General features: G+C 59.9%; 38 protein-coding genes, 1 tRNA gene and 1 pseudogene. 17 read left to right on the top strand and 23 right to left on the bottom strand.

Annotated features, from left to right (window positions below; all coding sequences use genetic code 11):
- Positions 1-347 precede the first annotated feature (347 nt).
- The 12 genes from ACZM8Y_RS10505 to ACZM8Y_RS10450 form a co-directional block, all read right to left on the bottom strand.
- Positions 348-737, bottom strand: coding sequence for a hypothetical protein (locus tag ACZM8Y_RS10505; protein ID WP_279201925.1), 390 nt, complete (start codon positions 735-737; stop codon positions 348-350).
- A 581-nt stretch (positions 738-1,318) separates the two neighbouring features.
- Positions 1,319-1,756: a type II toxin-antitoxin system HicB family antitoxin gene (locus tag ACZM8Y_RS10500; protein ID WP_302552005.1), complete on the bottom strand. Its 438-nt coding sequence runs from the start codon at positions 1,754-1,756 to the stop codon at positions 1,319-1,321.
- Positions 1,757-1,807: 51 nt separating this feature from the next.
- Positions 1,808-2,002, bottom strand: a complete 195-nt coding sequence (locus ACZM8Y_RS10495; RefSeq protein WP_009367908.1) for a type II toxin-antitoxin system HicA family toxin — start codon at positions 2,000-2,002, stop codon at positions 1,808-1,810.
- An 83-nt stretch (positions 2,003-2,085) separates the two neighbouring features.
- Positions 2,086-2,322: a helix-turn-helix domain-containing protein gene (locus ACZM8Y_RS10490; protein ID WP_302552004.1), complete on the bottom strand. Its 237-nt coding sequence runs from the start codon at positions 2,320-2,322 to the stop codon at positions 2,086-2,088.
- Positions 2,323-2,325: 3 nt separating this feature from the next.
- Positions 2,326-4,377, bottom strand: coding sequence for a terminase gpA endonuclease subunit (locus tag ACZM8Y_RS10485; RefSeq protein WP_487479909.1), 2,052 nt, complete (start codon positions 4,375-4,377; stop codon positions 2,326-2,328).
- Positions 4,337-5,104: a hypothetical protein gene (locus ACZM8Y_RS10480; protein WP_302552002.1), complete on the bottom strand. Its 768-nt coding sequence runs from the start codon at positions 5,102-5,104 to the stop codon at positions 4,337-4,339. Before ACZM8Y_RS10480 ends, ACZM8Y_RS10485 begins: the two co-directional genes overlap by 41 nt.
- Positions 5,105-5,151: 47 nt before the next feature.
- Positions 5,152-5,328 (bottom strand): anaerobic ribonucleoside-triphosphate reductase, encoded by a 177-nt coding sequence (nrdD, locus tag ACZM8Y_RS10475; RefSeq protein ID WP_278657544.1) that lies wholly within the window; start codon positions 5,326-5,328, stop codon positions 5,152-5,154.
- Positions 5,318-5,785 (bottom strand): hypothetical protein, encoded by a 468-nt coding sequence (locus ACZM8Y_RS10470; RefSeq protein ID WP_482334273.1) that lies wholly within the window; start codon positions 5,783-5,785, stop codon positions 5,318-5,320. Before ACZM8Y_RS10470 ends, nrdD begins: the two co-directional genes overlap by 11 nt.
- On the bottom strand, positions 5,782-7,113 hold the full coding sequence (locus ACZM8Y_RS10465; protein ID WP_302979407.1) for a DNA modification methylase: 1,332 nt from the start codon (positions 7,111-7,113) through the stop codon (positions 5,782-5,784). Before ACZM8Y_RS10465 ends, ACZM8Y_RS10470 begins: the two co-directional genes overlap by 4 nt.
- Position 7,114: 1 nt before the next feature.
- A complete protein-coding gene (locus ACZM8Y_RS10460) occupies positions 7,115-8,644 on the bottom strand; it encodes a primase-helicase zinc-binding domain-containing protein (protein ID WP_482334275.1) in 1,530 nt (509 codons plus the stop codon).
- 268 nt (positions 8,645-8,912) lie between these two features.
- Complete coding sequence (locus ACZM8Y_RS10455; protein WP_482334278.1) at positions 8,913-10,520, bottom strand: DNA primase family protein; 1,608 nt, start codon at positions 10,518-10,520, stop codon at positions 8,913-8,915.
- 463 nt (positions 10,521-10,983) lie between these two features.
- Positions 10,984-11,060: transfer RNA gene (locus ACZM8Y_RS10450), tRNA-Arg, on the bottom strand.
- A 247-nt stretch (positions 11,061-11,307) separates the two neighbouring features.
- Here ACZM8Y_RS10450 and ACZM8Y_RS10445 point away from each other — a divergent pair.
- From ACZM8Y_RS10445 to ACZM8Y_RS10415, 7 genes are all read left to right on the top strand, one after another.
- On the top strand, positions 11,308-12,198 hold the full coding sequence (locus ACZM8Y_RS10445; protein WP_479858302.1) for a tRNA (adenine-N1)-methyltransferase: 891 nt from the start codon (positions 11,308-11,310) through the stop codon (positions 12,196-12,198).
- 15 nt (positions 12,199-12,213) lie between these two features.
- The gene (locus ACZM8Y_RS10440; RefSeq protein WP_479858303.1) at positions 12,214-14,229 is read left to right on the top strand and encodes an ABC-F family ATP-binding cassette domain-containing protein; all 2,016 of its coding nucleotides are present in this window, start codon (positions 12,214-12,216) and stop codon (positions 14,227-14,229) included.
- A 30-nt stretch (positions 14,230-14,259) separates the two neighbouring features.
- Positions 14,260-14,850: a TrmH family RNA methyltransferase gene (locus tag ACZM8Y_RS10435; RefSeq protein WP_005027481.1), complete on the top strand. Its 591-nt coding sequence runs from the start codon at positions 14,260-14,262 to the stop codon at positions 14,848-14,850.
- Between the two features lie 121 nt (positions 14,851-14,971).
- Positions 14,972-15,451, top strand: a complete 480-nt coding sequence (locus ACZM8Y_RS10430) for a hypothetical protein (RefSeq protein ID WP_302551994.1) — start codon at positions 14,972-14,974, stop codon at positions 15,449-15,451.
- Between the two features lie 432 nt (positions 15,452-15,883).
- Complete coding sequence (locus ACZM8Y_RS10425; RefSeq protein WP_302551993.1) at positions 15,884-17,971, top strand: sodium-translocating pyrophosphatase; 2,088 nt, start codon at positions 15,884-15,886, stop codon at positions 17,969-17,971.
- Between the two features lie 102 nt (positions 17,972-18,073).
- Entirely contained in the window at positions 18,074-18,910 is an 837-nt protein-coding gene (locus ACZM8Y_RS10420) for a deoxyribonuclease IV (protein ID WP_479858305.1), read from the top strand.
- Positions 18,911-19,091: 181 nt separating this feature from the next.
- Entirely contained in the window at positions 19,092-20,270 is a 1,179-nt protein-coding gene (locus ACZM8Y_RS10415) for an iron-containing alcohol dehydrogenase (RefSeq protein ID WP_479858306.1), read from the top strand.
- Positions 20,271-20,521: 251 nt separating this feature from the next.
- Here ACZM8Y_RS10415 and ACZM8Y_RS10410 read toward each other — a convergent pair whose 3' ends face one another.
- The 4 genes from ACZM8Y_RS10410 to ACZM8Y_RS10395 all read right to left on the bottom strand — a co-directional run bounded on the left by ACZM8Y_RS10410 (position 20,522) and on the right by ACZM8Y_RS10395 (position 23,228).
- A complete protein-coding gene (locus tag ACZM8Y_RS10410; RefSeq protein ID WP_479858307.1) occupies positions 20,522-20,815 on the bottom strand; it encodes a hypothetical protein in 294 nt (97 codons plus the stop codon).
- Between the two features lie 158 nt (positions 20,816-20,973).
- Positions 20,974-22,401, bottom strand: coding sequence for a sodium:solute symporter family protein (locus tag ACZM8Y_RS10405; protein WP_479858308.1), 1,428 nt, complete (start codon positions 22,399-22,401; stop codon positions 20,974-20,976).
- A complete protein-coding gene (locus tag ACZM8Y_RS10400) occupies positions 22,394-22,543 on the bottom strand; it encodes a hypothetical protein (RefSeq protein WP_302552007.1) in 150 nt (49 codons plus the stop codon). The genes ACZM8Y_RS10405 and ACZM8Y_RS10400 overlap by 8 nt, the downstream gene beginning before the upstream one ends.
- Before the next feature lie 256 nt (positions 22,544-22,799).
- Positions 22,800-23,228 (bottom strand): nucleotidyltransferase substrate binding protein, encoded by a 429-nt coding sequence (locus tag ACZM8Y_RS10395; protein ID WP_308771379.1) that lies wholly within the window; start codon positions 23,226-23,228, stop codon positions 22,800-22,802.
- Between the two features lie 167 nt (positions 23,229-23,395).
- Between ACZM8Y_RS10395 and ACZM8Y_RS10390 the strand changes: the two genes are divergently transcribed.
- From ACZM8Y_RS10390 to ACZM8Y_RS10350, 9 genes are all read left to right on the top strand, one after another.
- On the top strand, positions 23,396-24,793 hold the full coding sequence (locus ACZM8Y_RS10390) for a TolC family outer membrane protein (RefSeq protein ID WP_302551987.1): 1,398 nt from the start codon (positions 23,396-23,398) through the stop codon (positions 24,791-24,793).
- A 23-nt stretch (positions 24,794-24,816) separates the two neighbouring features.
- Positions 24,817-27,033: a type I secretion system permease/ATPase gene (locus tag ACZM8Y_RS10385; protein WP_302551986.1), complete on the top strand. Its 2,217-nt coding sequence runs from the start codon at positions 24,817-24,819 to the stop codon at positions 27,031-27,033.
- 10 nt (positions 27,034-27,043) lie between these two features.
- Positions 27,044-28,420 carry an HlyD family type I secretion periplasmic adaptor subunit gene (locus tag ACZM8Y_RS10380; protein WP_479858311.1) on the top strand — a complete coding sequence of 459 codons (1,377 nt, stop codon included), beginning with the start codon at positions 27,044-27,046 and terminating at the stop codon, positions 28,418-28,420.
- Positions 28,421-29,260 (top strand): transglutaminase-like cysteine peptidase, encoded by an 840-nt coding sequence (locus tag ACZM8Y_RS10375; RefSeq protein WP_482332967.1) that lies wholly within the window; start codon positions 28,421-28,423, stop codon positions 29,258-29,260. It abuts the gene before it with no gap.
- A 72-nt stretch (positions 29,261-29,332) separates the two neighbouring features.
- A complete protein-coding gene (locus tag ACZM8Y_RS10370; protein ID WP_482332969.1) occupies positions 29,333-31,417 on the top strand; it encodes an HD domain-containing phosphohydrolase in 2,085 nt (694 codons plus the stop codon).
- A gap of 28 nt (positions 31,418-31,445) precedes the next feature.
- On the top strand, positions 31,446-32,663 hold the full coding sequence (locus ACZM8Y_RS10365; RefSeq protein WP_337432101.1) for a glycosyltransferase: 1,218 nt from the start codon (positions 31,446-31,448) through the stop codon (positions 32,661-32,663).
- Between the two features lie 186 nt (positions 32,664-32,849).
- A complete protein-coding gene (gene nhaC, locus ACZM8Y_RS10360; RefSeq protein ID WP_308771101.1) occupies positions 32,850-34,262 on the top strand; it encodes a Na+/H+ antiporter NhaC in 1,413 nt (470 codons plus the stop codon).
- A 10-nt stretch (positions 34,263-34,272) separates the two neighbouring features.
- The gene (locus tag ACZM8Y_RS10355; protein WP_479858314.1) at positions 34,273-35,826 is read left to right on the top strand and encodes a sulfatase family protein; all 1,554 of its coding nucleotides are present in this window, start codon (positions 34,273-34,275) and stop codon (positions 35,824-35,826) included.
- A 48-nt stretch (positions 35,827-35,874) separates the two neighbouring features.
- Positions 35,875-36,402, top strand: a complete 528-nt coding sequence (locus ACZM8Y_RS10350; RefSeq protein WP_489501722.1) for a 3'-5' exonuclease — start codon at positions 35,875-35,877, stop codon at positions 36,400-36,402.
- 297 nt (positions 36,403-36,699) lie between these two features.
- Here ACZM8Y_RS10350 and hflX read toward each other — a convergent pair whose 3' ends face one another.
- The 6 genes from hflX to ACZM8Y_RS10320 all read right to left on the bottom strand — a co-directional run bounded on the left by hflX (position 36,700) and on the right by ACZM8Y_RS10320 (position 43,945).
- Positions 36,700-38,328: a GTPase HflX gene (hflX, locus tag ACZM8Y_RS10345; protein WP_479858316.1), complete on the bottom strand. Its 1,629-nt coding sequence runs from the start codon at positions 38,326-38,328 to the stop codon at positions 36,700-36,702.
- Between the two features lie 337 nt (positions 38,329-38,665).
- Positions 38,666-39,169, bottom strand: a complete 504-nt coding sequence (locus ACZM8Y_RS10340; RefSeq protein ID WP_479858317.1) for a single-stranded DNA-binding protein — start codon at positions 39,167-39,169, stop codon at positions 38,666-38,668.
- Between the two features lie 23 nt (positions 39,170-39,192).
- Complete coding sequence (locus tag ACZM8Y_RS10335) at positions 39,193-39,537, bottom strand: formin-like protein 18 (RefSeq protein ID WP_302551977.1); 345 nt, start codon at positions 39,535-39,537, stop codon at positions 39,193-39,195.
- Between the two features lies 1 nt (position 39,538).
- On the bottom strand, positions 39,539-40,189 hold the full coding sequence (locus ACZM8Y_RS10330; protein WP_302551976.1) for a biotin attachment protein: 651 nt from the start codon (positions 40,187-40,189) through the stop codon (positions 39,539-39,541).
- Positions 40,190-40,261: 72 nt separating this feature from the next.
- The gene (locus ACZM8Y_RS10325; protein ID WP_302551975.1) at positions 40,262-42,511 is read right to left on the bottom strand and encodes an acetyl-CoA carboxylase carboxyl transferase subunit alpha/beta; all 2,250 of its coding nucleotides are present in this window, start codon (positions 42,509-42,511) and stop codon (positions 40,262-40,264) included.
- Between the two features lie 18 nt (positions 42,512-42,529).
- A complete protein-coding gene (locus ACZM8Y_RS10320; RefSeq protein WP_302551974.1) occupies positions 42,530-43,945 on the bottom strand; it encodes a biotin carboxylase N-terminal domain-containing protein in 1,416 nt (471 codons plus the stop codon).
- A gap of 413 nt (positions 43,946-44,358) precedes the next feature.
- Between ACZM8Y_RS10320 and ACZM8Y_RS10315 the strand changes: the two genes are divergently transcribed.
- Positions 44,359-45,330 (top strand): hypothetical protein, encoded by a 972-nt coding sequence (locus ACZM8Y_RS10315; protein ID WP_337431696.1) that lies wholly within the window; start codon positions 44,359-44,361, stop codon positions 45,328-45,330.
- A gap of 70 nt (positions 45,331-45,400) precedes the next feature.
- Here ACZM8Y_RS10315 and ACZM8Y_RS10310 read toward each other — a convergent pair.
- Positions 45,401-45,666, bottom strand: a pseudogene (locus tag ACZM8Y_RS10310) (hypothetical protein); the annotation flags it as partial.

Below are 45,666 nucleotides of genomic sequence, written 5' to 3'. Positions count from 1 at the left end.
CAATATTACTTTTCTGGATATCACCCTGAGCTGGTTTTGTGGTATTAATTAATATAATTATTTATATTTATTTGTAATTTAAATGGCTGTGCGGGTACCAGCTGATTTTCACGAAACCATTTTTTGCTTGCTAGAAGAATAATTAGTCATGATATTTCAAATATAAACTGATCCTGGAGTCATTCAAGTTTCACGTAATTAGCTGGCTCGTAAATTTGAAAACTAAAAAAAGCGGCCCCGGCAGTACTAGGAACACTGCCGGGGCTGAATCTGGTTAAGGCCTAACCGGAAAGAAGGCTTCGGCAAACTCTCCGAGTCTGCCGGGGCGGTGAGTGTCTGCGGTGCCTCTATTTCGTTTTGCTAAGGAACCACGCGAGCCCCTCATGTTGCCCTTTCAACATGCCCATGCACAGCACTGCATAGGTCGAGGCGTTGTCTTTGCTGGATTTCATATCTTCCGTTGAGGTGGTAACGCACTGAGCTACCATTTTTGCGGCCATGTGCATGATTTCCGGGTCTTCGTCGAAAATGAGGTCGATGTACTTTCTGGATGTGGTCGCGTGTACCCAGTCGCCCGCAGTAGCGATGCGGTTGTGTTCGTCTGCCTGATGCCATTGCGCTACGCTGGCCTTGTGGAGCGTGCCCCCCTCGTACCACTCTTTAGCTTGAGCCGTTGACGCGAAAGCCATGATGGAACATGCGGCCAAGGCCAGCACGCCTTTGAGATATGCTTTCATTTTTCCCCCTCAATAATGTATTTTCCTATGGCAGTAACCTCTTTTTTATAGAATGGTCAATGTCATGGAAAACCCTTTGGAAAAGCAAAATAAAAAAACTCGAGGGAAGCCTACAGGCGAAAGCATTTGCTCACCGAGCATGTGCCGCCCTTTTTATCTCGGAGGGAGCGATGTCTGGTGCGACTTGCGACGCCTTGCCTTCGTTTCCCCTTTTTGCCACAACGGTTCTGTCCGTAAGGATAGCCTTCTTTCCGGCTCGATTCAGGCAGGCCCGGAAAAGGAGGTGTGCTCATGAGGAGACTCTGGCACGTGCTCGAAGCCGTTGCAATCTACGCCCTCAAGCGTCTGATTGATTGGTTCTTCACCACGAAGAACTGAAAAAGCGGCCCCGGCAGTGCTGGTACACTGCCGGGGCTGAATCTGGTTAAGACCTAACCGGAAAGAAGGCTTCGACAAACTTTCCGAGTCTGCCGGGGCGGTGAGTGTTGACGCACTTGCCGCCCTTCTTGTTTGCTAAGATAGCAAGCGTCTTGCCATATGGCAATATCTTCGTGCCATATGGCATTTTTGTTATCCTGACGTTAGGCGTTGGCCTGATTACGGATGTACGCCTTGGCTGCCGCCGCGAGGAACCCGGAGCGGGTCATTCCTTCTTCTTCCGCCGCCCTGTCGATGAGCCGGAGCACGCGGGGCGCGAAGGTCATATTCACGCGCACGGGTTTTTCCGGCTGGGGGTCAACGGGGACGAGCTGGTACAAGGTGCCTTCCGGGACGTCGATTTCAAGCTCGCGGCAGTGCGCTTCGGCCTTGGCCTTGGCCGCAGCTAGACCGGAAGGGACCGGAAGGGGCGTGCCGCGATCCGCCTCGACCTCGAGCCAGCCGGTGGCCGCGTCCTGTGCCGCTTCAAAGGCTTCCTGCAGCGTGTCGCCGAAGGTGTTGCAGCCTTCCAAATCCGGGAAGAATACGCAGAACGTGCCGTCTTCCTGCGGCAAAAACTGTGCGATGTAGTGGTGAGCCATACACACCTCGAATATATGGGGTTGGCGGGGGCCTTTGCCCCCAGCCGTGGATTAACGAAGTTTCAGGCCGCTTTGCTTTTCGATACTCTTGAGGGTGGGGAGCGGGATTTCCTTTTTCGGGTCGGGAACCGTCGTCTTTCCGGGCTTTGTGGGGTGCCGGAAGTGCCTGTGGCTTCCGGGCGTCCGGGGGATAACCTCAATCCAACCATCCTCTTTCAGCCGCTTGATGACCTCTTTGCTCGTCATCCGGTGCCTCCTTCGTTCCGATGTGTATGGAATACACATCTAGGCCGGATACGTCAAGGCTTTGATGTGTATTTTGTATACATTTAACTCTCGGGATGCTGCCCCGAAAGCGTATCGCCAAACCCTTCCGGCTCACGCCAGCCGGTCAGGTAGCGCAGGCAGTCCTCGCGCCGGACCCGGAAGCCTTTCCGTCTGCCGTTGCGCACGGCGGGGATGCCCCCGGCATTCACGAGGTTGTAGAAATGGGACTGGCTGCATCCGAGCAGGGCGCAGGCTTCGCGCCAGTCCAAAGTAAAGCCGTCTTCTTCGTGGTCTTCCATCGTTCACCTCCTCAATCTGGCCAGCCTGTCCGCGATGCTCCGGGGGACGGGGCGCTGCATGGGCATGGGGACGGCTGGGGCCGCCATCGGCGCGGGCTCCGTGTGCGCGGGTTCCGGCTCCGGGGTTTCCCAGTTGCGGATGCCGAGTTCCCACGCGCAGACGAGCGCCATCACTTCACAGTCCCAGAAATGGTTGGGGCGCTGGTGGGGGTTCTCCCAGATCAGCTTCTCGGGGTTGAACACCTCGGCGCACATTTCCTTGGCGTAGTCGGCGAGGATGCCCCCCATTTCGCCGATGCCCTGTTGAACTGTGTTCGCGTGCAGCCAGAAGGTGCCGGGGTCGCCGGGTGTGACGGAGAGCTTTTCCGCGAGGTCGCCCTTGAAGAACGTGGTGTCCACGCGCCGGAGCAGCACGCCGCCGGGGATTTTGATCTTGGAGCCCTTCGCGTCGGGGAAGAATTCGATGGGCGAGTAGCTTACTGGCGTGGCCATCTTCTGTTCGCCCTTGAACGGCATGGCCCGGCCTCCCTGCTGCGCGCACCACGCGTAGACCTGTTTTGTGCGTCCCGGCGCGCCCATCGCGTCGATGACGCAGGCGCTGACGCGGTATTCGTTGCCCTCGGCGTCACGGTAGACGTTGCGCCAGAGGGTCTGGGAGAGGGACTCGAATGTCGGCGCGGTGCCGCACTGGATGAGCCAGCTTTCCTCGGTGTCGCCGGGGGCGAAGGCCCGGATGACGTACCGGAAATACTTGGCCTGCGTGTCCACGCCCGCCACCAGCGCGGCCACGCGGGGCACGCCGTTGAGGGGGGCGGGCACGACACCGCGGGGGCGCATGTCGCACAGGGCGAGGAGGCCGTCTTCCTGCCGCTCGGCGCGGACTTCCTTCCACGGTTCGGCCTTGTACTGGTTCATGAAGTTCTTGAGGTCTTCGAGCCTGTTCGTCTTTTTCCACTTGAGGAAGGCGTGCGCCACTTCGGAGAGGGACACGAAATAGCTGTTCCACGCGGGCAGGTGGAAGCCGATCTTGACCGGCCTGTGCTGGTGCAGGTGGGCGAACAGCTCCAGCCCGGACGCTTTCTCCACCCAGAAGCCTTTGCGCACGGCCCGGTCGCGGTCGGCGTCCGACCACTGGCCGTCGCAGTGCTCGCACTGGTACACGGCCAGCCGCCCGGCGAGTACCTTCTCGGGGTCCCGTTCGCCTTCCGGCCAGCGGATCTGGTCGAACCTCATGAGCTGCGCGGCCCCGCAACAGGGGCAGATGACGTGGTACTCGAAGCGGGCGTGGGCTTCCTCGGTATAGGCCGTCCAGACGGGGCCGTCTTCCGTGGTCGGCGTCGAGAGCTTGAAGATGAACTTGCGCTCCTTCCAAGAGATGGTGCGCTTTTCGGCAAGGCTTTCCGACGTCGCCTCCTTGCGCGGGTTCTGGTACTTATCCAGCTCGTCCAGCACGAGGATGCGGATGGGCTTGTTGCCGAGCCGGGAGACGGAGCCGGACCAGCCCAGATAGATGGGCATGTGTTTCAAGTTGATGCGGATGCTTGAGGCGTCGTCGACGGCTCCGGAGAGATAGCCGCGGAGGTGCCGGGAGTCCTGCAGCATGGGCAGGATGCGGTCCTTGGCGTTTTCCTTGGCCGTGATTTCGTCCGGGAAGACGACCATAGCCGGGCCGGGCGAGAGGTCGATCATCTGGGCGAGCACGTTGAGCGCGGCCTCCGAGCCGCCCGTCTGCGGCGTCTTGCACAGGATGACCACCTCCACGCCCGGGAAGCGGGCCGCGTCCATGACGCCGACAAGGTAGGGGGTGAAGACGTTCTGCCAGAGGCCGGGCAGGGACGACATGCGCACCATGCGGTAGCGCTCCGCCCACTGGCTGGGCGGCAGCCATTTCTGGCGGCGCATGACTATCCGTTCGGCCTTGGAGAAGGCAAAGCGGTAAGGGGACCCGCCCGCAAGAGCGCGGGCGAGTCCTTTGGGAAGCCATGAAGGGGCCTCCGCCAGCCGGACGCTGACGTCAGCTTTCTTCCTGTTCGGGGTTGAGGGACGGATCGTCAAGGTTGACCTCTATCTCCATCGGCTGGGCGTATTTGTTGCTCAGGCCATCGATGACGGCCTCCATCTTGGCAAGGAAGCGGTGCGCCTGTTTGGGGTTGCCGTCCACCGTCTCGATGAGGTCCAGCGCCTGCGCTTCGACGGCGGACTTGAGCCCCGAGTTCAGCGTGACCGCCCGGGCGGCTAGTTCCTGCTCGACCATGTCCCGGGGGATGTACTTGCCCTCGGCGACGTCGGCGGCCAGTTCCTTGCGCCGGGCCTCGGCTTCCTTGATGCGGATGTCCGCGTTGTCCTTGCGGCGGACCCGTTCCTCGGCTTCCTGAGCCACCATTTCCGGCGTCTCGGCCATCGGCAGCGTGGTCCCGTACTTGTTGACGTTGCCCACGCTGAACGACAGGTCCGCGTTGCGCCGCAGAATACCCTTCCGTATATCTTGATACAGTTTGCTTTTTTTGATTTTCCTGCCGTTTTTGAGCAGGTGTTCGAGTACGTCCGTTGCCGTTTTCAGCGTTTCACGCTTTTCCGTCGCGCCCATTTGTGCGTCCTCCAGCATTCGGGTAGCACGCTGGAGCGCCGCGAGATTGGCATTGCTTGGGTCGTCTTTGACCGCTTTTTTGGCGGCCTCTTTCGCTTGCAGGAGGACGGGGATGTCCGTACCCCTGCTTTGATCCAGCAGGGATTCAATCAGCGCGGCGCGGTCACCAGCGGCTGTAGTTTGATTTTCGGACATTGCCTAGCTCCTTGGTGGATTGAAGGGTTTGGGCTTCGGAATGTTGCCTAGTTGTGCAGTTGCACGTGCTTCACGCGGTCCTTCACTTCGGCGCGCTTGGCGTCGTTGAAGCGGTCCACGGTGCCGACGAGATAACCCGTGATGCGCCGGATGCGCTCAAAACGGATGCCTTTTCCGGCGATGCCGTTTACAACGGGCAGGCCGTTCCACAATTCATTTTTCATTGTTGTTCCTCATAGTTACTGGTTCGACATCGTCACACTGTAAAAAGACGGGGCCTGAGCGGTAAGAATTTACAGCGATGTGCCAGCGCCCATCCGCGCCGAGGATCGGCGGCGTGAGCGTCCATGTCAGCTCGTATTTCCGAGTTCCGTCCTCGGCTATTCCAGAAAAGGCCCGCACACGTTGCCGTGCCGTCAGCTCCGGCCGCGGTGACGGCTCGGCAAAGGTGCCCATAGCGATTCTTGTGATGAGCGTTCCGAGGTCTTGCCGGTTGATGAACCACGGCGCGCCGTCGGCGGCATCGCACCAGCGCCGGTCGACGCGCATGCGGTACGTTCCGGTGGGGCCGCCGAATGGGGTGGCGTCGGCCAACTCGATGCGCGTTGTCGTCGTGTTGAAACGCACACGAATTTGGGCGGAAAATTTCCGTTTTTGTTCGTATGCCGTTTTGGATATCATGCCGCCCCCAGTGTTGCGCCGTCAGCTTCGCGCAGGGCTTGTCCGCCGGTGTAGTCCTGCCAGCGGCGGATGATAACTTCGGCGAAGCGCGGGTCCAGTTCCATCGTGCGGCAGCTGCGGCCCAACAGCTCACAGGCCATCAGCGTCGAGCCGGAGCCGCCGAACGGGTCCAGCACCAGCCCTTTGGCCGGAGACGAGTTGGCCACCATGCGCTCGATGAGCGCCACCGGCTTTGTCGTGGGGTGCAGATCGGACTTGGCGGGCTTGGGGACGGAGATGATTGAGCTGGCCAGTTCTTCGATGGATAAGGCTTCCCCACGCAGCCGGTAGAGCTTTCCGTCAATCATGAGCTGCCAGCTGCCGTCGGCCATCGGCGTCAGCGCGTCGAGGCAGGATTCGTAGATCGTCTTCTGCTTGCGGTTGCCGTACCAGCGATGCGCGGCCCCGGGACGCCAGCCGTAGAGGATCGGCTCATGCTGGAAATGGTAGTCGCCACGGCCCAGCACAGCGCTTTGCTTGCGCCAGATAAGGCAGGCGGCCAGCTTGAAGCCGGACTGGATGAACGCCCGGCGGAAGGCCATGCCGTCTCCGGCTTCGGAGTGCGCGACGTAAACCCCGCCGCCCGGGCGCACCGTTTCGAACATGACACGGTGAACGGCCAGCAGGAACTGGTCGAAGTCGACGGCGGACATCTTGTCGTTCTTGATTTTGCCAGCCTTGCCGCTGTAGTCGACGTTGTAGGGCGGGTCCGTCCAGATCATGTCGGCGAGCTCCTCTCCCATCAAGCGGCGCATGTCCGCACGGCTGGTCGAGTCGCCGCACATGAGCCGATGACGACCCAATAGCCACACTTCGCCGTCGCGTACCTGCGGTTCATCCGGAGGCTCGGGGATATCGTCAGGGTCTTTATCCGTGCCCCCGTCGAGTTGCATGAGCATTTCGTCCAGCTCGCGCTGGTCAAAGCCGGTCAGACTGAGATCGTATGAGGCGAGCTGCAGGGCTTGCAGTTCGCGCAAGAGTGCTTCGTTGTCCCAGTCAGCCCACGTTGCCGAGCGGTTGATCATGATGCGGAAGGCCCGCACCTGTTCCAGAGACATGTCGTCCACGGTGATGACCGGCACGGTGTCCAGCCCCAGAGCCATCGCCGCCTTGAGCCGGAGGTGCCCATCAACGAGGTCGCCGGTACTTTTGGCCAGCACGGGAACGCGGAAGCCGAATTCGCGGATAACGGTCACCATGCGCGGCACGGCGTCGTCGTTTTTCCGAGGGTTGTTTTCGTAGGGGATAAGCCGTCCGATTGGCCATTGTTCGATAGTGAGTGATGCCATATTAGCCCCAGATAGACAAAAAGTTCCGTGAAGTTATCTCATAATCCCTATGCCCTGACAGCCAATCCCATATAGCGGCGGACTCGCTTTGGAAGCTCATGAACGCCTGCATGTCATCCGGATGTGCCGCCGCCCACCTGTGGTCATAGCGCCATTCCCAGCCGCCGTTGCCGTCGCGGACGAACCGGATGGGCTTGCCGCGCCAGATCCGGGCGAGCGTGAGCACGTCAGCGGGGATGTCCCTTCTTTCAAGGTAGTCCGGAAGAATAAGACTATCCTCTCCCTCAGCGGCAACAGTTCCATCGGGCAAAGCTCCCATTGGCTCCGGTTCCGGCTGCGCTTGCGGTTGGGGCCCTGACTCTGGAGCCGTCAGCGGGCAGGATGCCGGACAGCCGCCGCGGAGCCATTCCCGGATGTCCACGCCCTTGGCAAAGGCTTCCCCCGGGTCCTTTCCGGCGGGGACGGGCCACAGCTTGGCTTGGGGGTAACGGTCGCGCCACCAGCGCCAGTTCGAGGCCGTAGGGATGTCGCCGTCGGGCTTTGCGTCCCAATCCATGACCATGAGGATTCTGGCCGCTGTGGAGAGGGTCGCGTGGGCCACGGCGTCGGGCTTGCCGGAGGCCGTGAGGATGGCGAGCGCGCCGATTTTTCCCCCGCAGGCGTGGTGGATGAGCATGGCGTCAAGCTCGGATTCGACCACGGCCCACGTCGCTAGCTCTGGAGCGACGCCGATGGGGGCGAGCCGTAGCGGGGCCGAGTAGGGCGGCGCGGGCTGGGCGATGAGGATGTACTTGTCTTCACCCTCGGCAAGGTCGGCATTGCGCTTGCGGATACGGACGCGCAGGGCTTGCGTGTGGCCGTCGTCGCCCCAGCAGGGGATGGTGATGCCACGGGGGATGCGCAGCGCCCGGACAGGCTTGCCGTCGCGTTCCTTGGGCGGCAGGCCGAACGCGGCGCGCTGGCGGTAGAGGTATTTCCCGGTGTTGTCCTCTCCCCCGATGTAGCCCAGCCCGTAGCGCTGGACGGCCTCGAACGGCAGGCCACGCTTGGCGAGATAGCTCAGGATGGATGGCGTCTCCAGAAGGCGGGCATGGGCCTCTGTGGCCAGCTTGGTGGCCTGTGTGAGCCATGCCTCCGGAGGCGGGGCGTAGGACGTCGGCGTCCACGTATCCGTGCCGTGGGCGGTCAGGGGGCGCAGGGGGCGGTATCTGCGGCGCTCTTCCTGCGTGCGTTCGGGGAGGTCAATCCGCAACTCCTCGCACGCCTCCCGAAATGTCAGCCCTCCAGCCCACGTCAGCAGATCGATGGCATCGCCGCCTTCTTGACAGTGCCGGGGGCAGGCCCATGTCCCGGTGATCCCGTGCTGCATGGCGAGCGCCCCGCCGGGCTGTTCGGGGAAGACGCAGAAGCGATCCGTTCCGCCGCACTTCGGGCAGGGGGAATGATACTCACCGCCGGAGCGTGCGCTGGCCTTCTTGATCTTGGTCCCGTCCACATAGCGGCGCAGGATATCGAGTATGATGTCGCTCATCGGTTCAACCCTCCCACGCTCCCATGAAACTCCCAACCAATGATTGCCTTCAATATCCTATCTTTCTTATCTTTCTTTCTCTTTATGGGAGTATGGGAGGATATACACACAGCACACAAATACGCACATGATCGCGCATGTGCGCACGGGGAGATTAAGGTGTGTATCCTCCCACGCTCCCATTTTGAAAAAAGAGTATTCCTTACCGCATGGTTACAAAATATGAACGCCGGAATTTCGTGGGAGGATGGGAGGATAGGCCGAGCAATCATGACTTCCTCCGGCTATTCTTCTCCTGCTCTTCCAGCAGATCGTCGTTGTACTCTTCCAGAATTTCAGGCTTGACCACGACACCCAAGTAGTACATGACACTGCTCTTTTTGGTGAATATCCCCTTCTTTTCCAAGGCTGGAGTGAACTTTTTGGGCGTGTACGGGTAGGAGTTGCCCAGAATTTTCTTGCACCACCAGTTGCAGGCCTTGAGCAGATCGGCAGCTGGGGTTCTGGTTTCGTAGTCGCGAGAGCCGGTCGGCGGTTCTTCGATGAGACAGCACTCCTTCAGGAATCGCCCGATGTCGTCCTGAGCCGCCATCTGGGCCTCCGTAAAGCGCAACACCTTCTCCGGGATGCGTAGTCCGTTGGCGAGCACGTCCATGCAGCCGCGCACCATGAGCGCAAGGATGCCAGAACGTTCGGCCTCCAGCTTTTTCCCCATATGACGGTCAATTTGCCGCTCCCATTCACGGGTCGGGTTGGGGACGAATTTGACCGGCCATTCGATGAACAGGGTACGGGCGTTGAAGCCGTCGTCATCCGTGTCCATTTTCGGCACATAGTTCGTGAGCAGGATCATCAGCGCCGACTGTTTCCACGAGGTCATGTACTTGTCGTTGATGCCGCGGGCCGTAATGAACCCGCCGCCGGTGAGGTCCTTGATCTTGGCTTGGTCAAGTGACTGGCGGGCATTTGCTTCCGAAGCGTAGGCGATTCGTGCTCCGCGCAGGGCCAGCAGCTCCGGCTCGGGGCGGCTGGGGTCTCGAGGAAACTTCTGTTCGATGAGAAGGGATACCCCCATACGGGCATGTATCTGATCGCCGAGGATGCCCTTGATGGTGTTCATCAACGTATCCTTGCCGTTTCGCGACAAAGGGCCGTACATGATGGCCCAGATGTTCAGGAACTTGTCGCCGAGCAGCCCGTAACCCAGCAGACGCACGATGAAGTCGGCCATCTCCTGATCATCATTCATGCACGAGAGCAGATAGTGTTGGAAATTGGGACAGGGCGTATCAAGGCCAGTCCACTCCGTCGGGATGGCGTTGAGCATGTACTGCTCGGGTTTTCCGGGACTGCATTCGCCGGTACGCAGGTCCACGACGCCGGAGGGAGTCGCCAGATGGTAGTGCTGCTGATCAAGATCGTTGGCCGCAACAACCGGCGGATTGTAGATGGACGTCGCGCACTCAAGCACCTCTTTTCGACCGGCAGCCGTGCGGAGCTTGTCGATCCGGGAGCGCATCGTTTTGGAGAGAGGCGACTTGTCGTCCTGCCCCGTTTCGACGATGGCGTTCTGATAGGCCGCGCACACCTGCTCGACGTCAGCCAAGGCCCGGCGGGAAAGGAGGTCAATGTCCCAGTGATGCCCAGACCAGTACAGCCACTTGTCCCATTCGGGGATATAGGCATACCGGCCCCGGAAAAGGGTCACGAAGAGATCGGCATCGCCGACACGGTTGCGCCGGAGCCGGTCAATCACGAACCACGGGTCGAGTTTTTCTTCGGCCTTCACGGCGGGCAATTCCGCAGCCTTGGCGATGGCTAGGGCGCGCTCCTCAACCAACAGTTGGATCTCTTTGGGGGACAGATCCTGCGTCATGCGATGGCTCCAATGGCAAGGTGTGCATTTTTCCATGAAAGAATTCCATAGATCGCGGCCAAACTCCGGGATGCACGCACCCTTGCGCCGGGCAAAAGCGGGGAAGGACCCAAAAGGCCGAGGGCCGCTTGGGAACTTTGGTCCGTTTTCGGGTGTATGGGGGAAAGGGGGAGCGTAGCGGAGACGGCTGCCGCGCAGCCTTCAGAAAAAGGAAGCGCCCGCAAGTTCCCTAGGCCGTGGGGCGTGGAGGCTGCATGAGCCTTGCCCTGAGCAAGGGAACGTGCGGGCGCACATTCGAGATGGCAAACCAGAATGACGGCAGGGTCATTCTGTGCCGAAGAAGGGCCTCGGGACGCCATCATATGGATAAGACTGGCCGCAAAACGGGCAACCAGTGGGCAACCAAGGCCGGAAACGACAAAGAGGATACATACACTATGGTATGTATCCTCTTGAAATCTATTGGTGCGCCAGGGAGGAATCGAACCCACGGCCCGCAGCTTAGAAGGCTGCTGCTCTATCCAACTGAGCTACTGGCGCAAACATGACAACGACAGTCTGTACAGCAAGGCTTCCCAGAGGTCAAGCCTGATCTTGCGCATTTTGCAAGGCTTGGGAAGGGCGGGCGGCATGAGCCGGAGCGGGCGGGGCATCCCGGCGAAGAATTCACAGGCGGAAAGGGGCGTCCGCCATTGCTTTCAGGTTGACTGTGGGCTATCCCCTCTGTACGCTTCGGCGCGTTTGGAGTATGGCCTTTACTTTTAGCGAATGAAACCAAGGAAAATTCATGCCCGCATACGGAGATCTCGTTATTATTGTTACCCCCAAGGGGAAGCGGAGCTTGCGCCGCGTTGATGAAAATCAGGACATGCACACGCAGGACGGCATCCTGCGCATGGCCGATGTGGTCGAAGCGCAGTTCGGTTCCGAAGTCTGTACGACGCTCGGTGTGCCGTACCGCATCCAGAAGCCCACGCTGAATGATATCGTCAAGGGCGTCAAACGCCAGACGCAGATCCTCTATCCCAAGGATATCGGGTATATCTGTATGCGTCTCGGCGTGGGCCCGAACCGCACGGTCATCGAAGCGGGCACCGGATCGGGCAGCCTGACCGTGGCCCTGTCGTGGTTCTCCGGCCCGACCGGAAAGGTGCATACGTTCGAGGCCAGGGAGGAATTCCACAAGCTCGCCCGGCGGAACCTGGAGTGGGCCGGTGTGGGGCAGAACGTGACCATGCACTGTCAGGACATCGCGGAAGGCTTCGGCGACGTGACCGGCGCGGACGCCCTGTTCCTTGATGTGCGGACTCCGTGGGACTACTTGAAGCACATCCCCGCCGCCGTGACGCCCGGCGCTGCGCTGGCGTTCCTCCTGCCCACCGTGGATCAGGTCGGCAAGCTCCTCCTTGGTCTGGAGCAGGGGCCCTTCGACGACGTCGAAGTCTGCGAAATCCTCGTGCGCCGCTGGAAGCCCATCGCGGATCGTCTGCGCCCCGAAGACCGCATGGTCGCCCATACCGGTTTTCTCATTTTCGCCCGCCATCAGGAACGCTCGGCGAAGTGGGACGAATGCCGCACCGCGTCGCTCGGCACCCGTGAACGCAAGCAGGAAGCCGCGCGCCGTGAGCGTCTGGGGCTGGACGACATGGAGACGGCCTCCGAACAGATTGATGAATAGCATTCCCATCGCATTATGAAAATAACAATCCAAAATCTTTCCAAGGCCTTCGGCGGTCGGGACATCTTCTCCGACTTCTCTCTGGACATCGACTCCGGTGTTCGCCTTTGCGTGTGCGGGCCCAACGGCTGCGGCAAGTCGACGCTTATCCGTATGCTGGCGGACGCCGATGCCCCGGATTCCGGGCGCATCATCATGCCGCGCGGCTGCCGGGTGGGGTACGTGCAGCAGGATCTGGACGAGGCCGTGCTGGACACGCCGCTGCTCGAATGGGTGGTGGACGTCCTGCCGGACTGGCATGACTTCTGGTCCGCATGGGAAGCGGCGGCGGCCTCCAAGGACGAGGCCGCGATCGCGCGCCTCGGTGCGCGGCAGGCCGAGCTTGAGGCCCTGTACGGCTACAATCCCGAGCACAAGGCGCAGGCCGTGCTGTCCGGTCTGGGATTCGACGAGAGCAAGTGGCACCTGCCGATCAAGCAGCTGTCCGGCGGCTGGCGCGAGCGTGCAAAGCTGGCCCGGGTGCTGGTCGCCGGGGCCGACGTCCTGCTGCTCGACGAACCGACCAACCACCTCGACATCGAGGCGGTGGAATGGCTGGAAGATTTTCTCATGGATTACAAGGGCGCGCTGGTCTTCGTGGCCCACGACCGCGTGTTCATGGACCGGATCGGGACGCACGTGCTGTACCTCGGCGGCTCGAAACCTGTTTTCCGCAAGGCGACGTTCAGCCAGTTCGTGGAATTGCAGGAAGAGCTTGAGGAGCAGAGGGAGCGCGAGGCCCAGCGCCTGAACGCCGAAATCGAGCGCAAGATGGATTTCGTGCGCCGTTTCGGAGCCAAGGCGACCAAGGCCCGCCAGGCCGGATCGCGCCAGAAGATGGCGAAGAAGCTTGAGAAGGAGCTGGAAGGCTTCCGCCCGGAAGCCAAGCGCAAGGAACTCAGCTTCAAGTGGCCCGAGTCGCCCAAGGCCGACAAGACCATCCTGTCCGTGGCCGATCTCGCGTTCGCCTTCCCGGACGGCGTGAGCCTCTGGCCTCCGCTGACGTTCACGATATACCGGGGCCAGCGCATCGCCCTCGTGGGGCACAACGGCTGCGGCAAGTCGACGCTGCTCAAAATCCTCGCGGGCCGTCTGGAGCGCAAGGGCGGGACGCAGGTCATGGGCTCGCTGGTCAAGATGGGCTACTACAGCCAGCACCAGACGGAGCTCCTGAACAGCTCGGGTACGGTGCTCGGCGAAATCCGGCGGCTTTCCGATCCCCGGATGACGGAAGAGGAGCTCATGAGCGTCCTCGGGCTGTTCCTGCTCGGGCAGAACTATTTCGACCGGCAGGTGAGCAGCCTGTCCGGCGGCGAGCGCAGCCGCCTCGTGCTGGCGTCGCTGTTCCTCGCGCGCGCCAACTTCCTTGTGCTCGACGAACCCACCAACCACCTGGATCTCGAAAGCCGCGAGGCGCTGGTCGAGGCGCTGAACGCCTTTGACGGGACACTGCTGATGGTGGCCCACGACCGGTATCTGCTTTCGGAAGTGGCTGACGAGGCGTGGTCGATGGCCGAGGACGGGATCACCGTCTATAAGGAAGGGTTCGCCGAATACGATGTTGCGCGGCGCGCGGCGCTGGCGGCGTCCAAGGCCGGGAAGGAAAGGGAGAGGGACGCCGGGCGGAAGGCCGAGGGCCCCGTCCCCGGCAAGGCGCTGGACCGGGAAGAGCTGAAGCGCCTCAAGCGCGAGCAGGCCGAGCAGCGCAATGCCCTCTATAAGAAGATGCGCCCCAAGCAGGAGGCGTATGCCAAGCTGGAAACGCAGCTTGAGGCGTTGCTGACCGAGCAGTCGGACGTCGAGGCCGCGCTGGCCGACCCCGAGGTATACGCCGACGGGAACAAGACGACGGAACTGCTGAAGAAGTTCAGCCAGTTGAAGGAATCAAGCGAACAGGCGCTGGAGAAGCTCGGCGAACTGGAAGCCGAGCTTGCGGAACTGGAAGCGCAGCGCGCCGCCTTGTCGATGAACGGCGGCGGGGATGAATTGTAGGCGTTCAGCCTGAAGAGTAAGGAGAATCTTGTGGCCAGAGAAATCACCGAGCGCCGCCGGGCCAAGCTGGAACGGGTACTGCGCTGGCGTCAGAAGGATCTGACGCTGGTGTTGGCGAATATTCACGATCCGCATAATGTTTCGGCCATCTACAGGAGCGCCGACGCGTTTGGGGTTGCGGCGCTGCACCTCTATTATACGGATACGGCGTTCCCGGAGCTCGGCAAGAAAAGTTCCGCGTCCGCCCGCAAGTGGGTGGAAAGCGTCCGGCACCGCAGCGCCGAGGAACTGTACGCGGCTCTCAAGGCGGGCGGGCATCAGATCCTCGCCACGAGCTGCACGCCGGAATCGAAGCCCCTCGGGGCCTACGACTTCACGAAGCCCACGGCGGTCATCATGGGCAACGAGCACAGCGGCGTTCCCGCCGAATTGAACTCGCTGGTGGACGGCGAGGTGTACATCCCGATGTACGGCATGATCCAGAGCTTCAACGTCTCCGTCGCCGCGGCCGTCATCCTGTCGGAAGCCTCGCGCCAGCGGGTGCAGGCGGGCATGTACGACCGCCCGAGCTACCCGCCGGACGAGCTCGCCGCCCGCCTTGAGGCATGGATAGAAAAATGAGCCGGGTCTGTCATTGACCTTTCTCCGTTCTATTGGGTAAAAGAGGTGGAAGGCTTGGGGAAAGCGGGTCCCCCTGCCCGATAGGAACGGTCGGAACATGTCCTGCAAGATGGGGAACTTCATGAATCTTCGCGTGTTCGCTTTGCTTGGCGTCCTGCTGCTTGCCGGGTGTTCGGGGCTGTCCGTGCGGCATCTCCCGAGCAATCCGTGGAAAAATGAGGCGTCCCAGAACATCCAGATGCGTTACCTTGCCTTCCAGTATCAGGTGATACCGGTGGGCAATGAGCTTGGGATCGTCGCCGAGGCCTATCCGGTCGTCGACAAGCTCCCTGATTGGGCTTCGTGGTACGGCGAGATTCTGTTGAGCGTCTACGTTTCGGACGAATACGGCAGGGTTCTGGCCTCGAAGGATACTGTGCTGGTTCCCCGACCGCTGAACCGTGAAGCCGGGCTTCCGCTTGAGGTCAGCCTCGATTTGGGGACGAACCGGCATCAGCCGCTTTCCATTTCCTTCGGGTACCGTCTGGTGCTGACGGACACGCAGCCCGACAGCGGGGCGGGGCGGCGGATTCTGGTATCGGAAAGGGCGCTTGAGAAATAGGTTTTTCACATCTGTATTGATGGAAAGGGGCGGGCCGGTGTTGACGGCCCGCCCCTTTTTATGCGAGGAGAGGCGGCTGTTTGTCCCGGCAAGAGGGAGATCATAATTGCCGGGAGCCGTTTTTTCTGGAAATGGCCGCATCGTTTCGGATGGGGAAGGGTGGCTTAAAGGGACATGCAAGGGGGAAGGCTGGAAAGCTCCGGCGGAAGGGGGTTCCCCGGTACCCGGCCTGATTTTTGCTTGCCAGTGCCTTTATTTTTGAGTAACATTTTCCGATTCCATTGATACGGTCAGTGTTTTTGAGATGCTGTACCTCGTACGGGCTTCCCGGTTCCGGTCGGGAGCTCGGTTGCGTGTTTTCCGGCATGTCGCGTCCGCCGGAAGGCGCGATGCGGAGGGGGAGCGTCCTTATGTTCACTTTTAAAAAGCGATATGCGGGGTTCTGAGATGTTCTCATTCATCGTGGTATTGGCTTGCGGGCTGTTCGCCCTCTACTATGCGTATGATACCTCCAAGCGCGTCTTCTCCGCCGGTACCGGCACGGAAGAAATGCAGAAGATTGCTGGCGCTATTCAGGAAGGCGCTCAGGCGTACCTGAACCGTCAGTACAAAACCATCGCCATCGTGGGCGTGATTGTGGCCGTGCTTCTGGCGTGGGCCCTGTCCGGCCTTGTGGCGCTGGGTTTCGTGCTTGGCGCGGTGCTGTCCGGCGCCGCTGGCTACATCGGCATGAATGTTTCCGTGCGTGCCAACATCCGTACCACTGAAGCCGCCCGTCAGGGTATGACCCCCGCCCTCAACGTGGCTTTTCAGGCCGGTGCTGTGACGGGCCTGCTGGTCGTGGGCCTTGGCCTGCTTGGTGTGGTTCTTTATTACGGCCTGTTGACCATGTTCGGCGTGGAACAGAAGACCATGCTTGAAGCCCTTGTGGCCCTCAGCTTCGGCGCTTCCTTGATCTCCATCTTCGCCCGTCTTGGCGGCGGCATCTTCACGAAGGGCGCTGACGTGGGCGCCGACCTCGTGGGCAAAGTCGAAGCCGGCATTCCCGAAGACGACCCGCGCAACCCCGCCGTTATCGCCGACAACGTGGGCGACAACGTGGGCGACTGCGCCGGTATGGCCGCCGACCTTTTTGAAACCTACGCCGTGACTGTGGTCGCTACCATGCTGCTTGCCGCCATCTACTTCACCGGCGAACTCCAGCACCTAATGATGATGTATCCCCTGCTCATCGGCGGTGTGTGCATCCTCGGCTCCGTGTTCGGCACCAAGTACGTCCGCCTCGGCTCTGACAACAACATCATGAAGGCCCTGTACCGTGGTCTGACCGTCGCCGCTCTGGCTTCCGCCGGTCTCATCATCGTTGTGACCTTCCTGCTGTTCTGGGGCGCTCCTGAAATGCAGATTCAGGGCAAGGTCTTCGGCGTGGGCAACCTGCTGATGTGCTCCCTGACCGGCCTCGTGATCACCGCCGCGCTGGTGTGGATCACCGAATACTACACCGCCACCTCGTTCCGTCCCGTCCGCAGCATCGCGCAGGCTTCCACCACCGGCCACGGCACCAACGTCATTCAGGGCCTCGCCGTGTCCATGGAATCCACCGCTCTGCCGGTCATCGTGATTTCCATCGGCATCCTGTTCTCCTACAGCAACGCCGGCCTGTTCGGTGTCGCCATCGCCGCGACCACCATGCTCGCCCTCGCTGGCATGATCGTCGCCCTTGACGCCTACGGCCCTGTGACTGACAACGCTGGCGGCATCGCTGAGATGTCCAACCTGCCCAGCGAAGTCCGTGAAGTCACCGACGCCCTCGACGCCGTGGGCAACACCACCAAGGCTGTGACCAAGGGCTATGCCATCGGTTCCGCCGCGCTCGCCGCTCTGGTGCTGTTCGCCTGCTACACCGAAGACCTCGGCCGTTTCTTCCCCAACCTGAACGTGGCCTTCTCCCTGCAGGATCCCTATGTCCTTGTCGGTTTGTTCCTTGGTGGCCTGTTGCCGTATCTGTTCGGCGCCATGGGCATGATGGCCGTGGGCCGCGCCGGTTCCGCCGTCGTGGTTGAAGTGCGTCGCCAGTTCCGCGAAATCCCCGGCATCATGGAAGGCACCGCGAAGCCGAACTATGGCGCCGCCGTGGATATGCTGACCAAGGCCGCCATCCGTGAAATGATCATGCCCTCCGTACTCCCGGTCTTCGCCCCGATCGTCGTGTACTTCATCATCGACGCCTTCGGTGGCCAGAGCGCCGCGTTTGCGACCCTCGGCGCCATGCTGATGGGCACCATTGTGACCGGCCTGTTCGTCGCCATCTCCATGACCTCCGGCGGCGGCGCGTGGGACAATGCCAAGAAGTTCATTGAAGACGGTCATCACGGCGGTAAGGGTTCCGACGCGCACAAGGCCGCCGTTACCGGCGACACCGTGGGCGACCCCTACAAGGACACCGCTGGCCCGGCTGTTAACCCGATGATCAAGATCATCAACATTGTTGCTCTGTTGCTGCTTCAGGCCCTTGCCTAAGCCTTAGAGACTCAGGGCCATTATCGCGAAGCGCCCCGGTGGGATTGACCGCCGGGGCGCTTTGTGTTTCTGATACGGGATAGCCATTCGGGAAGGTTCGCCATGCTGCATATCGGGTGTCACTTGTCCAGTTCCAAAGGGTATCGCCACATGGGGGAGGAAGCACTCTCCATCAAGGCGGATACGTTCCAGTTTTTTACGCGCAACCCAAGGGGGAGCAAGGCCAAGAAAGCGAACCCCAAGGACGCGGAGGCCCTGCGCGGCCTGATGGAGGGGCACGCATTCGCGCCTGTTCTGGGGCACGCGCCCTATACACTGAATGCATGTGCGCTTGATGAGGGGCTGCGGGCATTCGCGCGGGAGGCCATGCGTGAGGACGTGATGACGCTGGATACGTATCTGCCGAATATGCTGTATAATTTCCATCCCGGCAGCCATGTGGGGCAGGGGATCGAGGCGGGTATGGCGCTCATCGTCGAACTGCTGGATGCAATCCTGCGCCCGGAGCAGACTACCCGCGTCCTGTTGGAAACCATGTCCGGCAAGGGGACGGAGGTCGGGAGCCGTTTCGAGGAGCTGGGGCATATCCTCCGCTCGGTATCGCTGGACGGCAAGATGGGCGTGTGTCTCGACACCTGCCACGTGTATTCGGCGGGATATGACATTGTGAACGATCTTGATGGGGTGCTGGAGCAGTTTGATCGGCATGTCGGGCTGGACAAGCTGTACGCCATCCACCTGAACGACAGCCTGATGCCCTTCGCCAGCCGCAAGGATCGCCATGCCCGCATCGGCGAAGGAACCATCGGGCTGGAGGCGATTGTGCGGATCATCAACCATCCCGCCTTGAGGCATTTGCCATTTTATCTGGAAACGCCCAATGAGCTTCCCGGCTATGCATATGAAATCAGCATATTGCGGGAAGCATGGGTCGAATGACGGCGGGCGCGGCGGTATCCGGCCCTCCCAGGCATTGCCGGGAGGCCGATACGCCGCCTTGCCCCAACCGATTCCGTCCTGCAAAAAGAGGCTCCGGCCCCTTGACTTCGTGCTTTCGTGAAGCACTCTATAGTCGGTTCACCGTGCGCTTTCGCACCGTCCAATTATCAGGGAGAATCATATGAAATTCACCTATTCCATTCCCACCAAGATCCTGTTCGGACCCGGCAGCTTCAACGATCTCGCCACGACGCCCCTGCCGGGCAAGAAAGCCCTTATCGTCATCACCGCCGGGAAGTCCATGCGTGTAAACGGCTATCTGGATCGGCTCATCGACATGCTGGGCAAGCAGGGCATCGGACATGCGCTGTTCGACAAGATCCTGCCCAACCCGGTGTTGCGCCACGTCCATGAAGGCGCGGCGTTGGCCCGTGAGCAGGGTTGTGACTTTGTGATCGGTCTTGGCGGTGGCAGCTCCATTGACTCCGCGAAAAGCATCGCGGTCATGGCCAAGAATCCCGGCGACTATTGGGATTACGTCTCCGGCGGTTCCGGCAAGGGGCAGCCGCTGGTGAACGGTGCCCTGCCCATCGTAGCGGTTGCGACCACGGCTGGCACGGGTACGGAAGCCGATCCGTGGACCGTCATCACCAAAGAAGACACCAACGAGAAGATCGGTTTTGGCTGCGCGGAAACCTTCCCCGTGCTCTCCGTGGTGGACCCGGAAATGATGTTGACCATCCCGGCGCACCTGACCGCCTATCAGGGCTTCGATGCGCTGTTCCACGCTACGGAAGGGTACATCGCGAACGTCTCCACGCCGCTCAGCGACGCCTATGCGCTGAAGAGCATTGAACTCCTCGCCAAATACCTGCCCGCCGCCGTGAAGGACGGATCAGATCTGGAAGCCCGCACGCAGGTTGCACTGGCAAGCACGCTTTCCGGCATGGTCGAATCGACCTCCTGCTGCACATCTGAACACGGTATGGAACACGCCCTGAGTGCCTTCTACCCGAAGCTGCCGCACGGCGCGGGGCTGATTATGCTTTCCGAGGCGTACTATTCGTTCTTTGCCGATAAAGCCCCCGAACGGTTCACGGCTATGGCCAAGGCCATGGGCGTGGTTACGGGGCATCTGCCGGAGGCCGAGCGCCCGATGGCGTTCGTCAAGGCGCTTGTGGACTTGCAGAAGGCCTGCGGCGTTGACGGCCTGAAGATGTCCGACTACGGCATCACAAAGGAAGACATGGCCAAATGCGCGGCCAATGCGCGGCATACGATGGGCGGGCTGTTCGAGCTTGATCCCTATACGCTGTCGCTCGAAGAAACCACACAGATCATGGTGGCCGCCTACAAATAAGTGGACGGTACGCACAAAAAAAGCGCGGGGCATACCGCGCTTTTTTGTGTGCCCATGCGGGTGTCGGCCTCTGAACCTATGGCGTTCACAGGGATCCGGTTTCACGGACACGCTGAACGGCCTCGATCCGCACGGGATTTTTGCAGGGCAGGGCTATCACCCTCTGTGGATTTGAGATTGGAAAATCTGGAAGCCTTCACCGGAAGGCTTGCCCCTTCCCAATGCCTTTCTGCTGATTCTCTCAAAAGCCGCTAGCGGCTGCCGACGTTTTGTGTCTTTTCGATCCAGATAAGGAGTTGCTTGCAGAAGGTTTCGATAGCCTCTTCCGTGATCTCCTTACCTTCAGTAATAGTGTATTGGTTCATAAGCAGGGCGGGCGTCGCGTTTGTGAATCCTTGCCGCGCGATTTCAAGCCCGCAGCCCACGCAGGTGATGCGGGCCTCGACAGCATGTTGCTTCAGATGGCGGTGCAGTGTCCGTTCGGTTTGGGCCATGCGCGTGCCGTTCAGATCCAGGATACGAATATTGATTTCAGGCTGATTCATCAAAGCGATCCTTCAGGTGTGTTTTTTCCGCTATAGCGCTTCGATGTGGAGCCTGCAAGCGTCGTGGCAGAAGTCCCGGCTTTCTTCCGAGTCAAGGGGAAGTGTGGCATCCGCAAGCGCCGGGGCGGACGGCGGGGCCACGCCGCCCACCCTGAATGTTAGGCTCCCTGTTCCAGCGCAGGGGATTCGGACAGGGCGGAAACCGCGATCCAACCTATCCATGAGAAGATGAAGCCGACGAAGAAGGGCGGGATGCCGGCAGCCATGAGGCCGAACTGCGGCCCCCAGATGGCGGTGGGGCCGTAGGCAATCAGGTACCATGCGAGGCAGGAGAGGAACCCGCACGCGGCGCTGGCCCATGCTGCCAAGGGGTTGCGGCGTCCGAAGCGCACGAGGGCGACGTAGGGCACCAGCGCCATCGCGCCGACGATGCTCCAACTGGTGGTGCAGAGCAGGGCGACGAGTTGCCCCTTGATTTGGGCGCACCCACCGCTGACGAGCACGCAGACGGCGATGCCGGTAAACCACGAAAGCCGGCTGCTGGGCCTCCCGCGCAGGTCTTCGGACAGGGCGGACACCGCGATGTGGTAGATGCCGGTGGCCGTCGACAGCGATGCGGAAACGATGGCCAGCACGAAAATATGCAGGGCGAACTCAGGGAGCAGCATCTGGACGAGACGCGGCATGACCTCGTCGGGACTGGCGGCTTCGGGCAGGATAAGCCGGGAGAGCGCGGCCGCGAAGTAGGCCCCGCCCACGAGCACCGTCAGGATGAACATGGCGAGCGGCGTGGTCTTCTTGAGCTGGCGCGGATCGGCGATGGCGAAATGGCGCTGTATCATCTGCGGCTGGGCCCATACCGCGATGGAGGTCACGACGACCAGCGAGAGGATGAACAGCCCCCGTTCCCCGCCTGACAATGAGACGAACCCGTTGTTGGCGAGATCGCTGGGGGGAAGGGCCGCCAGCGCCTGCATGCCTTCCCACGGGCCGCCGACCTTGGAGAAGATGGCCCCCACGAGCATGAGCATGCCCACGAGCATGACGACGCCCTGCATGGCTTCGGTGTAAAGGACGCCGCGCAGCCCGCCGATGAAGACGGTGAGCCCCACGATGATCGCCACCAGCCAGATGAGCGCCCAGACGGGCATGGGGAGGATTTCGGCCAGCAGGAGGGCGGCTCCCTTGATGACGGCCGAGCCGTACACGCCGAGGAACAGGGCGAAGACAAAGGCCATTGCCCTTGTCAGGCTGGGTGAGCCGTGGCCGAGGCCGAGCAGTTGCGCCGGGGTACGCGCGCCGAGGCGTTCCTGCCATTTGCGCGTGGGCCACGCAAGGAAACGGTAGACAGCCCACGTCCCGAACCAGACGTTGCCCGCGGCCACGAGCAGCATTTGCAGGCCGTAGGCATGGGCGAGCCCGCCGAATCCGACGAGCGCCACCGCCGAGATGTAGGTGGCGACGTAGGCGAAGGCCTGCACGCCGAACCCGACGGAGCCGCTGAGCACGGCGTCCTTGCTGCGTCCCTTATGCACCAGAAAGGCAAAGACCGCGAAGTAACCGGCCCAGAGCAGGATCTCAGTCATGGCTGCGCTCCATCCGGCGTTTCGCCGGTTTCACATTGCGGAGAAGCCCAAATAGGGACACCGAAAAGGACACGAACATGGAAACGAGGGCAATTCCCACGGCGCCATCCATAGGCAGGTTGGTCAGGGCGGCAAACATCACGGTTTCTCCCGGCGGTAAAAAGGTACAAAAAAAGCCACCGGCCCTTTGAGGTCGGTGGCTTGTCCTTACTGAACAAAGCTCAATGTGTTGCGGAACGTCTCATTTACGCACAGCACATCCGATCCGGGGCCAGTGGTTGGTATCCCGAATAATAATAGTAAAAGTGCGCAAACGAAACGATCATAACGTAACTCCGTGGGAAAAAGACTCCCACAAAAAGGGAGGCCCCGTCAAGGGGGCGCGGCCGCTTTTTTTGTCATTGCTTTCTTTCCCCGGAGCAAGGATGCTGGATGAGCCAGTCCCGAAGGCGGATGAGTTCGGGGAGGAAACGGGATTCCAGCTCTTCCATGCTTGCCCGGAGCGTTTCCGGCGAGTCGTCCCTCGCAAGCTGGCTCCTGCGTGAAAGCATGTCCATCCAGATGTGCCCGTTAAAGATGATCCGCCTCCGCCACGCGGCGGCAAGGACGGCGGGCGGGGTGGGCACATCGGGAAGGTGCCCTGATGTTGCGAGGTGGTCTTTCATTGCCTTCAAGCCTGCGTCGACGGCAAAACGCATACGGCGTACGGCCCCTTCCTGTTCAAGCTCCGAAAGTGGAGACACTGAAAAGGTTTCTTCTAATCGGTTTAATTTTCTAATAAAGCATTGCAGAGGATCTAAAGGCTGCGTAAATGGGTGAGAGATCATTGTTCCTCTCGGCAAGATCGCGCCAGGGAGCGAAATGTATTTCGCGCTGTACATCGATGTTTCTATCGTGTATACGTTATTCGGTTACTCTTACCAGTAAAAAGAACTTTGAAAGGCACATCGGTAGCTGTAGAGCAAATCCGTCATAATGAAAAGGGGAATAGGGAATGAAGTCTTCGCACTTGAGGATGCTGTTGCTTCTTGGGGGCTTGGGGCTCGTGTGGTCGCCAGAAGCGGCTTTTTCTCAGGAAAAGGCCTCCGCTCAGGCCCAAGCGGGGAAAACGGTCACGGGGGAAGTGACCGTAAAGCAAACCGTTGAGGATACCTTGCAGTCCCACCGCGGCCTGAAGGTCATGCAGGAAAACCTTGACGTCGTCCGTCATGAGCTCCGCAGGGCCAAGGCTGGATGGGGGCCGAGCGTCGATGTCGTGGGGCGTACCGGCGCCAGCCGGCTGAGCAATACGACGACGCGCCCTTTGAATGCCGATAAGGATATGTACGCGGCCAACAGCATCAGCCTTACGCTCACGCAGCCGCTGTGGGACGGTTTCGCCACGCGCAGCCGCGTCCGTACGGGCGAAGCGACGGTCGACTCCATGACTTATCGTGTCCTCGACAACGCCACGTCGTTCGCCCTGGACGCCATCATCGCCCATGTGGATCTGCTCCGCCGCCGTGAAATCCTCCAGCTTGCCAAGGATAACGTGAGGCAGCATGTGGAGATCCTTGATTCCCAGAAGGAACGCGTGGAGCTTGGGGCCGGTTCTTCCGCCGACGTGACCCAGACCAAAGGCCGCTTGGCCCGCGCCCAGAGCACGCTCACCGATGCCGAGGCTTCGCTCCGGGAAGGGGAGGCTTCCTACATCCGTTTGACCGGGAAGCCCGTGCCCGCTTTGCTGGCGGAAGTGCATGTCCCGGACCCCATGTATCCCGATTATGACGCCGTGATAGCGGTCGCCGATAAGAACAACCCGAAGCTGAAGGCCTATATGTCCGACATCAAGGCCGCGCGCGGGGAAAAGGAACTGGCCGAATCCGCCTACCATCCCCAAATCAATTTTGAAGTCGGCCCTTCCTACTCCGACCGCAGCGGCCCCGGCAGCCAGTGGACTTCCGGTATGGACGCCGGGCTTGTCATGCGTTGGAACCTGTTCAACAGCGGCGCGGACAAGGCCGGAACCGAAGCAGCCGAGTCCCGCACGAGGATGGCCACGGAGACGCTGTATAATTTTCATGACGAATTGGCCTTGGAAATCGAAAATACATGGACTCGGTATCTGGCGGCCAAGGAACAGAAGAAGTATTATGAGGAAGCTATCGCCTACAACACGGCGACGCGCGACGCCTACCTTGAGCAGTTCAAGCTGGGTGAAAGAAGCCTGCTTGACGTGCTTGACGCGGAAAGCGAGCTTTTCAACTCCTCCACGGAGTACACGACGGCCAATGGCAACGTGGTTGTCGGCGCGTACAGGCTGTATGCCCTTACGGGCATGTTGCTTCCCGAACTGGGCATCAAGGAAGATCCGCTTTATGAATCGCCCAGAAATCAGCAGGAAAAGCGCTAGGTTCCTGCGTTGAGAGTATCCGCATGGCTGATGTGATGCAGCCCCCGAAAGGGGGAGAGCCCGATATGCCGGAACAGAAGAAGCCTGTCCCGCTGGTCAACGACGGTTTGTCGCCTTCGGATGTGGATTTTATCCCGCCGCTGGTGCATAGCTTGGTTACGTTGCTGCGGCTCCGAGGCAAGTCCGTTTCCACGGCGTTTCTGATGGCGGGGCTGGCCGGGACGGGACGTGTCTCCCCCGGGGCCTGCCTGCACGCGGCAAAGCGTGCGGGGCTTGAGGGGAAGATCGTTTATCGGAAGAGCCTTCAGGACATTTCCACGCTGGTGCTCCCGTGCATCCTCCTGTTGTCCCGTGACCGTTCGTGCGTCCTTACTGCGATGGATGACGGAAAGGCGGAGGTGATTTTCCCGGAAACGGGGGAGGGCGTGCAGCCCGTTCCCCTTCAGATGCTGGCGGACGAGTACAGCGGATACGCTATCTTCGCCACGCGAGAGGCCCGGCTTGACCAACGGGCCGACCGCATCCGGCTTCTCAAGGGGAAGCGCTGGTTCTGGGATGTCCTGCTCTATTACATGCCGATCTACCGCCATGTGGCCTTTGCCAGCGTGGTCATCAATCTGATCGGCGTCATCAGCCCCTTGTTCGTGATGAACGTGTACGACCGCGTGATCCCCAACAACGCGGTGGATACGCTCTGGGTGCTGGCCATAGGCATCCTGATAGCCTACCTTTTCGATTTCCTGCTGCGCAACCTGCGCAGTTACTTCGTCGATGTGGCGGGCCGCAATGCGGACGTCGTGCTTTCCAGCCGTCTGGTGCAGAAAGTGCTGACCATGCGGCTGGACGCCAAACCCGAATCGACCGGCGCACTGGTCAACAACCTGCGCGAGTTCGAGTCGTTACGCGAATTTTTCAGCTCTTCAACCCTGTTGGCGTTTATCGATTTGCCGTTCCTTGTGGTGGCACTGCTCCTGCTGGGATATATCGGCGGTCCTTTGGTGATTCTGCCGTTATGCGCCATCCCGGTGCTCATCATTACGGGCATCGCACTGCAGGAGGTGGGCAAACGCACGGCGGAGCAGGGGTATAAGCAGAATATGCAGAAGAACGCGCTGCTTGTCGAACTGGTCAACGGGCTGGAAACCCTTAAGGCGTGCATGGCCGAAAGCCGGATGCTGCACCTCTGGGAACAGGTAGTCGGTGTCTCGGCCAAAGCCAGCAGCGTCGCCAAAAAGTACAACAACCTCGCCATTACCATTTCCACGCTGGTCACGCAGGCCGTGTCCGTGGGGATGGTTATTTGGGGCGTCTACCTGATCGCCGACGGCGCCATGACGATGGGCGGGCTCATCGGCTCGAACATTCTGGTGGGCCGGGCGATGGCCCCACTGATGCAGATCGCAAGCCTTCTCACCCGGTTGCAGAATTCCCGCATGTCCCTGCAGGCGTTGGATCTGTTGATGCAGCTTCCCTCCGAAGGGCAGAACGACAACGAATACGTCGACTTCGGAAAACTGAGCGCTTCGTTCTCGTTTGAGGATCTGTCATTTGCCTACCCCGGTGCCGAACGCTTGGCTCTCGCGGATATTTCCATGTTCATCAAGCCCGGCGAAAAGGTCGGCGTCGTCGGGCGGATGGGCTCAGGCAAGTCCACGCTCGGCAAGATGCTGATCGGGTTGTATCAGCCTAGGGACGGCGCCGTGAAATTCGGCGGCGTGGACATCCGGCAGCTTGCCGAAGCGGATCTTCGGGGCAGGGTCGGTTTCCTGCCGCAGGACGTGGTGCTTTTTTACGGCACGATTCGGGATAACATCGCGCTCGGCGATCCCACCATCAACGACCAGATGATTCTGCGGGCGTCCACGCTGGCGGGGGTGACGGAATTCATCCGTTCCAACCCGGCCGGTTTCGGGGCGCAGGTCGGCGAGCGGGGCATGGCATTGTCCGGCGGCCAGCGTCAGGCCGTGGCTCTGGCCCGTGCGTTGGTGCGGGACCCGGACATCCTGATCCTCGACGAGCCGACCAGCAACATGGATAATGCGTCCGAGCAGATGATCAAAAACCGCCTCAAAGCGGTAATGGGCAGCAAGACGCTGGTTCTGATCACGCATCGGCTGAGCATGTTGGAACTCGTGGACAGGCTCATCGTTATGGAAGGTGGGCGTATCATTGCGGATGGCCCGAAGAACGAAGTGCTGCGCCGCCTGCGCGAGCAGCCCGCGCCCCGGACCGAACAGTAAGGATTGAGTCATGCCGCAGCAATCTGAAAAACCGCAACAGCCTCAACTCCCAAACGATACCCGCACTCAGGCCATCGGTTCGGAGGAGCTCCCCTACGTCAATGAGGTGGAAGCCGCACTGGCGCGCAAGCCGCGCCTCGGGGCGCGCTTCCTTTCACTGGCTGTCGGGCTCTTTTTCCTCATTTTGGGGATCTGGGCAAATTTTGCCGAAATCGACGAGGTGACCCATGCCAACGGGCAGGTGATCTCTTCGCAGCGCACGCAGATCATCCAGAATCTTGAAGGCGGCATTCTGGGGGCCGTTCTGGTCGGGGAAGGGGAAATCGTCGAAAAGGGCACGCCGCTTGCACAGCTCGACAACAAGCTTGCCGAGAGTCAGTACCGCGACGCCCAGAACAGGATCTTGGAGAATGAGCTTTCGATCATCCGCCTTGACGCCGAACTGAAAGGCGAATCGCCTGTTTTCCCGGAAGAACTCTCGGTTTCGCACCCGCAGGCCATCGCTGATCAGATGGCTATCTTCCACGCCCGCGAACAGCAGCAGAACGCCGAAATGGGCCTGCTGCAATCGCAGTATGAGCAGCGCTCGCGCGAAGTCGAAGAGCTGACCGGCAGGAAACGCCAGACCGAACGCAGCCTTGCGCTTGCCGTTGAACAGCGGAACATCGCCGCGCCGCTGATGCAGCGCAAGATTTATTCCCGCGTCGACTACTTGGGCCTTGAGCAAAAGGTCGTGTCGCTGCAAGGCGATATCGAGTCGCTGGCGTCCTCCATCCCCAAGGCGAAGGCCGCCGCAGAGGAGGCGAAACAGCGCCTGACGCTGCGCAAGGCGGAAATGGAAGCGGAAATCAACGCCGAAATCAGCAAGCGCCGTACGGAACTCAATTCGTTGAAGGAAACCCTCGCCGCCGGCGGCGACCGGGTGACTCGTACCGAATTGAAATCCCCCGTCCGGGGCACCGTCAAGCAGATTTACATCAATACGGTGGGTGGCGTCGTCAAGCCCGGCGAAGCAATCATGGAAATTGTGCCGCTTGACGATACCCTGTTGGTCGAGGCCCGTGTCCGCCCGGCGGACGTGGCCTTCCTTCATCCGGGGCAGAAGGCGATGGTCAAGGTTTCCGCGTACGATTTTTCCATCTACGGGGGGCTTGAGGCCGAGCTTGAGCAGATCAGCGCCGATACGATTGAGGACAAACGCGGCGAGTTCTTCTATTTGGTCAAGGTTCGCACGCATAAGAATGCCATTTCATACCGCAAGGAGCAGTTGCCGATCATCCCCGGCATGGTGACGACCGTGGACATCCTGACGGGGAAGAAGACGGTTCTTGACTATATTTTGAAGCCGATTTTGAAGGCCCGGCAGAACGCCTTGCGGGAAAGGTAAATGATCCGCTGGAGGTGGCTTGGTATTCTCGCGGGCTTGCTTGCATTAAGTATTTTCGTCGGATTGCCGCAACCCGGCGCGTTCGCTTCGAATGACGGCGACGAAATACTTCTCAAGCGGGGTTCCGTCGGTTCGCTCCTGTCAAACAGGAATAAGGCGGGGGATGCCCGGAATGCGGCACCGTCCCAGCCTCCAGCCGCAACCCCGGCCGAGCCAGCGCGGGAACCGGAGGCGCAGGCGGCCCCGGCTGGAAAACGGAAAGAGGGCGGCCCTATACGGCTGTTCGGTACGCTGGAGATGCGGAGCAAGATAGGGAATATGCCGAAATGGACTTCCGTTTTGGAAAAGGAGCGGAAAAATCCGGGATACGTGGCTCAACGCCAGTTCCCCGGACAGGGCATGTGGAAGGACATCAAGGCGAAACTGTCGCGCCTGTCGCCGCTTGAGCAGGCGAAGGCCGTGAACGTGTTGATCAATCGCTGGCCTTACCGTACTGATATGGATGTATGGGGCCTTATGGACTACTGGGCGGCGCCTACGGAGTTTTTTCGGAAGTCGGGCGACTGCGAGGATTTCGCCATCGCCAAGTATTTCGCGCTGCGTGACTTGGGCATTCCCGCTTCCAAGATGCGGATCGTCGTGCTGAAGGATACGCTTCGCAATCTTGACCATGCCGTCCTCGTCTTCTATTCGGACGGGGACGCATGGATACTTGACAATTTGAGCAACGCGGTCTTGTCGCATAGGCGGCTTTCGCATTATCGGCCGCAATTTTCAGTGAACGAGGAGTACCGCTGGGCGCATTTGAAGCCCTCTGCTCCTAAAAAGACGGGCCGTTAGTTCACGGGCTCCGGCTGGGACGTGTAGTGGACAACCATGCAGACGAGTGGAACGGATAAAGAGAGGGGCGTTATGGAGCAAGTCATTCCCCAGTCTAAGGTGGGAAACAAGTCCGCGGCGTACAGGCGCATGGGCTGGTTTATGGCTGTCATTCTTGTGCTTGTGCTGTGCGCTGCGGGCAGTCTGGCATGGTTCAACATCAATATGGCGGAAACGTCCCTCAAGCAGGATGTGGAACGCCGTCTGCAGTTTACGGCCCAGAATAAGGCCAGCGCGCTTTCGCTTTGGTTCAATTCCATGCAGAATCAGGCCAACCGTCTGATCAGCGCGGATCTTTTCCGGCTGTTCGCGTCGGAAGTCAATGGGCTTGGCAATGATCTCTCCACGCTCCTGAATGCCTCCGGCGACAGCTCCTCTGGGATTGATGATCTGTCGCAGTTGGCCTCTCAGCTTCCGCTCATGAAGAACCTTCTGCAGGAATTCATCTCTTATTCCGGGTTCCTGCGCGCCCGTATCACCAACACGGACGCCCAGACGTACCTTTCCACGGACGTCACGCCACCGGCGCTCTCGCTGGAACAGCAGCAGGGCATCCGAAAGACGGTCGAGTCGGGCAAGCTGGGCATCCTGCCCGTGCGCAAGACCAGCAATGGGCTGGTTCTTGATCTGGTTGTTCCCATCTTCGCCCCCCAGTATGTTGAAGGCCGATCGGAAAAGCCGGTAGCTACGCTCCTGCTGTCCCTGATGGTGTCTTCCCGTCTTGGCGAAACCATTGATGCAGTGAAGGGTGAGGGCTCGTTCGGCGTTACCCATGTTTTCCAGATCGTCGGGGACAAATTGCAGGATCTTCTCCCCTTGTCCGCGGATATCCAGAACCTGCCCGGTTGGCAGCTGGGGCAGAACGACAGCCTGCCGTTCGGGATCAGGGAAGGGGCGTCCGGCTCTCATGAAGCGGTATACAGCATCGGCGTGAAGGTTCCCGAACTGCCGTGGCTGGTCGTACAGGAAGTGCCGGTGGCAGCCGCGCTCAAGCCCTTCCTGTCGCAGCGCAATGCGATTGTCATATGGGCGGTCATTGCGGTTGTGGTCGTGCTGCTGGCTCTGTTGGCCGTCTGGTGGTGGCTTGTGGGACGCAACGCCCGGAATGTAAGCGCCGAGCTGCTCCAGTTGTATCAGATTTCCAACCAGCAGAAGCAGCTTCTCGACGGCATCAACAGCGCGCTTGTGGACGGCATCGTCCTGACCGACAAGGGCGGCATGGTTCAGTATGCCAACCAAGCGTTCGCGCATATGGTCGGGCGTTCCGATGAAGAGCTTGTAGGCATGGATTGCGCGGCGATTTTTGGCTACGATACCGCTTTGCGGCTGTATAAGCAGTTGGACGTGGCCATCCAAAGCGGGCAATCTTTCATGTTCAAGGACGTGATGTGGCTGCAGTCGAAGAAGTACCATTATCAGATCACATGTTCGCCGTACCGCAATGAAAGCGGGGTAATCACGGGGACGGTTTCGGTGTTCCGCGATATTACGCAGCTTGTCGACGCGCAGGAGCGAAACCAGCGTATGGAGCGGCAGACCATCGCCGCGTTCATGCACGCTATTGAGGCCGTTGACCCGTACTTGGGCGGGCAGTCCTCGTATATGGCGAACTTGGGCGGCGATTTGGTCAAGACCCTCGGCCTCAGCGAGGAAGACGAGAGCACCGTCCGCACGGCGGCCAGCCTGTCGCAGATCGGCAAGATGCAGCTGCCCCGTGAGCTGCTGACGAAGCCCGGCGCCTTCACGCCGGAAGAGCGTCAGGCGATGGAGCGGCATGTGGAATATGCTCGGGACACCTTGAAGAACATCAATTTTGAGCTGCCCGTCGTGGAAGCCATTTCCCAGATGAACGAGTTTTTGGACGGTTCCGGGTATCCCGAAAAGCTGCATGGGGACAAGATCAGCATTCATGGCCGCATTCTGTCGGTTGCGAATACGTTCTGCGCCTTGATCCGGCCCCGTTCGTACCGCAACGCCAAGTCCGTGGACGTGGCCCTGCACATTCTGGAATCCGAATCGGCGAAGTATGATCAGCATGTGGTACACGCGTTGCGTGAATATTTGAAGACGCCTGCGGGGGAAAAGTTCGTCAGAAGCCTTGCAGACGAAAACGTCTGATGGAGTGATAACGAAGGATCGGTGGGATATGCGCATCCTTTTTCTGCATCATACGTTTCCGGGGCCGTTTCGGTATCTGGCGGCGCGCTTGGGTGGGCTTCCCGGCAACGAAGTCGTGTTCCTTTCGGAGCGGAGCAGGAGGGATGTGCGGATTCCCGGCGTTCGGAATCTGACGGTTTCCGGTGTCCAGCCGGTCATGTCGGAGGATAGGGCCGAGCGGGAATTGATGCAGATGATGCGTTACGGCTCACGTTTCGCCAATGCGCTGTTAAGGTTGCAGCAGAGCGGCTTTGAGCCGGATATCGTCTATGCCCATCCCCGGTGGGGATGCAGCTTTTTCGTGCAGGATATTTTCCCTCAGGCGTTCCATGCCGTGTATGCGGAATGGTATTACACGAAAGGAGCCAATTATACCTTTTTCACGCAAGGGGCACCCCGGCCCGCCGTGGAGTTTGCCCAGAGCCGCGTCCGTAACCTTTGCCAGCTCAATGCGCTGGCGGAATGTGATCTTGCAGTCACGGCCACAAGCTGGCAAAAAAAGCAGTATCCGCAGCAGATTGCAAAGCATATTCACGTAGTCCACGAGGGTGTGGACACGGATTTCTTTTCCCCGAAACCTGAGCGTTTCCGCATCGAAGGTTGCGATCTCTCCACTGTCAAGGAGCTGGTGACGTTTTCGGGCCGGGGGCTGGAGCCTTTTCGCGGTTTCCCCCAGTTTTATAGGAGCTTGCCCCGATTGCTGGCGGCACGCCCTGAGTGTCATGTGTTGATTATGGCGTCGGAGCGGCAGGGGAGCGACCAGGCCGTTTCGCTGGAACGCCTTCGGGAAGAGGTACCCGTCGATCCCCGGCGTGTCCATTTTGTAGGGTTCCGTCCTTACGAAGAGTATCGGCTGCTGCTGCGCGCTTCCACGGTGCATGTGTATTTTACGGCGCCGTTCGCGCTTTCGGCGGGGTTGTTTGAATCCATGAGCTGCGGCTGCCTGCTGGTGAGTTCGGATACGGAACCCGTCCGGGAAGTGGTTCGGCACGGCGAGAATGGATTCCTGTGCGACTTCTGGGATTACGGCATGCTTGCCGATATCACGGCGGAATTGTTGGCCAGATCTGATGCCATGGGCCCCGTGCGCGCGGCTGCCCGTCAGCGCATTGTGGAAGAATACAACCTGAAAGTGCAGATCCCGCGCCATTTGAACTTGCTTCTTTCGGCGTATGCCGACTGGAAAAAAGCTCGGTGGACATCGTAAATGACAGGCTCCCTTATGAGGGGGCTTTTTTTTGCCGTTTTTGCGGGAAAAGGGGCGGAACGTCAGTTGTCTTTTGGTAAAGGGCGGGTCATACTTGTGAGAACGACAAAGACTTCGGAGCGCGATGCGCTCGCCGGTAACCGTTCCTGAGTGGGACGGGCGGAAGACAGTGGAGAGGAGTATGGAATGGAGACGAAAGGGAAGAAGCCTTCTTTAGGGTGGGCGATCCTGTCATTGGCGTTACCTGTGGCGATGATCCTGTATGGTACGCTCATTGTTGGGGTGCGGCCTCCCGTGCTGCCGCTCATCGGTGCCGTGGCGCTGGCAGGCCTCATGGGGCTGAAGACGGGATATCGTTGGGAAGACTTGCAGGAAGGGATGTTTGAGGCGCTCGGGCGCATCCAGATCGCCATCGCCATCCTTGCGCTGGTGGGCATGATCATCGCGGCGTGGCTTGCTTCAGGAACCATTCCCGCCATCATTTATTGGGGCTTGAAACTGATTGCGCCTGAACATTTCCTCTTGTCCGCCATGGTGTTGTGTTCGGTGGCCTCCATCGCCACGGGCACTTCGTTCGGTACGATGGGAACCATCGGCGTGGCGCTGCTCGGCGTCGGGCAGGCGCTTGGTTATCCTCCGGCCATGACGGTTGGGGCCATCGTTTCCGGCGCGTACATCGGCGACAAGATGTCCCCTGTATCCGACTCGACCAACATTACTGCCTCCGTCTGTGAGGTGCCGCTTTTCGATCATATCCTGTCCATGCTCTGGACGACGGTTCCGGCGTTCGTTGCGGCGGGGATCGTATATGCCGTGCTTGGTTTTTCCTTTGCGCAGGAACAGACCGCTTCGCTGGAAAGCCTCAACGCGATTCTCAGCGGCCTTGAAGCGAATTTCAGTCTGGATTTTGTGGCGTTCATCCCCCCCATCTTGATGATCGTCTTGGCATACAAGCGTTTCCCGGTTCTGCCGGTCATGGCGGTGTGCCTGCTCAGTGCCGTGGCCATCGCTGTGTATGAGGGGGTGGCCTTCAACGAGCTCGCCAAGATGATGACCTCCGGCTACGTTTCCAAGACCGGCATCAAGCAGCTTGATCCGCTGTTGTCCCGCGGCGGCCTGCTCAGCATCATGCCTACGGTTTTGCTGTTGTGTTCCGGCATGGCCTTTGGCGGCATTCTGGAACGCTCCCGCGTACTTGAAGTCTTGCTCGATGCGGTATTGAAGGGGGCCCGCTCCGTTGTCCGTCTGGTTGCTTCAGTGCTGGCTGCGGCTTACATCATCAACTTCGGCACGGGCAGCCAGATGTTGGCGGTCATCGTGCCCGGCCGCGCCTTCCTCGATTCGTTCAAGAAGGCCGACATCAGCCCGTTGGTGCTGTCGCGTACCTGCGAGGACGCGGGGACTATCGGTTGCCCGCTGGTTCCGTGGAGCGTCCACGCGTTTTACATCGCGGGAGTGCTTGGCGTCAGTGCGTTCGACTTCGTGCCGTATGCGTTTTTGAATTGGTTCGTCCCCATTTTTTCCATCCTGTGCGCCCTGACCGGCTTCGGCATTTGGCGTTTGAACGGCACGCCGGTTCATGGCCGCAGAAAAGCCTAGAGAGGACAGCATGTCTCCCATCAAGAATGTGGTTTTCATTATGCTGGACACGCTCCAGTTCAATTATTTGGGATGCTACGGCAACACGAAAGTGAAAACGCCCAATCTGGATCGCTTCGCCAGACAGGGGTACCTGTTCGAGAACGCCTATAGCGAAGGGCTCCCCACGATTCCCGTCCGCAGGGCGCTCATGACCGGGCGTTTCACCTTGCCCTATGCCGGGTGGAAGCCGTTGGATTTGAATGACACCAGCCTGACCGACATGCTCTGGTGCCGGGAGGTGCAGACGGCTCTGGTATATGATACGCCGCCCATGCGCCTGCCCAAGTACGGCTATTCGCGGGGGTTCGACTATGTAAAGTTTTGCAACGGGCATGAACTGGATCACGAGACGTTCCATAACGTGCCTCTGGATCCCGCTGTGAAGGCTGAGGATTATCTGTCGCCCGGCATGTTGCACAAGAACGAGGACGGCGAATACGACAGTTCGTCGCAGTCCCTGATCCGGGAGGCCGAATGCTACCTCAAGCAGCGTCAGTTCTGGAAGTCGGACGCTGACAACTATGTCAGCATCGTCGCACGGGAAGCCGACGACTGGCTGCGGCGCAAACGCGATCCGAAGCGGCCTTTCCTGTTGTGGGTGGATTCGTTCGATCCCCATGAGCCTTGGGATCCGCCGTCCGTCTGGGAAGGGAAACCGTGTCCGCATGACCCGGACTATCAGGGCAATCCAATGATCTTGGCCCCGTGGACTGAAGTCAAGGGCGTGATGACGGAAGAGGAGTGTGCCCATATCCGCGCCCTGTACATGGAAAAAGTGGAGCTTGTGGATAAGTGGATCGGCAATCTGCTTGATTCTATCCGCGAGCAGGGCCTCTGGGATGAGACGATGGTGATTATCACCTCTGATCATGGCCAGCCCATGGGCAACGGCGAACATGGGCACGGCATCATGCGCAAGTGCCGTCCTTGGCCTTACGAGGAACTGGTTCATGTTCCTTTGCTCATCCATGTGCCCGGCCTTGAAGGAGGGAAGCGGATCGAAAGTTTCGTCCAGAATGTGGATGTCACGGCGACCATAATGGATGCGCTCGGCTACGGGCAGTCCGCTCTTTCCGAAGCCGGGCACGAAGGCATCCAGACCTACGGCGCGGATGAGATGCACGGCATCAGCCTGTTCCCGGTCATGCGCGGGGAGACGGATACCGTGCGCGAGGTCGCGATTGCCGGTTATTATGGTATGTCATGGTCGCTCATCACCAAGGATTGGTCGTATATCCATTGGCTCAAGAACGATATTGATACCGACGAGATGAACCGCCTTTTCTATGACGGATCGGGCAAGGGCGGCAACGCCGGCCGTCAGTCCGCCGAGCTGGAAATGAAAGAGGAAATGTGGACGTGCGTTCAGGGGGCCGAAGTGACGGTTCCCGAACAGGACGAACTCTACGACAGGCGGGTTGATCCGTTCCAGTTGAACAACTTGGCTGGTGCGCATCCCGAAAAGGCCAAGGAACTGCTCCAGCAGTTGAAGTTGTATATCGGTGAATTAAGAACCCTGTAGCTTAAAAGGGCGGGGGATTTCCCCGCCTTTTTTGTTGGAAAGACATTAATGGTCGACCCCGTATATGCCGCTTTGGATTTTGAAACCGCCGACTATCAGCCGGACAGCGCCTGTGCCGTAGGATTGGCAAAGGTGCGCGGCGGCGAAGTCGTCGACACGCTGTACAGCCTGCTCCGTCCACCGAGGAGGCGTATCCTGTTCACATGGGTTCACGGCATCACGTGGAAGGATGTGCAGGACAGCCCCACGTTTTTGGAATTTTGGCCGCAGATGGCTTCGTTTCTGCAAGGCGTTACGCATCTTGTCGCGCACAACGCCCCTTTTGATCGGCGGGTGTTGGAAGCCTGCTGTCAGGCCAACGGCATAGCCCTTCCGGATCTTCCTTTCGTATGCACACTGCGGGAATCGCGCAGGAAGCTCAAGCTCCCTTCGCATAAGCTCGACGCGGTTTGCCGTTATTGCGGCATCCCGCTTGAGCATCACCATGCGGGTTCGGATGCCGTCGCCGCCGCTCGAATTTTGATTTACCTCCAAAGAGAACTCCAGGCGGGAGGGGGAGAAAAGGGGAGCGGGTAAGGGAGCTGTCGAGCCGTGCCTTCCCTTTTCCCCTTAAGGCTGTCCGACTGATGGAGATACGGAAGGGGATCCTGCCGTACGTCCGCCCCACGGCCAGGATGGATTGGAGCTTCGTGTTGAGCTGTGGCTTTTGTGCCTCTTTTTTTCTCATAGGCCTTTGGAGCGGCGCGGGGCACCGAAGAAAACGCGCCACGGGATCAAGGGGATTTCCTTATCCCTATGGCGCGTTTTGTATCTTGTGTTGAGATGTCGGCTTTGGGAGAGGGCGCGTGCCGTTTTCCAGAGCAGGGTAGTTTGTCAGTATATTTTGGGCATGGGCCCGGTTATTTCGATGTGGGCCGTCGTTTCCCAGTGGATGGTATTTTCTATGCAGCGGGAGAGAGCGTTGAGGCCGTCCCGGTTTTCCGCCGAAATGGGCAGGGCGTCGGGCCACCTGTCGCGCAGGATATCGCGCATCTCATCCTCCAGCCGATCCCACTTGTTGAGGATGAGGATACGCGGAACCTCATTCAGCTCCATATCGGCAAGGATGCCGTCCACAGCCGCAATCTGGCGGTCGAGTTCAGGATGTGAAGCGTCGGCCACATGCAGCAAAAGATCGGCGGCCTCCAGTTCCTCAAGGGTGGCTTGGAACGCTTCGGTCAATTCCTTTGGGAGGTTGCGGATAAAGCCGACCGTATCCGCCAGCACCAGCTCATGTTCTTCGGGGAAGCGGAGCCGCCGGGTGGTGGGATCCAGCGTGGCGAACAGCTTGTCTTCCGCCAGCACTTCCGAACGGGTCAGGGCGTTGAGGAGCGTTGACTTCCCGGCATTGGTGTAGCCCACCAGAGCAGCCACCGGCAAACCCTGTCGGGCGCGGCGGGCACGGGTAAAGGCCCGTTGCTGGCGCAGCCCTTCAAGCTCTTTCTTGATCTTGGCGATCCGTTCACGAATGCGGCGTCTGTCCGTTTCCAGTTTGGTTTCCCCGGGGCCACGGCCTCCGATGCCGCCCATGAGCCTGTCCATAGCCCGGTTTTTGCCCACAAGCCTGGGCTGCGTATACTTGAGCTGCGCCATTTCCACCTGCAGCTTGCCCGCCCTGGTCGTGGCGCGCTGGGCAAAGATGTCCAGAATGAGCTGGGTACGGTCGAGCACTTTGCGCTCGGTGACTTCCGAAAGGCTGTTGAGCTGAGCGGGGGTAAGTTCGCCGTCGAAGATGATCAGCGAGGCTTGGCCCTGCAAAGCCAAAATCTCAAGTTCCGCCAGCTTGCCTTTACCCAAAATATGCCGGGGATGGATGTCGGCGACCCGCTGGATAAGCGTCCCGGTCACCACAATGCCCGCACTGCGCGCCAGCTCCCGGAGCTCTTCGATGTGCATTTCTTGTACAGCGCGGGGAAGGGGCGAGACGGATACGAGGATCGCCCTGGGGCTGTCCCCCGCCTCGGACGCTTCGGAGAGCACGCGGCCAAGCTCCTCTTCCAGCGAGACGGCTTCGGCGTTGAAATCGATGTCCACGCGATCCCATGCGGTCATGGGATGGACGCGGTAAGGCTTGCTGTCGGCATTTGGGGGAAGCAGGTGCCCGCTCTGAAAGCTGACGGGATCGCCGTAATCATTGACGGTCAGTACGGAAATGCTGTCCAGACGCAGGAAAAGCATGTCCATCAAGTCTTCTTGGGAAAGCCCGTCCGGTGAAAGGTGCGTGTGCATCAGGCGGATGCCGCGCAGACGGCCCGCCGCACCACGCCCGCGCGGTAATTCCGGGATCAGGATGGACGCGGGATCGCCCACGATCACCATGTCCACCTTGCCCTGCCGATCGATGACGAGCCCAACCTGACGGCCGAGCGCACGCGAAAGGAGCGCAAGTTCGCGGGCCTGTTCCGTCGTATATCCACCCCGTACGGGGTATCGCCGTTGCCCCAGACGCGTCAGCGCCTTCATCTGGCTGGGCTTCAGGCCCGCCGTGTTGCCTTCCAGTCGAGTAGCTATGATCAGTGCCTCGTGTTTATGGATGAAAAACGGAGCTCGCCTCTTTCCAAGGTGCTCCCTTGTGATCTGATGGCACGTGTTTCAGAGGCGTTGCCATCAACGAACACGCGTATGATGCGGAAAAGTTACTTTTGATCAAACACGGAAAAACCGCCTCCCCCACCTCTACATCGGAACGAACTCCATCCGTGTGACCTTCCCACCAGTCAAACGTCTTAGGATAGGAGAGGGAGGGGGGAGGGAAAGGAACTTTCTGGAAAAAGATTCCCCTTTCCCTCCTAATATTTCTCTAGAACGGCACGTCATCCATGCCGCTGGCCTCGGAAGGAAACGCAGGGCCCAGATCTTCATAGTCGTCCTGACGCTGCTGCGGGCGCTGCTGGGGACGGTTGCCGCCGGGCTGGGCGGGACGGCGGGGAGCGCTGTAGCCGCCTTCGCTGCCGCCGGACATGCCGCCCTGTTCGCTCCCGCGCTTGTCGAGGAACTGGACGCGCTGTGCCTTGATTTCGGTGGTGTAGCGATCCTGCCCCTGCTGATCCTGCCATTTGCGGGTCTGCAGGCTGCCTTCCACAAACACAAGGCTGCCCTTGGTCAGGTACTGGGAGCAGTTCTCCGCCGCTTTCTGGAACACCACGACGCGGTGCCACTCGGCACGGTCCACACGGTTGCCGTCGCGATCCGTGTAGGATTCGTCCGTGGCGATGTTGAGCGTGCAGACGGGGCTGCCGCTCTGGGAATAACGCAGTTCGGGATCGCGACCGAGCCTGCCGATGATCATAACCTTATTCAGCATGATAACTCCTTGCAGGGCACCCGCTAGGGCTTGGGCGCCCGTTCGTTCAATGTGGCAAGTTCCTCTTCCAGCGTTTCGCTCAGCCCGTTGGCCTTGCGCGGTTCCCACTGGAAAAGCGCTTCCTCCAGTTCCTTTTTGACGGCGGCGGCGCGCCCGATGCCTTCCCGAAGGCCATCGGCGACAGCCTTGGGCCAGCCTTCAAACGAAAGGCCGTTTTCCAGCGCCGTCACCAACTCCAGCACGCCGCGTTTCTCGCCGGGGTACTGGGGACGGGGCCACGCCAAGGCCGCCAGAGCGGGCCATGCCCGGACGACGTCCTCTTCGCGGTATGTCCATGCGCTGACGCGGATCTGGAGGAGTTTGCCCATGTTATTCCTGCTCCTGCCATTCGGTTTGGACTTTCAGCACGACCTCTTCGATCTGCTGGAGCTGATCCGGGGGGCAGACGCCGATCAGCGGGCTTCCCGCGTCCACGTTTTCGTTGTGTTCAAAGTACACCGTATAGATAAGCCCGTCCGGGCCGGTGTAGTACAGGGGCATTTCCCGTTTCATACGGGAGACGATGAACAATTCCATGCCTTCGTAGACGGAGACGGAACGGCAACCCGACACCTTGATTTTGGTGTCGATCTGGGGAACAAAATAATATTTGGCCCGTTCGGGAGCCACAAAGAGGTTAAGCGCCTGCTTGAGCAGGATGCGCAGCACCTCGTCCTTGGACAAAAAGTGCCGGATGGTGGCGAGCGGGGTGCCCGCCTGTACGTACGTCCCTTCCAGCTCGCTATGGATTGCGCAGAGTTCGCCCTTCTGAACCGCGTTGAGCGGCTTCGGGTTGCGTTCGCGCGTGATGGTGGCGATAAGCGTTCCGGGCCGTTCCTTCCATGTACCGTTCGGGCCGATGACCTTATCTCCCAGCTTGAGCGAACCGAACGTCACCACACCGGTATGGGGGGCGACGATTTCCTGCTCCTCAAAAGGGGAAGCCTTGATTTCTTCGAGAAGGCTTGTGACATCTAACATGCTGTTGACTCTCTTCTTGCAAAGGGGAAAGGCGGAGAACCGGGACGTCCCGGCCCCAAAGCCCATCGGCGGTTAACGGTAGTAAAGGTTGCGGCCGCCCATCGTCAGCAGAACCTGCTTCAGGTTGGCGCGAGCCTCACGGCGATCCCATACACCCTGAATGTGCCCCCGCGCCAGTGCCTTATACGCGCTGTGGTAGTGGGGTTCGATGTCTATCCCCGTGGTTTCCTTGATGACGCCGCGTCCGGCGAACCCAAGGTTCGAGGAGCGCATGGCATACTGGTAGGGCGAGCAGCCGAGGAAGCTCGCCACCGGCCCGGCGTAGGAATTGGTATCGTACAGAACCGTATACAGGCCCCCGGCATTGATGTAGCGGCGCACCGCCACCGTGCAGCGGGGCATTTGAATGACGCCGTGCGTTCCTTCCTGAATACGGATGCCCGCCGTGCCGTGCACGTAGGCGAGAAGCGGATAGCGTTTCTTCATCGCCAGTTCCGCGGCTTCCACGAACTTGGTGCCTTCGGCGGAACCGACGGAGCCGCCGCGGAAAGTGCCCGCGAACAGGGCGACGATCATCTTGGTGCCGTCCAGCTTGGCTTCAAAGGTAATGCAGCCGCTTTTGAGCTTGGTGCGCTCCCGCGCTTCGGCAAGGCGGACATCAAAGCCTTCAAACTGCAGGGGGTTGCCGGCTTCTACTTCGCCGTTGAATTCGCGGACGGAATCCTCATCGAACACGTTCTTGACGAACCACTGGTATTCCATCGGGAAGTGGTGGCCGCACCACGTGCAGACGCCCGCGAATTCGCCGTACAGATCCGGGGACCACAGGTCGAGGCAGCCATGCGTGCCTGCATTCGGGCAGGTGACCGCGCGGTCTTCCTTGGCGCGGGGGCTGATATACGACCATTGGCCTTTGCGGGACTCGTTTTCCTCGTCCCAATCGGAAAGCGTGGTCAGGTTGCGCACGGTTTCCGGTTCGATGGAGGGGCGCTGATCACGAGGGATGCGGCAGAAGGGCGCGGTCAGGCGGCGCTTCAGCAGGTGCATTTCAGAGGTCATTTCATCCAGCAGGTAGGCGAACTTACGCTGATGCTTGGTGATGAGCGCATATTTGATGCGGGCAGAGATGTTGCCCCAGGATTCGCGCATGCTGTTGCGCATCTTGTTGAGGAAGGGACGGCGGTCGATGTAGGCCCCGCGCGACAGGCGAAGGAATTTTTTCTGGCGGCGCAGGACAAGGCGCTCGCGGGCGCCTTGGCTGAGGTGCCAGCGGATATACATCTCGTCGAGGTTGATGTCGTCGCGGCTCATGCGGCGGAGCAGCGCGCCGCGGAACAGGCCTGAACGGACGGACAGGACTGTTTCATCGGTAGCCCGGATGATTTCCTGGCGCAGGGTGCGGAAGAAGTCATAATGATACGGGCGGGCGCCGAGGCTGGGTTCCTGAATGATCCTGTCGATATAGCCGAACTGGAGGTTGTCCTCGGCGGTGATGTGCAGTTGGGTGGCGCAGCGTTCGATGAGTTCGGGCGTGGCGCGCTGGCCGGGCTTCAGACGGCCTTCGATGGCTGCGGCGCCTTCAGGGGAAATGACCGAATAGTAGCCGTGCGAAAGCATGAGGCGGCGATCCGCCAGCGAAATGGCCTCGGCGCCGCCGGAACCGCCTTCGGAGAACACGGCGACCATAGGCACGGTGAGCCCGGCCATTTCATAGAGGTTTTTCGCAATCTGCTGCGCCGCGCCGGGCGTGTCCTCGATGGGGAAGGAGCCGGGCGTGAAGACGTAGGTATGGATCGGGATGCCTTCGGTTTCCGCAACCTTCATGTACTGGAGGGCCTTGGAGTTGCCCCACGGCTTGACGGAACCGCCGTTGCGGAATTCCTCGCCGTGGCCTTTTTCTTGGCCGATGACCATGATGAGCTGGTTGTAGGTCTTCTTGCCGCGGCGGCGGGTGATGGTGGCGCGGGCGATAAGCATACTCGGATCGATGCTGTGCTCTTCCTGACCGCCGATTTCCGTGAAGTTGTCGTATACGTTTTCAAGGATGTCACGCAGGCAGATACGCTGCGGATGGCGGACGATGCGCACCTTGTCCATAGGCTGGATTTTTGTTTCCAGCTTGCGCTCCATAAACGTGAACAGTTCTTCCAAGGTGGTGAGCTCCGCGTCCGGGTCGGACTGGATGCCCTCCGTGGCACGGCGGAAGAATTCGTTCAGGCGATTGTGCAGCAACTCAATGTCTTCCGGGTGCTTGCCGTCAAAGATGTCCCGGATATAGTTGAGGCGTTCGCTCAGATGATGTGCTCTTTTTTCGATATCCATGCTGTATCCAGTAATCCGCTAGAAGCGGAGAATGCGGCCCGTATTGGCCCGGAGGAAGTTGACGTTGGACTTCAGTTCGCCGGACTGGTTCTCACCCTGCAGGGTCAGCTCGTCGAGGAACTGCATGCCCCGTTCCTTGGCCTGTTCGAGGTTTTCGCCCCAGATGATGGCAAGCGCAAGGTTCGGGTCGAATTCCGTGGGGATTTCGTACGGCTCGTCCGTAGGTACGTGCGTGTACATTTTGAGCCAAGGATGGCTCGGCCACCCGAAGGCGTCGATGCGGCCGACCCACGGCGTAAAGCGGTTGTCGGGATCCTCGGCGATGAGGCGGTATTCGATGCCCACACCTTCAAAAGTGATGTCTTCCTGCGTATAGCCGAGGGGCTCGCCGAGGCCTATGCGGATCTGTTCGGCGATGATGTCGACGTCGCCTTGCCCCTTGACCTTGGAAATGCGGGCGGAGACGCCGTTTTCCACCTGAATGCGGGTGTTCACTTCCATAAGGAAGGGGCTGCCGTCCTTGGTGACGATCCATTCCCACGTCCCTACGTTGTCGTAGCCGACCTTGCGGGCCAATGCGAGGGAGTGGCGGGTGATGTCTTCCAGCAGCTTGTCCGCGTCGAAATCGTATTCGATGGATGAGGAATCGAAGCCGGGCGCAACTTCGATACGCTTCTGGAGGCCTGTGGACTGGATCGAACAGTTACGGGTGCCGAAATGGACCGGATTCTTGCCGCTCCGGTCGGAGACGATCTGCACTTCAAGGTGGTTGAAGCCGCAGATGCGCTGTTCGATGAGCACGCCTTCGTCCTTGAACTGGCGGAGCGCGTAGTTGCGGATACGCCGGTACACGGAGCGGAACTGATCGATGTCGTACACTTCCTCAATGCCCATGCCGCCGCCGCCTGCGGAAGCCTTGACGAGAACCAGCGGGCGGGTGATGCCCTGCTGAAGCTGGAAATCATAAAGGTTTCTGGCGATCTTTTCAGCTTCCATTTCGTCGTAAATGGGACGGTCGGAACCGGGAACCGTGGGCACGCCGAGGCTGCGGGCAAGGCGTTTGGTATTGATTTTATCGCCGAGCTCCCGGATGACCCGCCACGAAGGGCCGATGAAGATCAGCTTGCGTTCTCTGGTCGTGACCCGGCGGGCGAAGCGGAAGTCCTCCGCGAAGAAACCGTAGCCAGGGTGAATGGCCGTGGCGCCGGCGTCGTCGGCGACGGACAGGATTTCATTGGCGTCGTGGTAGGAGGACACCTGATAGAGGGATTTTTCCCCACCAAGTTCTTTGGCGATGCGTACGTGGCCGGAATGGATGTCCTCGGCCGTATGCACGCAAACGAATTCCAAGCCCAATTTACGGCAGGCCTGAACGATGCGTACGGCGATTTCTCCCCGGTTGGCTACGAGGACTTTATGTTCTGTTTTCTCCACCGTTGTACCTCATGCATGATTTGTAGGCTCCGGAGCGGAGCATTGCCAGTCGCCGGGCCGCTGGCCCGATATGGATTTTCCTGCCCCGTTTCCAGCTTGCAGGTACGGACAGCACCTGCGGGTCTGACAGTATCGCCTAAATCAAGGCCGTTAGCAATCGCTCCGCTGGGGGATCCAAGATTTTTTCGGGAAATGGAAGCCTTTTGGCATAGGTTGGCTTCCGGCTTTGAATGACTCCTTCAGAAATATATCCCAAAATACGCAAAAAAAGTGTGCGAACAGGGTTTACTTTTGGTATTGGTGACCCCATGTTGAGGCCTGAATCGTTGCGCGTGCCTCCGATAGGCGTTCGGTTTGCCAGCGGGACGCGGCGGGGCGCGCTTCACTTTCTGCCCTGTTAATGAGGAAATGGCATGGAATCGATGTCTGTATTGGAGCGTTTGTCCGAACTGTTGCCCGCTTTGCCGCCGGGCCTCATCGAAGCATGGGGGCAGCTTGCGCTGTTCGCCGTGCCTGTATGCTTATATCTCGCGGCAGTCGTGTTGCCTTTTGTGGTGCTCTATGGACTGATCCGCGCCCATTTCGGCAGAAGAAGCCTGTTGGAGCGCTGTTCCCGCCAGCAGGCGCGGTTTGCCAATTTTTTGAACTGGCTGTTCGTCGTGTGCTTCGCGGGCCTCGGTGTGGCAAAGATCGTCCCCTACGACACCTTTCCCCCCCTATATCAGGCGGGCCTATACCTTTCGGCGGGCCTTCTGCTTGGCGGGGCCATCATCTGGGCTATCGTGGTGGCGGCGTGGAAGCCGCTGCGCAGTTGGCCCGTGCTGCACGGTTTTCTCGCGTTTTTGACCGGAAGCAGCCTTGCCTGCCTCCCCATCATCGGGCTTATTCTGGGCCGCGTGGCCTTGCAGGGCACGGAGCTGCCGCAAGAGAACGACCTTCAGACGCTGATCGAGCTCCTGTTGCCTTCCGTCAGCGATCCTTTCTGGTTGTACTTCGGGCTGATCCACTTCCTTGAGGTTGCCTCTGCGGGGGCTCTGGGGCTGTTCTGGCTTCTCGTCCGGCGGAATATAGACGACTTCGGGCGTGACTACTACGTCTTTGCGGCCAACTGGTGCGGCGAGTGGGCCGCGTGGGGTGGTTGGCTTTCTTTGATCATGGCGGGCGTGCTGTGCTTCATGTTGCAAACGCAGGAGTTGCTGACGTTTGAAAATCAGGGTGCACTTCTGTTCGTCGCCGCGTTGTTTGCGGCGTTGTTCATCCCCTCCGTCATCTGGACGGTCATCGCCCGGAGCACGACGCCGATGCGCCATAAGATCGGCATGATCTTCTCCCTCCTGCTCTTGATCGTCGCTATCGCCAACAGCGGCGTCCTTGTACTGCTGTAGCGGGCCGGGAAGAGCCTTTTACTGTTCCCCGCAAGAGGCCCCGTCCGTCTTCTCCCATCAACTACGCAGATCATCCACTTACGAGAATGAGAAAGCCCGTGCGGAACAGACCAGCACGGGCTTTCTTGCCTGTTACGGCAATACCTTTGAACAGGGATTCGATAAACGCGAAAGTCTTTGGAGAGGAAGGGGGAGAGGTTTGGAGAGGGGGAAGGGGAACCTTTCTGGAGAAAGGCTCCCCTTCCCCCTCTCCAATCTTAAACTTTATTTCCCAGGGCTGGCGAGCTTCTTCTTGCCGGCGGACTGGTAGCGCTTGAGTGCATTCAACTCGGCCTT

Source organism: Bilophila sp. (assembly GCF_057864385.1).
This window is presented reverse-complemented; position numbering and strand designations above follow the sequence as displayed.

Bases quoted from the DNA above. Each gene is read 5' to 3' on its own strand.
- ACZM8Y_RS10500 (WP_302552005.1), bottom strand. From the start codon at position 1,756: ATGGCTCACCACTACATCGCACAGTTTTTGCCGCAGGAAGACGGCACG.
- ACZM8Y_RS10460 (WP_482334275.1), bottom strand. From the start codon at position 8,644: ATGAGCGACATCATACTCGATATCCTGCGCCGCTATGTGGACGGGACC.
- ACZM8Y_RS10480 (WP_302552002.1), bottom strand. From the start codon at position 5,104: ATGTCCGAAAATCAAACTACAGCCGCTGGTGACCGCGCCGCGCTGATT.
- ACZM8Y_RS10325 (WP_302551975.1), bottom strand. From the start codon at position 42,511: ATGGATATCGAAAAAAGAGCACATCATCTGAGCGAACGCCTCAACTAT.
- ACZM8Y_RS10350 (WP_489501722.1), top strand. From the start codon at position 35,875: ATGGTCGACCCCGTATATGCCGCTTTGGATTTTGAAACCGCCGACTAT.
- ACZM8Y_RS10410 (WP_479858307.1), bottom strand. From the start codon at position 20,815: ATGAATCAGCCTGAAATCAATATTCGTATCCTGGATCTGAACGGCACG.
- ACZM8Y_RS10355 (WP_479858314.1), top strand. From the start codon at position 34,273: ATGTCTCCCATCAAGAATGTGGTTTTCATTATGCTGGACACGCTCCAG.
- ACZM8Y_RS10470 (WP_482334273.1), bottom strand. From the start codon at position 5,785: ATGATATCCAAAACGGCATACGAACAAAAACGGAAATTTTCCGCCCAA.
- ACZM8Y_RS10505 (WP_279201925.1), bottom strand. From the start codon at position 737: ATGAAAGCATATCTCAAAGGCGTGCTGGCCTTGGCCGCATGTTCCATC.
- ACZM8Y_RS10405 (WP_479858308.1), bottom strand. From the start codon at position 22,401: ATGACTGAGATCCTGCTCTGGGCCGGTTACTTCGCGGTCTTTGCCTTT.
- ACZM8Y_RS10315 (WP_337431696.1), top strand. From the start codon at position 44,359: ATGGAATCGATGTCTGTATTGGAGCGTTTGTCCGAACTGTTGCCCGCT.
- ACZM8Y_RS10425 (WP_302551993.1), top strand. From the start codon at position 15,884: ATGCGGGGTTCTGAGATGTTCTCATTCATCGTGGTATTGGCTTGCGGG.
- ACZM8Y_RS10445 (WP_479858302.1), top strand. From the start codon at position 11,308: ATGCCCGCATACGGAGATCTCGTTATTATTGTTACCCCCAAGGGGAAG.
- ACZM8Y_RS10385 (WP_302551986.1), top strand. From the start codon at position 24,817: ATGGCTGATGTGATGCAGCCCCCGAAAGGGGGAGAGCCCGATATGCCG.
- ACZM8Y_RS10395 (WP_308771379.1), bottom strand. From the start codon at position 23,228: ATGATCTCTCACCCATTTACGCAGCCTTTAGATCCTCTGCAATGCTTT.
- ACZM8Y_RS10390 (WP_302551987.1), top strand. From the start codon at position 23,396: ATGAAGTCTTCGCACTTGAGGATGCTGTTGCTTCTTGGGGGCTTGGGG.
- nrdD (WP_278657544.1), bottom strand. From the start codon at position 5,328: ATGAAAAATGAATTGTGGAACGGCCTGCCCGTTGTAAACGGCATCGCC.
- ACZM8Y_RS10420 (WP_479858305.1), top strand. From the start codon at position 18,074: ATGCTGCATATCGGGTGTCACTTGTCCAGTTCCAAAGGGTATCGCCAC.
- ACZM8Y_RS10415 (WP_479858306.1), top strand. From the start codon at position 19,092: ATGAAATTCACCTATTCCATTCCCACCAAGATCCTGTTCGGACCCGGC.
- nhaC (WP_308771101.1), top strand. From the start codon at position 32,850: ATGGAGACGAAAGGGAAGAAGCCTTCTTTAGGGTGGGCGATCCTGTCA.
- ACZM8Y_RS10380 (WP_479858311.1), top strand. From the start codon at position 27,044: ATGCCGCAGCAATCTGAAAAACCGCAACAGCCTCAACTCCCAAACGAT.
- ACZM8Y_RS10465 (WP_302979407.1), bottom strand. From the start codon at position 7,113: ATGGCATCACTCACTATCGAACAATGGCCAATCGGACGGCTTATCCCC.
- ACZM8Y_RS10340 (WP_479858317.1), bottom strand. From the start codon at position 39,169: ATGCTGAATAAGGTTATGATCATCGGCAGGCTCGGTCGCGATCCCGAA.
- ACZM8Y_RS10495 (WP_009367908.1), bottom strand. From the start codon at position 2,002: ATGACGAGCAAAGAGGTCATCAAGCGGCTGAAAGAGGATGGTTGGATT.
- ACZM8Y_RS10375 (WP_482332967.1), top strand. From the start codon at position 28,421: ATGATCCGCTGGAGGTGGCTTGGTATTCTCGCGGGCTTGCTTGCATTA.
- ACZM8Y_RS10430 (WP_302551994.1), top strand. From the start codon at position 14,972: ATGAATCTTCGCGTGTTCGCTTTGCTTGGCGTCCTGCTGCTTGCCGGG.
- ACZM8Y_RS10490 (WP_302552004.1), bottom strand. From the start codon at position 2,322: ATGGAAGACCACGAAGAAGACGGCTTTACTTTGGACTGGCGCGAAGCC.
- ACZM8Y_RS10330 (WP_302551976.1), bottom strand. From the start codon at position 40,189: ATGTTAGATGTCACAAGCCTTCTCGAAGAAATCAAGGCTTCCCCTTTT.
- ACZM8Y_RS10365 (WP_337432101.1), top strand. From the start codon at position 31,446: ATGCGCATCCTTTTTCTGCATCATACGTTTCCGGGGCCGTTTCGGTAT.
- ACZM8Y_RS10335 (WP_302551977.1), bottom strand. From the start codon at position 39,537: ATGGGCAAACTCCTCCAGATCCGCGTCAGCGCATGGACATACCGCGAA.
- ACZM8Y_RS10440 (WP_479858303.1), top strand. From the start codon at position 12,214: ATGAAAATAACAATCCAAAATCTTTCCAAGGCCTTCGGCGGTCGGGAC.
- ACZM8Y_RS10370 (WP_482332969.1), top strand. From the start codon at position 29,333: ATGGAGCAAGTCATTCCCCAGTCTAAGGTGGGAAACAAGTCCGCGGCG.
- hflX (WP_479858316.1), bottom strand. From the start codon at position 38,328: ATGAAGGCGCTGACGCGTCTGGGGCAACGGCGATACCCCGTACGGGGT.
- ACZM8Y_RS10455 (WP_482334278.1), bottom strand. From the start codon at position 10,520: ATGACGCAGGATCTGTCCCCCAAAGAGATCCAACTGTTGGTTGAGGAG.